The sequence below is a fragment of the Pseudomonas sp. SG20052 genome (assembly GCF_031766055.1).
In the GTDB taxonomy this organism is placed as follows: Bacteria; Pseudomonadota; Gammaproteobacteria; order Pseudomonadales; family Pseudomonadaceae; genus Aquipseudomonas; species Aquipseudomonas mandelii.
The window spans coordinates 171,262-228,932 of the sequence record NZ_CP134498.1; the positions used below are offsets into that span (position 1 = coordinate 171,262).

Annotated in this window: 42 protein-coding genes (2 of these 42 only partly in view); 34 read left to right on the top strand and 8 right to left on the bottom strand. The window is 61.4% G+C overall.

Annotation, left to right across the window (positions count from 1 at the left end; translation table 11 throughout):
• On the bottom strand, positions 1–9,990 hold the 5' portion of the coding sequence (locus tag RHP74_RS00790) for a LapA family giant adhesin (protein WP_311097200.1). 6,552 nt of this gene lie to the left of the window's left edge; the window shows 9,990 of its 16,542 coding nt (coding positions 1–9,990); it begins with the start codon at positions 9,988–9,990; its stop codon lies off the left edge, out of view.
• A gap of 358 nt (positions 9,991–10,348) precedes the next feature.
• Between RHP74_RS00790 and RHP74_RS00795 the strand changes: the two genes are divergently transcribed.
• The 7 genes from RHP74_RS00795 (at position 10,349) to RHP74_RS00825 (ending at position 20,932) form a co-directional block, all read left to right on the top strand.
• Entirely contained in the window at positions 10,349–11,701 is a 1,353-nt protein-coding gene (locus RHP74_RS00795; RefSeq protein WP_010464927.1) for a TolC family outer membrane protein, read from the top strand.
• Positions 11,702–11,737: 36 nt separating this feature from the next.
• Entirely contained in the window at positions 11,738–13,894 is a 2,157-nt protein-coding gene (locus tag RHP74_RS00800; protein WP_010464926.1) for a type I secretion system permease/ATPase, read from the top strand.
• Positions 13,884–15,251: an HlyD family type I secretion periplasmic adaptor subunit gene (locus RHP74_RS00805; RefSeq protein WP_145309058.1), complete on the top strand. Its 1,368-nt coding sequence runs from the start codon at positions 13,884–13,886 to the stop codon at positions 15,249–15,251. Before RHP74_RS00800 ends, RHP74_RS00805 begins: the two co-directional genes overlap by 11 nt.
• Before the next feature lie 438 nt (positions 15,252–15,689).
• Positions 15,690–16,610: a LysR family transcriptional regulator gene (locus RHP74_RS00810; RefSeq protein ID WP_077750398.1), complete on the top strand. Its 921-nt coding sequence runs from the start codon at positions 15,690–15,692 to the stop codon at positions 16,608–16,610.
• A gap of 220 nt (positions 16,611–16,830) precedes the next feature.
• Entirely contained in the window at positions 16,831–18,366 is a 1,536-nt protein-coding gene (locus tag RHP74_RS00815) for an MFS transporter (RefSeq protein ID WP_311097205.1), read from the top strand.
• 26 nt (positions 18,367–18,392) lie between these two features.
• Complete coding sequence (locus RHP74_RS00820) at positions 18,393–19,460, top strand: HlyD family secretion protein (protein ID WP_311097206.1); 1,068 nt, start codon at positions 18,393–18,395, stop codon at positions 19,458–19,460.
• Positions 19,457–20,932: an efflux transporter outer membrane subunit gene (locus RHP74_RS00825; RefSeq protein WP_311097207.1), complete on the top strand. Its 1,476-nt coding sequence runs from the start codon at positions 19,457–19,459 to the stop codon at positions 20,930–20,932. The genes RHP74_RS00820 and RHP74_RS00825 overlap by 4 nt, the downstream gene beginning before the upstream one ends.
• On the opposite strand, the gene RHP74_RS00830 is transcribed toward RHP74_RS00825, so the two are convergent.
• The gene (locus tag RHP74_RS00830; RefSeq protein WP_311097209.1) at positions 20,913–21,602 is read right to left on the bottom strand and encodes an NYN domain-containing protein; all 690 of its coding nucleotides are present in this window, start codon (positions 21,600–21,602) and stop codon (positions 20,913–20,915) included. The genes RHP74_RS00825 and RHP74_RS00830 overlap by 20 nt on opposite strands.
• Positions 21,603–22,100: 498 nt before the next feature.
• Between RHP74_RS00830 and RHP74_RS00835 the strand changes: the two genes are divergently transcribed.
• The 4 genes from RHP74_RS00835 to RHP74_RS00850 are packed head-to-tail and all read left to right on the top strand — an operon-like array spanning position 22,101 to position 26,806.
• Complete coding sequence (locus tag RHP74_RS00835; RefSeq protein WP_010464919.1) at positions 22,101–22,883, top strand: efflux RND transporter periplasmic adaptor subunit; 783 nt, start codon at positions 22,101–22,103, stop codon at positions 22,881–22,883.
• Positions 22,880–24,199 carry an efflux RND transporter periplasmic adaptor subunit gene (locus RHP74_RS00840; RefSeq protein WP_288113939.1) on the top strand — a complete coding sequence of 440 codons (1,320 nt, stop codon included), beginning with the start codon at positions 22,880–22,882 and terminating at the stop codon, positions 24,197–24,199. Before RHP74_RS00835 ends, RHP74_RS00840 begins: the two co-directional genes overlap by 4 nt.
• Positions 24,200–26,296, top strand: coding sequence for an HlyD family efflux transporter periplasmic adaptor subunit (locus tag RHP74_RS00845; protein ID WP_311097211.1), 2,097 nt, complete (start codon positions 24,200–24,202; stop codon positions 26,294–26,296).
• A 12-nt stretch (positions 26,297–26,308) separates the two neighbouring features.
• Complete coding sequence (locus RHP74_RS00850; protein WP_311097213.1) at positions 26,309–26,806, top strand: GNAT family N-acetyltransferase; 498 nt, start codon at positions 26,309–26,311, stop codon at positions 26,804–26,806.
• A gap of 122 nt (positions 26,807–26,928) precedes the next feature.
• Here RHP74_RS00850 and RHP74_RS00855 read toward each other — a convergent pair whose 3' ends face one another.
• Both RHP74_RS00855 and RHP74_RS00860 read right to left on the bottom strand, forming a co-directional pair.
• A complete protein-coding gene (locus RHP74_RS00855) occupies positions 26,929–27,240 on the bottom strand; it encodes a DUF6916 family protein (RefSeq protein WP_010464915.1) in 312 nt (103 codons plus the stop codon).
• 50 nt (positions 27,241–27,290) lie between these two features.
• Positions 27,291–27,878: a phage tail protein gene (locus tag RHP74_RS00860; RefSeq protein ID WP_154502482.1), complete on the bottom strand. Its 588-nt coding sequence runs from the start codon at positions 27,876–27,878 to the stop codon at positions 27,291–27,293.
• Positions 27,879–28,119: 241 nt separating this feature from the next.
• Between RHP74_RS00860 and RHP74_RS00865 the strand changes: the two genes are divergently transcribed.
• From RHP74_RS00865 to RHP74_RS00895, 7 genes are all read left to right on the top strand, one after another.
• Complete coding sequence (locus RHP74_RS00865; protein ID WP_311097216.1) at positions 28,120–29,691, top strand: glycosyltransferase family 39 protein; 1,572 nt, start codon at positions 28,120–28,122, stop codon at positions 29,689–29,691.
• A gap of 125 nt (positions 29,692–29,816) precedes the next feature.
• A complete protein-coding gene (locus RHP74_RS00870) occupies positions 29,817–30,653 on the top strand; it encodes a sulfotransferase (RefSeq protein ID WP_010464912.1) in 837 nt (278 codons plus the stop codon).
• Between the two features lie 51 nt (positions 30,654–30,704).
• Entirely contained in the window at positions 30,705–37,061 is a 6,357-nt protein-coding gene (locus RHP74_RS00875; RefSeq protein ID WP_311097218.1) for an Ig-like domain-containing protein, read from the top strand.
• Positions 37,062–37,102: 41 nt separating this feature from the next.
• Positions 37,103–38,617, top strand: coding sequence for a TolC family protein (locus tag RHP74_RS00880; protein ID WP_042932453.1), 1,515 nt, complete (start codon positions 37,103–37,105; stop codon positions 38,615–38,617).
• Positions 38,601–39,206, top strand: a complete 606-nt coding sequence (cysC, locus tag RHP74_RS00885; protein ID WP_077747460.1) for an adenylyl-sulfate kinase — start codon at positions 38,601–38,603, stop codon at positions 39,204–39,206. Before RHP74_RS00880 ends, cysC begins: the two co-directional genes overlap by 17 nt.
• Entirely contained in the window at positions 39,203–39,988 is a 786-nt protein-coding gene (locus RHP74_RS00890; protein WP_311097220.1) for an aspartyl/asparaginyl beta-hydroxylase domain-containing protein, read from the top strand. The genes cysC and RHP74_RS00890 overlap by 4 nt, the downstream gene beginning before the upstream one ends.
• Positions 39,976–40,971: a sulfotransferase family protein gene (locus tag RHP74_RS00895; protein ID WP_311097222.1), complete on the top strand. Its 996-nt coding sequence runs from the start codon at positions 39,976–39,978 to the stop codon at positions 40,969–40,971. The genes RHP74_RS00890 and RHP74_RS00895 overlap by 13 nt, the downstream gene beginning before the upstream one ends.
• 86 nt (positions 40,972–41,057) lie before the next feature.
• Here the strand turns inward: RHP74_RS00895 and RHP74_RS00900 are convergent, their stop codons facing one another.
• The 3 genes from RHP74_RS00900 to RHP74_RS00910 all read right to left on the bottom strand — a co-directional run bounded on the left by RHP74_RS00900 (position 41,058) and on the right by RHP74_RS00910 (position 43,063).
• Positions 41,058–41,441 (bottom strand): DUF6124 family protein, encoded by a 384-nt coding sequence (locus RHP74_RS00900; RefSeq protein ID WP_077747463.1) that lies wholly within the window; start codon positions 41,439–41,441, stop codon positions 41,058–41,060.
• 327 nt (positions 41,442–41,768) lie between these two features.
• Positions 41,769–42,527, bottom strand: a complete 759-nt coding sequence (locus RHP74_RS00905) for a slipin family protein (RefSeq protein ID WP_010464903.1) — start codon at positions 42,525–42,527, stop codon at positions 41,769–41,771.
• A 2-nt stretch (positions 42,528–42,529) separates the two neighbouring features.
• Entirely contained in the window at positions 42,530–43,063 is a 534-nt protein-coding gene (locus RHP74_RS00910) for an NfeD family protein (protein WP_010464902.1), read from the bottom strand.
• 199 nt (positions 43,064–43,262) lie between these two features.
• On the opposite strand from RHP74_RS00910, the gene RHP74_RS00915 reads away from it, so the two are divergent.
• The 10 genes from RHP74_RS00915 (at position 43,263) to RHP74_RS00960 (ending at position 52,074) form a co-directional block, all read left to right on the top strand.
• Positions 43,263–43,724 carry an aminoacyl-tRNA deacylase gene (locus RHP74_RS00915; protein ID WP_010464901.1) on the top strand — a complete coding sequence of 154 codons (462 nt, stop codon included), beginning with the start codon at positions 43,263–43,265 and terminating at the stop codon, positions 43,722–43,724.
• 138 nt (positions 43,725–43,862) lie between these two features.
• Positions 43,863–44,108: a DUF2789 domain-containing protein gene (locus RHP74_RS00920; protein ID WP_010464900.1), complete on the top strand. Its 246-nt coding sequence runs from the start codon at positions 43,863–43,865 to the stop codon at positions 44,106–44,108.
• A gap of 96 nt (positions 44,109–44,204) precedes the next feature.
• Positions 44,205–44,399, top strand: a complete 195-nt coding sequence (locus tag RHP74_RS00925) for an antitoxin (RefSeq protein ID WP_311097227.1) — start codon at positions 44,205–44,207, stop codon at positions 44,397–44,399.
• 135 nt (positions 44,400–44,534) lie between these two features.
• Positions 44,535–44,963, top strand: coding sequence for a MarR family winged helix-turn-helix transcriptional regulator (locus RHP74_RS00930; protein WP_010464897.1), 429 nt, complete (start codon positions 44,535–44,537; stop codon positions 44,961–44,963).
• Positions 44,960–47,032 carry an FUSC family protein gene (locus tag RHP74_RS00935; protein ID WP_311097229.1) on the top strand — a complete coding sequence of 691 codons (2,073 nt, stop codon included), beginning with the start codon at positions 44,960–44,962 and terminating at the stop codon, positions 47,030–47,032. Before RHP74_RS00930 ends, RHP74_RS00935 begins: the two co-directional genes overlap by 4 nt.
• Positions 47,029–47,238: a DUF1656 domain-containing protein gene (locus RHP74_RS00940; RefSeq protein ID WP_010464893.1), complete on the top strand. Its 210-nt coding sequence runs from the start codon at positions 47,029–47,031 to the stop codon at positions 47,236–47,238. Before RHP74_RS00935 ends, RHP74_RS00940 begins: the two co-directional genes overlap by 4 nt.
• The gene (locus tag RHP74_RS00945) at positions 47,235–48,122 is read left to right on the top strand and encodes an HlyD family secretion protein (protein WP_311097231.1); all 888 of its coding nucleotides are present in this window, start codon (positions 47,235–47,237) and stop codon (positions 48,120–48,122) included. Before RHP74_RS00940 ends, RHP74_RS00945 begins: the two co-directional genes overlap by 4 nt.
• A complete protein-coding gene (locus tag RHP74_RS00950; RefSeq protein WP_311097232.1) occupies positions 48,119–49,567 on the top strand; it encodes a TolC family protein in 1,449 nt (482 codons plus the stop codon). Before RHP74_RS00945 ends, RHP74_RS00950 begins: the two co-directional genes overlap by 4 nt.
• Before the next feature lie 81 nt (positions 49,568–49,648).
• Complete coding sequence (locus RHP74_RS00955) at positions 49,649–50,284, top strand: hypothetical protein (RefSeq protein WP_010464887.1); 636 nt, start codon at positions 49,649–49,651, stop codon at positions 50,282–50,284.
• Positions 50,285–50,568: 284 nt separating this feature from the next.
• The gene (locus tag RHP74_RS00960; protein WP_010464885.1) at positions 50,569–52,074 is read left to right on the top strand and encodes a YdgA family protein; all 1,506 of its coding nucleotides are present in this window, start codon (positions 50,569–50,571) and stop codon (positions 52,072–52,074) included.
• Between the two features lie 74 nt (positions 52,075–52,148).
• Here the strand turns inward: RHP74_RS00960 and RHP74_RS00965 are convergent, their stop codons facing one another.
• Positions 52,149–53,678, bottom strand: coding sequence for an apoptosis inducing factor family protein (locus tag RHP74_RS00965; protein WP_304756119.1), 1,530 nt, complete (start codon positions 53,676–53,678; stop codon positions 52,149–52,151).
• A 139-nt stretch (positions 53,679–53,817) separates the two neighbouring features.
• Between RHP74_RS00965 and RHP74_RS00970 the strand changes: the two genes are divergently transcribed.
• The 6 genes from RHP74_RS00970 to RHP74_RS00995 form a co-directional block, all read left to right on the top strand.
• Positions 53,818–54,378: a YbhB/YbcL family Raf kinase inhibitor-like protein gene (locus RHP74_RS00970; RefSeq protein ID WP_010464881.1), complete on the top strand. Its 561-nt coding sequence runs from the start codon at positions 53,818–53,820 to the stop codon at positions 54,376–54,378.
• Positions 54,379–54,467: 89 nt separating this feature from the next.
• Entirely contained in the window at positions 54,468–56,171 is a 1,704-nt protein-coding gene (locus RHP74_RS00975) for a VWA domain-containing protein (protein WP_311097238.1), read from the top strand.
• Between the two features lies 1 nt (position 56,172).
• Positions 56,173–56,739 (top strand): RNA polymerase sigma factor, encoded by a 567-nt coding sequence (locus RHP74_RS00980; protein WP_010464876.1) that lies wholly within the window; start codon positions 56,173–56,175, stop codon positions 56,737–56,739.
• A complete protein-coding gene (locus RHP74_RS00985; protein ID WP_311097240.1) occupies positions 56,736–57,374 on the top strand; it encodes a hypothetical protein in 639 nt (212 codons plus the stop codon). The genes RHP74_RS00980 and RHP74_RS00985 overlap by 4 nt, the downstream gene beginning before the upstream one ends.
• Positions 57,375–57,394: 20 nt before the next feature.
• Positions 57,395–57,661, top strand: a complete 267-nt coding sequence (locus tag RHP74_RS00990; protein WP_154502514.1) for a hypothetical protein — start codon at positions 57,395–57,397, stop codon at positions 57,659–57,661.
• Positions 57,658–57,671, top strand: the 5' end (the start) of a protein-coding gene (locus tag RHP74_RS00995; protein ID WP_311097243.1) for a hypothetical protein. The gene runs 229 nt beyond the window's last position; only the first 14 of its 243 coding nucleotides appear in the window; the start codon lies at positions 57,658–57,660; its stop codon lies off the right edge, out of view. Before RHP74_RS00990 ends, RHP74_RS00995 begins: the two co-directional genes overlap by 4 nt.

Consider the following 57,671-nt stretch of genomic DNA (forward strand, 5'->3'; position numbering starts at 1 on the left):
AACGTAGTTCACGCTGGCGCTGCTCGAGCCAACTGGAATGGTGATGGTCTGGTTGTTGGAGAGGGTCACCACTACTGGCGAACCGGTCACTGGTGCAGAGACGGATGCGGTGTAAACCACGGTGCCGCCTTCGACCACGGAAGGCGTGGCGGTCAGGCTGACGGTCGAGGTGTCGATCGTGTCGGTGACGCTGGTCACAGCGGCAGCCGGGTCTTTCACCAGGTTCTCAAAGTTGCCGCCAGTGGCGTCCTTGATGGTCGCTTCGACTTTGCCGGCGTCTTTGTAGACGTCATCGGCCGGTGCCTTGACGGTCACGGAGCCGCTGGTGGCGCCGGCTGCAATGGTGATCACGGCGCCGTTGCTCAGGGTGACGGTGACTGGTGTGCCAGCCGCGTTGGTCAGGTTGGCGGTGTAGACGATCGAACCGCCTTCAGCGACCGAATCAGTAGCGCTCAAGCTCAACGTCGTGGCGTCTGCGCTGTCGGTCACTTTGGTGACGACGGCGGAGCGGTCGGTGTCGAGTTTTTCGAAGTTGCCGCCCGTGCTGTCTGCGATCGCTGCCCGAACAGGCGAGGCGCCGGTGTAGACGTCATTTGGCACGGTGTACGGCGCCGAACCGCTGGACTCGCCGGCCTTGATGTTGATCACCAGACCGTTATTCAGGGTCACGGTCATGGCCGTGTCGGCAGGATGGCTCAACGTGGCGGTGTAGTTGATCTGACCACCTTCGCCGACGGTGCTCACATCGGCACTGAGCTTGAGCGTGGTGGTATCCACGGTGTCGTTGACGGTGGTGGTGTGCGTGGTTTTGCTGACGTCGAGTTTTTCGAAATTGCCGCCGTCGGTGCTGGCGATGCCAACGGTGATTTTGCTGCCGTCCTTGTAGACGTCATCGCTCGGCGCCGGAACGGTGATGAGGCCCGACTTGTCGCCGGCCTTGATCAAGACGCTCTCGCCGTTGCTCAGTTTGACCGTCATGTCGGTGCCGGCGGCATTGCTGAGGTTGACGGTGTACGTAATGGTGCCGCCCTCGACCACGTAGTTGCTGGCGGTCATGGTCACTTTGGTGGTGTCCAGGGTGTCACTGATGGCGGTCGAGGTCGGGGTCTTGTCGGCGACCAGGCTCTCGTAATTGCCCCCCGTCACATCCTTGATGGCGTTGGTCAGCGGCTCGTGGCCGACCAAGGCATCGTTCGGCGCTTTGACGGTGATCGAGGCGTTACTTTCGCCGACCGCAATGGTGATTTTTTCGCCATTGGACAAGGTCACGACGACCGGCGAACCGGTGACCGGCGCGGTGACGGAAGCGGTGTAGACCACGTTGCCGCCTTCGGCGACAGAGGAAGTTGCGGTCAGGCTGACGGTCGACGTATTGATCGTGTCAGTGACTTCAGTAACCGCCGCTCCCGGGCTGGTGACCAGGTTTTCGAAGTTGCCGCCAGTCGCGTCTTTGATGGTCGCTTCGACTTTTCCGGCATCTTTGTAGACGTCATCGGCTGGTGCCTTGACCGTCACGGAGCCGACCGTCGCGCCGGCCGCGATGGTGATCACGGCACCGTTCGACAGGTTCACAGTGACCGGGGTGCCGGCAGCATTGGTCAACGTCGCGGTATAGACAATCGAACCGCCTTCCGCGACCGAGTCGGTAGCGCTCAGGCTGACGGTGGTGGTGTCTGCGGAATCAGTAATCGAGGTGTCTGCCGACTTGCCGTCGATGTCCAGCTTCTCGTAGTTGCCACCCTTCGCGTCGTCGATTTTCACGCTCAGAGAACCACCGCCCGCCAATGCGTCGTTTGGCGTTATGAAGTCCACACTGGCGCTGCTCGAGCCGACCGGAATGGTGATGGTCTGGCCGTTGGACAAGGTCACGACAACCGGCGAGCCGGTCACCGGAGCGGTAACGGACGCGGTGTAAACCACGGTCCCGCCTTCCGCCACGCTGCTGTTGGCCGTCAAGCTGACGGTCGAGGTATCGAGGGTGTCGGTAACGTCAGTCACTGCCGGAACAGTGCTTGGCACCAGGTTCTCGAAGTTGCCGCCAGTCGCGTCTTTGATGGTCGCTTCGACTTTGCCGGCATCTTTGTAGACGTCATCGGCAGGCGCCTTGACCGTCACGGAGCCGACCGTCGCGCCGGCCGCGATGGTGATCACGGCACCGTTCGACAGGTTCACGGTGACCGGGGTGCCGGCAGCATTGGTCAACGTCGCGGTATAGACAATCGAACCGCCTTCCGCGACCGAGTCCGAAGCGCTCAGGCTCAGGGTGGTGGTGTCTTTGACGTCGGTCACCGAAGTCACCGCCGGGGTTTGATTCGCCACCAGGTTTTCGTAGTTGCCGCCGGTGGTGCCATCGATTTTCACGCTCAGCGAACCACCGCCCGCCAAGGCGTCGTTCGGTGCAACAAAATTCACGCTACCCGAACTCGCGCCGACAGGAATGGTGATGAACTGGCCGTTGGACAACGCCACCACCACCGGCGAACCGGTCACTGGCGCATTGACCGACGCGGTGTAAACCACGGTGCCGCCTTCGACCGTGCTGGCCGTGGCGGTCAGGGAGACGGTGCTGTTGTTGATGGTGTCGGTTACGTCGGTGACTGCTGGCGTCTTGTCGGCCACCAGGTTTTCGAAGTTGCCACCGGTGGTCTTGGTGATGCTGGCGTCGACTTTGCCAGCGTCTTTGTAGACGTCATCCTTGGGGGCGGCGAAGTTCACCGAACCGCTGGTGGCGCCCTTGGCGATGTTGATGACTGCGCCGTTGCTCAACGTCACGGTCATTGCAGTGCCAGCGGCATTGGTCAGGGTCGCGGTGTAGACGATCGAACCACCCTCGGCGACCGTACCGGTGGCGCTCAGGCTCAGGCCGGTGGTGTCGGTCGAATCGGTGACGGTGGTGACCGCCGGCGAAGAGCTGGTGACGACTTTTTCGAAGTTGCCGCCGTTGTGGCTGGCAATCGTTGCCTGGACTTTGCCGCCGTCGATGTACGGCGTGTTGGCCGGTGCAGCGAAGTTCACCGAGCCGGTGGTGGCGCCGGCGGCGATGTTGATCACTGCGCCGTTGCTCAACTTCACGGTCATCGCCGTGTCCGTCGGGTTGCTCAGGGTGGCGGTGTAGGTGATCTGGCCACCTTCGCTCACGGTGTGGCTGGCCGACAGGGACAGGGACGTCGTGTCCACCGTGTCTTTGACGGTGGTGCTCACTGACGTCTTGCTGACGTCGAGTTTTTCGAAGTTGCCACCGCTGGCGTCCGTCATCTTGACGGTGAGCTTGCCGGCATCCTTGTAGACGTCGTCGCTCGGCGCCGCGATGGTGACCGAACCGCTGGTCTTGCCGGCTGCGATGGTGATGGTCTCGCCGTTGCTCAGCTTGACGGTCACCGGGGTTTGCGCGGCGTTGGTCAGGGTCGCGGTGTACGTGATGTGCGAACCTTCGAGCACAGACTTGTCAGCGCTGAGGGTCAGTTGTGTGGTGTTAGTGGTGTCGGCGACGTTGGTCACGGCCGGATTCGGGCTGGTGACCAGGTTCTCAAAGTTGCCGCCAGCGGCGTCCTTGATGGTGACTTCGAGTTTGCCAGCGTCTTTGTAGACGTCGTCTTTCGGCGCGTCGACGGTTACGGTGCCAGTGGTTTTACCAGCCGCAATGGTGATCACGGCACCGTTGCTCAGGGTCACGGTGACCGGAGTGCCGGCCGGATTAGTCAGGCTCGCGGTGTAAACGATCGACCCCCCCTCGTTGACGTTGCCGGTGGCAGTCAGCGACAGGGTGGTGGTGTCGACGGTGTCGGTCACGCTGGTGCTGACCGGGGTTTTATCGGCGACCAGGTTTTCGTAGTTGCCGCCACTGACGTTGGTGATCGAATTACTCACCGGCGCGTGGCCGCTCAGCACATCATTCGAGACCACGGCGTTGACGGTGCCGCTGCTGGCGCCGACCGCTATGGTGATGGTCTGACCGTTGGCCAGCGTCACGATCACAGGCGAGCCGGTGACAGGTGCGCCGACCGAGGCGGTGTACACCACGGTGCCGCCTTCAGCCACGGCGCTCGTTGCGGTCAGCGTGACGGTCGACGTGTCGAGGGTGTCGGTGACGCTGGTCACCGCTGCGGCCGGGTCCTTGACCAGGTTTTCGAAGTTGCCGCCAGTGGCATCCTTGATGGTCGCTTCGACTTTGCCGGCGTCTTTGTAAACGTCATCGGCCGGAGCCTTGACGGTCACGGAGCCGCTGGTGGCGCCGGCTGCAATGGTGATCACTGCGCCGTTGCTCAGGGTGACGGTGACTGGTGTGCCGGCCGCGTTGGTCAGGTTGGCGGTGTAGACGATCGAGCCGCCTTCAGCGACCGAATCGGTTGCTGTCAGGCTCAGCGTGGTGGTGTCCGCCGAGTCGGTGACCGAGGTGTCAGCCGACTTGCCATCGACGTCCAGCTTCTCGTAGTTACCGCCCTTGGCGTCGTCGATCTTGACGCTCAGGGAGCCGCCACCGGCCAAGGCATCGTTCGGCGCAACGTAGTTCACGCTGGCGCTGCTCGAACCGACCGGGATGGTGATGGTCTGGCCGTTGGACAAGCTCACGACAACCGGCGAACCGGTCACTGGCGCAGTCACGGACGCGGTGTACACCACGGTGCCGCCTTCGGCGACGGAAGAAGTCGCGGTCAGGCTGACGGTCGACGTGTCGAGGGTGTCGGTGACGCTGGTCACCGCTGCGGCCGGGTCCTTGACCAGGTTTTCGAAGTTGCCGCCAGTGGCATCCTTGATGGTCGCTTCGACTTTGCCGGCGTCTTTGTAAACGTCATCGGCCGGAGCCTTGACGGTCACGGAGCCGCTGGTGGCGCCGGCTGCAATGGTGATCACTGCGCCGTTGCTCAGGGTGACGGTGACTGGTGTGCCGGCCGCGTTGGTCAGGTTGGCGGTGTAGACGATCGAGCCGCCTTCAGCGACCGAATCGGTTGCTGTCAGGCTCAGCGTGGTGGTGTCCGCCGAGTCGGTGACCGAGGTGTCAGCCGACTTGCCATCGACGTCCAGCTTCTCGTAGTTACCGCCCTTGGCGTCGTCGATCTTGACGCTCAGGGAGCCGCCACCGGCCAAGGCATCGTTCGGCGCAACGTAGTTCACGCTGGCGCTGCTCGAACCGACCGGGATGGTGATGGTCTGGCCGTTGGACAAGCTCACGACAACCGGCGAACCGGTCACTGGCGCAGTCACGGACGCGGTGTACACCACGGTGCCGCCTTCGGCGACGGAAGAAGTCGCGGTCAGGCTGACGGTCGAGGTGTCGACGGTGTCGGTCACATCAGTTACCGCTGCCGCCGGGTCTTTCACCAGATTTTCGAAGTTGCCGCCAGTGGCGTCCTTGATGGTGACTTCGACCTTGCCGGCATCCTTGTAGACGTCATCGGCCGGAGCCTTGACGGTCACGGCGCCGCTGGTGGCGCCGGCGGCGATGGTGATCACCGCGCCGTTCGAAAGGGTGACGGTGATCGGCGTGCCGGCCGCGTTGGTCAGGTTGGCGGTGTAGACGATCGAGCCGCCTTCAGCGACCGAATCGGTTGCTGTCAGGCTCAGCGTGGTGGTGTCGGCCGAGTCAGTCACCGAGGTGTCCGCCGACTTGCCATCGACGTCCAGCTTCTCGTAATTACCGCCCTTGGCGTCGTCGATTTTGACGCTCAGCGAGCCGCCGCCCGCGAGGGCATCGTTTGGTGCAACAAAATTCACGCTACCCGAACTTGCGCCAACCGGGATGGTGATGGTCTGGCCGTTGGACAAGCTCACGACAACTGGCGAGCCGGTCACTGGCGCAGTCACGGACGCGGTGTACACCACGGTGCCGCCTTCAGCCACAGTGGACGTCGCGGTCAGGCTGACGGTCGAGGTGTCGACGGTGTCGGTGACGCTGGTCACCGCTGCGGCCGGGTCCTTGACCAGGTTTTCGAAGTTGCCGCCAGTGGCGTCCTTAATGGTTGCTTCGACTTTGCCGGCGTCTTTGTAAACGTCATCGGCTGGCGCCTTGACGGTCACGGAGCCGCTGGTGGCGCCAGCGGCGATGGTGATCACCGCGCCGTTCGAAAGGGTGACGGTGATCGGCGTGCCGGCCGCGTTGGTCAGGTTGGCGGTGTAGACGATCGAGCCGCCTTCAGCGACCGAGTCGGTTGCTGTCAGGCTCAGCGTGGTGGTGTCCGCCGAGTCGGTGACCGAGGTGTCGGCCGACTTGCCGTCGACGTCCAGCTTCTCGTAATTGCCGCCCTTCGCATCATCAATCTTGACGCTCAGCGAGCTGCCGCCCGCCAAGGCATCGTTCGGCGCAACGTAGTTCACGCTGGCGCTGCTCGAGCCGACCGGAATGGTGATGGTCTGGCCGTTGGACAAGCTCACGACAACCGGCGAACCGGTCACTGGCGCAGTCACGGACGCGGTGTACACCACGGTGCCGCCTTCAGCCACAGTGGACGTCGCGGTCAGGCTGACGGTCGAGGTGTCGACGGTGTCGGTCACATCAGTTACCGCTGCCGCCGGGTCTTTCACCAGATTTTCGAAGTTGCCGCCAGTGGCGTCCTTGATGGTGACTTCGACCTTGCCGGCATCCTTGTAGACGTCATCGGCCGGAGCCTTGACGGTCACGGCGCCGCTGGTGGCGCCGGCGGCGATGGTGATCACCGCGCCGTTCGAAAGGGTGACGGTGATCGGCGTGCCGGCCGCGTTGGTCAGGTTGGCGGTGTAGACGATCGAGCCGCCTTCAGCGACCGAATCGGTTGCTGTCAGGCTCAGCGTGGTGGTGTCGGCCGAGTCAGTCACCGAGGTGTCCGCCGACTTGCCATCGACGTCCAGCTTCTCGTAATTACCGCCCTTGGCGTCGTCGATTTTGACGCTCAGCGAGCCGCCGCCCGCGAGGGCATCGTTTGGTGCAACAAAATTCACGCTACCCGAACTTGCGCCAACCGGGATGGTGATGGTCTGGCCGATGGACAAGCTCACGACAACTGGCGAGCCGGTCACTGGCGCAGTCACGGACGCGGTGTACACCACGGTGCCGCCTTCAGCCACAGTGGACGTCGCGGTCAGGCTGACGGTCGAGGTGTCGACGGTGTCGGTCACATCAGTTACCGCTGCCGCCGGGTCTTTAACCAAGTTCTCAAAGTTGCCGCCAGTGGCGTCCTTAATGGTTGCTTCGACTTTGCCGGCGTCTTTGTAAACGTCATCGGCTGGCGCCTTGACGGTCACGGAGCCGCTGGTGGCGCCAGCGGCGATGGTGATCACCGCGCCGTTCGACAGGTTTACGGTGACTGGTGTGCCGGCCGCGTTGGTCAGGTTCGCGGTGTAGACGATCGAACCGCCTTCAGCGACCGAATCGGTTGCTGTCAGGCTCAGCGTGGTGGTGTCCGCCGAGTCGGTGACCGAGGTGTCGGCCGACTTGCCGTCGACGTCCAGCTTTTCGTAATTGCCGCCCTTGGCATCATCAATCTTGACGCTCAGCGAGCTGCCGCCCGCCAAGGCATCGTTTGGTGCAACAAAATTCACGCTACCCGAACTTGCGCCAACCGGGATGGTGATGGTCTGGCCGTTGGACAAGTTCACGACAACTGGCGAGCCGGTCACTGGCGCGGTGACGGATGCGGTGTACACCACGGTGCCGCCTTCAGCCACGGACGAAGTCGCGGTCAGGCTGACGGTCGAGGTATCAAGGGTATCGGTAATGTCAGTGACTGTCGGAACAGTGCTCGGCACCAGGTTTTCGAAGTTGCCGCCAGTGGCGTCCTTGATGGTCGCTTCGACTTTACCGGCGTCTTTGTAAACGTCATCGGCCGGCGCCGGGACGCTCACGCTGCCAGTAGTGGCACCCGCCGCGATGGTGATCACCGCGCCGTTCGAAAGGGTGACGGTGACCGGCGTGCCAGCCGCATTGGTCAGGGTCGCGGTGTACAGAATCTGACCACCCTCAGCCACTTCGGTGGACGCCGACAGGCTCAGGCCGGTGTCGTCCTTCGAGTCGGTAATGGCGGTCAGCGCCGGCTCGGTGCTCGGAGTCAGTTGCTCGAAATTGCCGCCGGTGGTCCCGGTGATGGTGGTGCTGACGGTGCTGCCGTTGTTGTAAACGTCATTGTCCGCGGTATCGACGGTCACGCTGCCGGTGGTCTTGCCCGCTTCGATGGTGATGACCGAGCCATTGCTCAAGGTCACGGTCATCGGCGTGCCGGCCGGGTTGGTCAGGGTCGCGGTGTAAGTGATCTGGCCGCCTTCGACCACGGTGCCAGTGGCGGTGAGGCTCAGGCCGGTGTTGTCGACCGAGTCAGTAATGGTGGTGACCGCTGGCGTGGTGCTCGGGGTCAGTTGTTCGAAATTGCCGCCGGTGGTCCCGGTGATGGTGGTGCTGACGGTGCTGCCGTTGTTGTAAACGTCATTGTCCGCGGTATCGACGGTCACGCTGCCGGTGGTCTTGCCCGCTTCGATGGAGATGACCGAGCCATTGCTCAAGGTCACAGTCATCGGCGTGCCGGCCGGGTTGGTCAGGGTTGCGGTGTAAGTGATCTGGCCGCCTTCGACCACGGTGCCGGTGGCGGTGAGGCTCAGGCCGGTGTTGTCGACCGAGTCGGTAACGGTGGTGACCGCAGGTGTAGTACTCGGCACCAGGTTTTCGAAGTTGCCGCCGGTAGCGCCAGTGATCGTGGCGCTGACGGTGCTGCCGTTCTGATAAACGTCATTGGCCGCAGTGTCGACGTTCACGGTGCCGGTGGTTTTGCCGGCTTCGATGGTGATGGTCGAGCCGTTGGACAGGGTGACAGTGACCGGCGTTTGAGCCGGGTTGTTCAGTGTGGCGGTGTAGGTGATCTGGCCGCCTTCGGTGACCGTCGAACCCGCCGTCAGTGTGAGGGTGGTGGTGTCCGGCGAGTCGGTAATGGTGGTCACGGCCGGAGCCGGGTTTGGCACCAGGTTCTCAAAATTGCCGCCGGTGGCGCCGGTAATCGTGGTGGTGACCGTGCTGCCGTTGTTGTAGACGTCGTTGGCTGGAGTCGACACGTCGACGGTGCCAGTGGTTTTACCCGCATCGATGGTGATCGTCGACCCGTTGGACAGGGTGATGGTGACCGGTGTCTGCGCCGGGTTGGTCAATGTCGCGGTGTAAGTGATCTGGCCGCCTTCGGTGACGCTGGCGCCAGCGGTCAAGGTGACCGTTGTGGTGTCGACGGTGTCGGTGACCTGGGTCACGGCCGGTGTCGTCGGCGGGGTGACGGTGATGCCGTTGCCACCCGTGGTGCCGGTGACGGTCACGCTGATCTGGGTCGAGTCGTTATAAACAGTGTCGTTCGGCGCGAGCGGGACGTTGACGGTACCGGTCAACTGGCCGGCCTGAATCACGATCACCGAGCCATTGGACAGGGTGATGGTCAGGTCGGTCAGCGGCGCCTGGGTCAGGGTCGCAGTGTAAACCAGTACGCCACCGGCCTCGGTGATGCTCGGCGTGGCGCTCAGGCTCAAGGTCGATTCGCGCTGTACGTTGGCGCTAGTGTCAGCCGTCTGGCCACCGGTGGTGAGTTGTGCCGCCTGCGCCGCAGTGCTGAGGCCCGCGGTCGGAAAACCAATGGTCGGGTCTACCCGGCCAGCGGTTGCATCCAGCATCACGAAGCTGTGACCGCCACCCGCCGCACCGCCTGTGCCCGCAGCGGTAGGGCCGGCTGCGGTGGCTTCGAGTTCAGTGGTCGGGTCGGCACCGGCAACGATGGCTTGTTGCAGTTCTTCAACCGATGGCGCGGCTTGTGCAGTGGCTTCTGACAGGTCGGTGCTGGAATCCGGGTCGCTGGCGCTCCACTGAGTGTCGCGGCCCAGGTCCAGGGTACGGCCGTCAGCCAGTTCCAGCGTAACGGCGCCCGCCGCGCCCGTGTCTACCTGATCGCCGACAAACAACCGGTCGCCTTCAACGAGTACTCGGCGAATGCCCTCTGGGGACACCGCGAAAACCTGACCGACAATGCTTTTGACGATGGCCACAACACTGCTCATTGAAGACTCTCCGGGTGTCACGTTCAGTTGACTTCCATGGACCTGATGGCGCTTTCGCCAACTCAGTCTGGACGTACTTTCAAGGTATTCGAGGCACAACTTTGACGCGGTTAACCGTCAACAAATTGGCTATACTTTTTCGCTATAAACTATATGCCAAACTATTGACCTTAGTGCTGTCATCCTAAACACTCGTCCCAGTAATGTCACATTGATATTTAGGTAACTACCCGCCCCGCAGAGTGCGATTCAGTTCCAAATTCAAACTTTCCGACACACGGTCATTCCGATGGTCATCATCCGATGCAGCGGTACGTTCTGCAGTGATTCAAGACAAGTAATTCCGGGAAATTCCAACATGCGTTTGCACCTGTTCAAGGCTCTACCCTTCGCTCTAGCCGCCAGTTTTGTTCAGGCGCAGTCACTTCCGGAGGCCATGCAACAGGCATTGGATGTCCATCCGGAAATCCAGGCAGGTGTTAATAGTCGATTGGCCGCGGATTATCAGTTAAAGGCGGCAAAAGGTGGATACCTTCCCCGGGTCGATCTGCTGGGCGGTTATGGTCGCGAAGGCACTGACAGCGTCACCACCCGCGCGGCCGGCAGTGACAATCACTGGGAAACCCTGAACCGCAGCGAGTCAAGTTTGCGTCTGTCGCAAATGGTTTTTGACGGTTTTGCGACGTCCAGTGAAGTGGGGCGTCAACAAGCCACCGTTAATTCCCGTGCTTATTCCTTGTTGGGCACGTCCGAACGTACCGCGCTGACCGTGGCTCAGGTTTATCTGGATGTACTGACCCGCCGCGAGTTCGTGCGCCTGGCCACCGATAACCTGAAAAGCCATGAACGCATTTTTGACCAGATCAAGTTGCGCACCCAGCGCGGCGTCGGCAGCGGTGCCGACCTCGACCAGGCCGAAGCGCGTATGGCCCAGGCCCGCAACAACCTGATCACCGAACAGACCAACCTGGCGGACGCCGAGACCAACTTCCTCAGTGCCGTGGGCCAGATGCCGGATCAATTGGAGCGTCCTGCCGATTTCCTCGCGCTGTTGCCGGCCAACCTGAATGAAGCCCGGGCGCAGATGCTGGAAAACAGCCCGATCCTGCGTTCGGCCGAGTCCGACATCGCTGCGGCCGAAAAACAGTACGACGCCGCCAAATCGTCCTTCTACCCGCGCTTCGATGCCGAACTGGGTCGCTCCGCCGACAACGATCTCGACGGTCAGAACGGCCACAGCAACGAATGGCAGGCCATGTTGCGCATGCGCTTCAATCTGTATGCCGGCGGCAGCAACAAGGCGGATCTGGAATCCAAGTCCTACCTGTCCAACCAGGCGCTGGATATCCGCAATAACGCCCTGCGCGTATTGAACGAAGAGTTGGGCCTGGCCTGGAACGCGTTGAACAACGCCAACGCCCAGGTGCCGATCGCCCAGCAATATGTCGATCACAGCACAAGCGTGCGCACCGCGTACCAGAAGCAGTTCAGCCTGGGCGAGCGCACCCTGCTCGACCTGCTCGACAGTGAAAACGAACTGTTCACCGCTTCCCGTCGCCTGGCCGAGATCAAGAACATTCAGTTATTTACTCAATACCGAATCAAGGCGACCATGGGCGAGTTGCTCAAGAGCCAGGGAGTGGTCGCACCGTTGGCATCCGTTGTGCAGAACGACGTGAAGCCCAGGGTCCAGCTACCCGGGATGAATTGAGTCTTCCCTTTTTACTGTTATCCAAGAGTGCCGAGCGTGGAATCAGAAGTCAGTAGAGTTCAACTCATTCATGATCCACGCGCGCTGCACGACGATCCGTTACTGGACGGTCTGCTAGCCCTTTGCACCCTGCATCAGAAACCGGCCAGCGCCGCGATGCTGACCACCGGCCTGCCGTTGCCCAAGCAGCGTCTGAGCGTTGAGTTGTTGCCCCGCGCCGCCGCTCGCGCCGGTCTGCAAGGGCGGGTGCTGGTGCGCAAGCTGGAGCAAATTCCGGCGATTGCGATGCCGGCGCTGCTGCTGCTCAAGGATGGCCGCAGCGCCGTCCTGCTCGGCTGGCACGGTGAAGACCAGGCCCGCCTGCTGATCAGCGAAAGCGACGGTGGCGAAAGCCTCGTCAGCCGCGAACTGCTGGCCGACGACTACATCGGCAAAGTGTTCTTCGCCCAACCCCAGCACAAATTCGACGTCAATCACGGCACGCTGATCCCGCGCGCGCGCTCGTGGTTCCGCGACACCCTCAAGCGTTCGCGCTGGCTGTACGCCGACGCCATCGCCGCCAGTTTCCTGATCAACATCATCGCCATGGCCGCGCCGCTGTTTGTCATGAACGTCTACGACCGCGTGGTGCCGAACCAGGCGGAATCGACGCTGTGGGTGCTGGCCATCGGCATCACCGGGGCGTATCTGTTCGACCTGATCCTCAAGAGCCTGCGCAGCCTGTGCCTGGACCTGGCCGGGAAGAAAACCGACCTGATCATCTCGGCGACGTTGTTCGAACGCATTGTCGGCATGGCCATGAAGTACCGCCCGGCCCGGGTCGGCAGCTTCGCCCAGAACATCCATGAGTTTCAGAGCCTGCGCGACTTCCTCGCCTCGCTGACCCTGACCAGCCTCATCGATCTACCGTTTACGCTGCTGATCTTCATGGTCATCGCCATTCTCGGCGGGCACCTGGTGTGGATTCCGGTGCTGGCATTCCCGATTGCCCTGCTGATCGGCTATGCGCTGCAAAAGCCGCTGGTGGCGACCATGGAACGAACCATGGCCTTGGGCGCCGAGCGTCAGTCGAGCCTGATCGAAACCCTCGCCGGCCTCGATGCGGTGAAGGTCAACAACGCCGAAAGCGAACGCCAGTATCAGTGGGAACAGACCATCGGCACGCTCAGCCGCCTCGAACTTCGGGTGAAAATGCTCTCCGGCCTGGCGATGAACATCACCTTGCTGATCCAGCAATTGGCCGGGGTGATCATGATCGTCTTCGGCGTGTACCAGATCATTGCCGGCAATTTGAGCATGGGCGGTCTGATTGCCTGCTACATGCTCAGTGGCCGCGCGCTCAGCCCGCTGGCTTCGTTGTCCGGCCTGCTGACCCGCTACCAGCAAGCGCGGGTGACCATGGTCTCGGTGGACCAGATGATGGAGTTGCCGCAAGAACGCAACTTCGAAGAGCGCCCGCTGAGCCGCAAGGTACTGCAAGGTGCCATCGAATGCCGGCAGATGAACTTCACCTACCCGAATCAACAGAACGCGGCGCTGAAAAACATCAACCTGATCATCAAGCCGGGCGAGAAGATCGGCATCATCGGTCGTAGCGGCTCGGGCAAAAGCTCCTTGGCCAAACTGCTGGTGGGGCTCTATCAGCCGGACGACGGCGCGCTGTTGGTGGACGGTGTCGACATTCGTCAGATCGACGTCAGCGAATTGCGCCACAACATCGGCTACGTCGCGCAGGACATCCAGCTGCTGGCCGGCACCCTGCGCGACAACCTGGTCTCGGGCGCGCGCTATGTAGAAGACGAAATGGTCCTGCAAGCCGCCGAGCTGGCCGGCGTGCATGAGTTTGCCCGCCTGCACCCGCAAGGCTATGAGCTGCAAGTCGGCGAACGCGGGCAGAACCTGTCCGGCGGTCAGCGCCAGAACGTGGCCCTGGCCCGTGCGCTGCTGCTCAACCCGCCGATCCTGCTGCTCGACGAACCGACCAGCGCTATGGACAACACTGGCGAAGAACGCCTCAAGCAACGCCTCGCGGCGGTGGTTGAAAACAAGACCGTGGTGCTCGTGACGCACCGGGCTTCACTGTTGTCCCTGGTGGATCGCCTGATCGTCATCGACCGTGGACAAATACTCGCCGATGGCCCGAAAGCCGCCGTGATGGAAGCGTTGAAGAAGGGGCAGATCAGTGTTGCTTAAGTCGGGTTTCAAGGATTCGATCCGCCGTTACTTCAAAGGCTCCGAGTCGCTGCATGGCCAGCCACTTCCCGAGGTCAATAAAGCCCTTATCGAAGACGCCCCGCGTGTGGTGCGGCTGACGATCTGGGCGATCATCGGCTTTTTCATATTCCTGATGCTCTGGGCCAATTACGCGGTGATCGACGAAGTCACCAAGGGCGACGGCAAGGCGATTCCGTCGTCGAAGATCCAGAAAATCCAGAACCTTGAGGGCGGTATCGTCTCCGAGTTATTCGTCACCGAAGGGCAGATTGTCGATGCCGGTGCGCCGCTGATTCGCCTGGACGACACGCGGTTTGCCTCCAACGTGGGCGAGACCGAAGCCGATCGGCTGTCGATGCTGCTGCGCGTGGAGCGCTTGAGCGCCGAGGTCGATGACCGTCCGTTGAACTTCCCCGCCGATGTGCTCAAGGCTGTTCCCGGTCAGGCCGCCAGCGAAGAGTCGCTGTACATCAGTCGTCGTCAGCAACTGCACGATGAGATCGGTGGTTTGCAGGAGCAGTTGATCCAGCGTCAGCAAGAGCTGCGCGAATTCACCTCCAAACAGTCGCAGTACCGCAATGGACTGTCGTTGCAGCGTCAGGAAATCAACATGTCCGAGCCGCTGGTGGCTCAGGGCGCGGTGTCGCCGGTCGAAGTTTTACGGCTCAAGCGGGCTGAGGTCGAAACCCGTGGGCAACTGGACGCCACAACGCTGGCAATCCCACGCGCCGAATCGGCAATCAAGGAAGTGCAGCGCAAGATCGACGAGACGCGCGGCAAGTTCCGCAGCGAAGCCCTGACCCAACTCAACGAGGCCCGCACCGACCTGAACAAGGCCCAGGCCACCGGCAAGGCTCTGGAAGACCGGGTCAGCCGGACGCTGGTCACTTCGCCGGTGCGCGGCATCGTCAACAAGTTGCTGGTAAACACTATTGGCGGCGTGATCCAGCCGGGCAGCGATCTGGTGGAAATCGTACCGCTGGACGACACCTTGCTGGTGGAAGCGAAGATTCGCCCGCAGGACATTGCGTTCCTGCACCCGGGCCAGGAAGCGACGGTGAAGTTCACGGCGTATGACTACACCATTTACGGTGGGCTGAAGGCCAGGCTTGAGCAGATCGGTGCCGACACCATCACCGATGAAGACAAGAAGACGACGTACTACATCATCAAACTGCGCACGGATCGCAGTCACCTGGGGACAGATGAAAAGCCGTTGCTGATCATCCCGGGGATGGTGGCTTCGGTGGATATCATTACTGGCAAGAAGACAGTTCTCAGCTATTTGCTCAAGCCGATTATCCGGGCCCGCGCCGAAGCGCTGCACGAGCGGTAGTTCTCGGTTGGGGCTGATGGCCTCTTCGCGGGCAAGCCTCGCTCCTACAGGGATTTGTGAACGCGCTATCCCATGTAGGAGCGAGGCTTGCCCGCGAAGGCGGCCTCAAAAACGCCGCAAGCCGAAAGCCACATCGTTATTCATTAACGGTATTCAAATTTCAATTCTTGGTGGAGAACCTGGTGTTTGACACGCTGGAGCGCGTGACTGTTAAGCGCTGGGGGACGCAGCGCTGAGTTTTGCAGTGTCTGAGCTGGCCTCTTCGCGGGCAAGCCTCGCTCCTACAGGGTTTTGTGTTGAATACAAAATCTGCGTCCACTGAAGATCCCCTGCAGGAGTGAGCCTGCTCGCGATGAGGCCGGTCCAGCCAACACAATAATTGGGGATGTTTGCTAGCATTGCGTCTGAATCAATCCAGCCCAGACACGAGTGCTCAACATGCAACTCCCGGACATGAACCTTCTGGTCGCCCTAGACGCCTTGCTCGATGAAGGCAGTGTGGTGGGTGCCGCGCGGCGGATGAACCTCAGCCCGGCGGCCATGAGCCGAACACTCACGCGAATCCGCGAGGCCATCGGCGATCCGATTCTGGTGCGCGCCGGTCGTGGTCTGGTGCCGACGCCCAAGGCGTTGGAGCTCCGCGAGCAAGTGCGCGACGTCGTCGAGCAGGCCGCGTTGCTATTTCGCTCGGCTGATGCGGTGGACTTGGGTTCGTTGCGTCGTCGGTTCAACATCCGGGCCAATGACTTCTTCGTCGGTGTCTACGGCGGCAAGCTGTTTGACACCCTCGACCGCCAGGCGCCGCATTGCGAGCTGCGCTACGTCCCCGAGGGCGATGGCGATGATGAAGCGCTGCGCGAAGGGCGCATCGACCTGAGCATCAGCAACACCCGGCCGCTGACCCCGGAAGTGAAGGTGCAGAATCTGTTTTCCACTCATTTCGTCGGCCTGGTGCGCGAAGACCATCCACTGTTCGACGAAGAGATCACGGCCGAGCGCTTCGCCGGTTTCTCTCACATCAGCATGTCCCGTCGCGGCATTGCTCGCGGGCCGATCGATACAGCACTCAATGCCCTTGGGCTTGAACGGCGGGTGGCGGTGATTGCGCCGAGTTTCCATGCGGCGATGTTTGCGCTGCCGGATTCCAACCTGATTTTACCGGTGCCCAAGGAGGCGCTGTTGAGTGTGCGGCGCCTGGGCTTGAAGCTGCGCTCGTTTACCCTGCCGGTTCCCTTGCCCACGCTGATGCTGACCCAGGCCTGGCACCCGCGTTTCGACAAGGATCCGGCGCATCGCTGGCTGCGTGAAACGCTCAAGGCGTGCTGTGACGAGACCTGGCTGGCCGCACAACCCACCTGAAATTGAACACTGTCCCCTGTGGGAGTGAGCCTGCTCGCGATAGGGCCATCACATTCAACATAGAGGTTGACTGAACCACCGCTATCGCGAGCAGGCTCGCTCCCACTGGGGTTTTGTATTGCTGCATAGAGCGCACTTATAACCTGCCCATAAGTCAATTTTCGTCAGGTTCCACACTTCTTAAAATGCTTCGGTATTTAACCCCCGGAGCTTGCACCAAATGACTTCCCTCACGGTCACGGCACCTCTCGCCTCGGCCAGTCCGGCCGCCGTTACGCCTCCGGTCTTCGGCCCGCGGATCATCATCGGTCTGGTGGGCGTATTGCTGGCGGTGTTGGTGTCGGGCCTCAACGAGATGGTGACCAAGGTCGCGCTGGCTGACATTCGCGGCGCATTGGCGATCAGCTACGACGAGGGCACCTGGCTGGTTGCCAGTTACACGGCGACCTCGGTAGCCGCCATGGCCTTCGCGCCCTGGTGCGCGGTGACGTTCTCGCTGCGGCGTTTCACCCTCTGCGCCATCAGCGCCTTCACCCTGCTGGGCGTGTTGTGCCCGTTCGCTCCGACCTACGAAAGCCTGCTGGTTATGCGCACCTTGCAAGGCCTGGCCGGCGGCGCACTTCCGCCGATGCTGATGACCGTCGCGCTGCGCTTTTTACCGGCCAACGTGAAGCTATACGGTCTGGCGGGGTATGCGCTGACGGCCACCTTCGGCCCAGGGCTCGGGACCCCTCTGGCCGGTTTGTGGACCGAGTACGTCGGCTGGCAATGGACCTTCTGGCAAATCATCGTACCGTGCCTGATTGCCATGGCTGCCGTGGCTTACGGTCTGCCGCAGGATCCGCTGCGTCTGGAGCGCTTCAAGCAATTCAACTGGTGCGGCTTGTTGCTGGGTTTTCCGGCGATTTGCATGCTGGTGATCGGCATTCTGCAGGGCAATCGGCTGGACTGGTTCGAGTCGAGCCTGATCTGCGGATTGCTCGGCGGTGGGTTGCTGCTGTTGGTACTGTTTTTGATCAATGAATGGTCGCAGCCGATCCCGTTTTTCAAGATGCAGATGCTCGGCATCCGCAACCTGTCGTTCGCCTTGTTGACCCTGGCCGGCGTGTTGGTCGTGCTGCTGGCAGTGATCATCATCCCGTCCAGCTACCTGGCGCAGGTCCAGGGTTATCGCCCGGTTCAGACCGCGCCGATCATGTTGCTGGCGGCCCTGCCGCAGTTGATCGCGCTGCCGTTGGTGGCGGCGCTGTGCAACCTGCGTTGGGTCGATTGCCGCTGGGTGCTGGGGCTCGGCTTGAGCATGTTGGCGCTGTCATGCATCGGCGGTTCGCAGCTCACCTCGGTGTGGATTCGCGACGATTTCTACGCGTTGCAATGGCTGCAAATCTTCGGTCAGCCCATGGCGGTGTTGCCGTTGCTGATGCTCTCGACCGGCAGCATCACGCCGATGGAAGGCCCGTATGCCTCGGCCTGGTTCAACACCGTGAAAGGCTTGGCGGCGGTGATCGCCACCGGGATGATCGAGGCGTTGACCACGTCGCGGCTGCATTTCCATTCGACCATGCTGGTGGACAACCTCGGCAACTCCCCTCTGACCAACAGCGACAGCGCCGGCCTTGCCCATCGGCTGCATGAGCAGGCTGTGGTGCTGACGGCATCGGATCTTTATCTGTGCATGGCCGGCGTCGCGCTGACGTTGATCTTGCTGATTTTCTGGCTGCCGACGCGGATTTATCCACCGCGTGCACCGACATGAATGCTTCACTGAAACAGAAGGTTTTTATGACGACTCAAACAAAGCAAAAAGTGACTGTCGGCGTCGCCGCAGTGGTGGCGGTCGGCGTGCTGATTTACCTGCTGGCGCCAGGCGTTTTCGGTAAGCGCACCCAGCAGAACACCAATGATGCCTTTGTCTCGGCGGACTTCACCTTGGTGGTGCCTCGCGTGGCGGGTTTCATCAAGGAAGTGCTGGTGGAAGACAACCAGCAGGTCAAGGCCGGGCAGTTGCTGGCGTTGATCGATGACCGCGACCTGCGTGCCGCCGCCCAAGCCGCCGATGCCGAAACGCTGGTGGCCAGGGCGCAACTGCAAAATGCTAAGGCGACCCTTGAACGCCAGACGTCGGTGATCGCTCAGGCCCAGGCCACGGTGGTGTCGGCCAAGGCTGAAATGGCCTTCGCCGAGCATGAACTGAACCGCTACAACCACCTCGCCGGGGTCGGTGCCGGCACTGTGCAGAATGCTCAGCAAGCGCGCACGCGCATCGATCAGGCCACCGCGCGGTTGGCCAATGTCACGGCGGTGCTGGCGGCGGAACGCAAGCAAGTGGAGATCCTCACCGCTCAGCGCGACGCGGCCGACGGTGGATTGAAGCGGGCGCAAGCGGCGCTGGAAATGGCCAGCTACGAGTTGTCTTACACGCGCATCGTTGCCCCTCAGGACGGCATGGTGGGCGAGCGGGCTGTGCGGGTCGGCGCTTACGTAACGCCGGGCAGCAAGATTCTGGCGGTGGTGCCGCTGGCACAGGCTTACGTGGTCGCCAATTTCCAGGAAACCCAACTGACCGACGTGAAGCCTGGGCAGGATGTGCAAGTGCGTGTCGACAGCCTCGGAGGCGAGGTCCTGACGGGGCGCGTCGAGAGCATCGCGCCGGCGACCGGTGTGACGTTTGCGTCGATCAAACCGGACAATGCCACCGGCAACTTCACCAAGGTGGTGCAGCGAATTCCGGTGAAGATCATTCTGGATCCGGGGCAGGCATTGGCCGAGCGGTTGCGGGTGGGGATGTCGGTGGAGGCGAGGATTGATACGGCCAGTGAGGCGACTGCGTCCGAGGTGGTTCAGCGATGAAGATCTTCGTTGGCCACTGGCCTCAACTCACCCTGTGCGCCTCGCTGGTCATGAGCCTTTCCGCCTGCACCGTCGGCCCCGACTTCCAGAAGCCTCAACCCCAAAAAATCACTGAATGGTCAAAACCATCAAAAGCCGCCGCCAGCGAAGCGGTATCCACCGACATGAACGAACGCTGGTGGGACGTCTTCAACGACCCAAAACTCTCGGCCCTGACCCAGCGCGCCTTGACCGATAACCTCGATCTGAAACTCGCCAGCAGCCGCTTGCAGCAAAGCCGTGCGGCGCGTCAGGTCATCACGGCCGACCGTTATCCGAATACCGCCGCCACCGGCAGCTACGGGCGCAAACGCAACAGCGGAGAAGGTCTGAACGACCCATCAGGCAACAACGGTGATTCGGCGTTCAACCTCTGGGACGCCGGCTTCTCCGCTTCCTGGGAACTGGATTTCTGGGGCCGTGTGCGCCGCGAAACCGAAGCCGCCGATGCGACCCTGGAAGTCGCGGAAAACGATCGCCGTGGGGTGCTGCTGTCGGTGCTCGCCGAAACCGCTCAGGACTATATTCAACTGCGCGGCGTGCAGAGCACGCGGGCCGTTACCGAGCAAAACCTCGAGGTCGCCCGGCACAGCCTGAAGCTCTCGCAACTGCGTCTGGCCGACGGCGTTGCCACCGACCTTGATGTCGCCGAAGCGGCTGCCCAAGTCGCCGCCATCGAGTCGCGTCTGCCCGCGCTGGAACAGCGCCAGTCACAACTGATCAACGCCCTGAGCTTGTTGATGGGCGAACCGCCTCAAGCGCTCCAGGCCGAGTTATCCACAGACGCCCCCGTGCCTTCGACACCGCGCCAGGTCGCCATTGGCCTGCCGTCGCAATTGGCTGAACGCCGCCCGGATATTCGTCAGGCCGAAGCCCGACTGCACGCCGCTACTGCGAGCATCGGCGTGGCCAAGGGGGACTTCTATCCGCGGATTACCCTGTCGGGCAACATCGGTTCGCAAGCCGTGCAACTGAGCGATTTCGGCTCCTGGGGCTCGCGCTCGTTCGGCATCGGCCCGCAATTCAGCCTGCCGCTGTTCGATGGCGGCCGCCTGCGCGGGGTCCTGAACTTACGCGAGGCCCAGCAACAGGAAGCCGCCATCGCCTACCAGCAAACCGTCCTGCGCGCCTGGCATGAAATCGACGATCAACTGAGCGCCTACAACGCCAGCCAACTACGCCGCGACAGCCTCGCCGAAGCCGTCCGCCAAAACCGGATCGCCCTGCGAACCGCGCAGCAGCAATATGTGGAAGGGGTGGTGGATTTCGTTAACGTACTGACAGTGCAAGGCGCGTTGTTGGCGACACAGGAACAGTTTGTCGAGAGCTCGACCGGGGTGTCGCTGGCGATGGTGGGTTTGTATAAGGCGTTGGGTGGGGGATGGGAGTCGGTGTATCCGTTGGCTAGTGTCGTTACCAGTAATCCGGTTTGATGGCGGGAGCCTTATGGGTCGGTACCCGTGCCTGAAATTGGTGTACCTGCAACTCTTCAGAGGTGACGACACGCCGCATCCAGTGAGAGTGCTCCTTCAAAGAACCTGGTGATGGGCGGTTTAACTCGGCACGGTGAGGAAGAATGACCCCGACTTTCATGTCAGGAAAATCTTCTCGAATTGCTTTCAGGGCTGGAGTCATGTCTGTGTCACTGGATACCAGGACTAGCTGTTCGATTTGTTTATTAGCATGGAACTTGGACTGTCTTGCGGCTGTGCGATACATACTGATCGCAATATGGACATCTGTCTCTTTCTCTTCAAGCTTCCAGATGTCGACTTTGTCTTGGCGAGAGGCGCCAGTTTTTCTGTCAATGAAGCGAGGTGCTTTCGCGGGCTCAAGCTTATGGCGACCGTAGTGAATGGCAACGTTGGTTGCTTTTAATGCACGCAAATAGGTGTCTTGAGCTTCTTTGGAGGCTCGGCCGCGAGTTGCAAGCTCTGGCTTGACGGATGAGGTGAAGTAATCAACCGAGATTAATGAGCTTTGGGGATTCTCGATGTAAGCGACATGGCCCAGCAAACTTTTCAGATTGAGCCATTTGTATGGCGTGCCCGCGAGTAATCCATAGAACACGTTGTAGCCATCGACAAAAAACGCGGTTCGCACAAACTCAATCCTCTGAAACGAAAAAACCGGCCGAAGCCGGTTTCTTCACCCCAACGGCCAGTGAATTTAATCTCTGCGTACGGGGTTCAGTTGGGGAATCCTAAGTCGGGTGTGTCATATACGTCAACCCACTGGCTGATCAACATTTGACTCGATTGAAGGATTTCCAGCGCCGGCGAGTCAGTTTTGATCGCCGACCTTGGTGATGGTCAAGGCGTTATCGGCCTGAGTTATTAGTAATTGCTACAGGAAGAGTGTTGAGGTGCTGCATTTCGATAAAGGTTTGAAGTGTCGATCGCTGCTCTCCGTATCGATTGAAAGTACGTTCCCCAATCTGATGTGGGATTTATTACCGATAGCTACTGAAGGAAAGCCCACGTTTTCGTGCTGAGAAATCAGGCAATTTTGAAACAGCACATTTCTATCCAAGGACATCTATCCACTTGACGCCCACCCACCCTGTCATAGACTCCGCTCATCCGTCAGGGAGATACGGTTATGCGGCGTTTTTGTGTTTGGGTTATTGGATTGACCGTTGTGACCTGCGCAGTACACGCGCAAACGCCCGCGCCAGACGATCCGTTGTTGGAAAACAGCACCGCTGGCAGCAATGCGACAACCAGCAGCGAGGCCCGGGGCGTGTTGCGTGCCCGGGATCAGGCGGTGCTCGCCAGTGAGTTGTCCGGGCGCATTGTCGAGCTGCCGTTCAGTGAGGGCGAGTCGTTCAAGAAGGGCGATACGCTGGCGCGTTTCGATTGTTCCGCTTATCAGGCCCAGCTCAATGCGGCGCAGGCTGCCAACCGTGGTGCGGGTGAAGAGCTGTCCCACAACAAACAGCTGGCGGCGTTGAATTCGGTCGGGCGTTTTGAAGTGGCGCGGGCCCAAGCCAAAGTCAGCGAGACGCAGGCGCAGTCTCAGGTTTATCAGGTTCAGGTCAAACGCTGCAGCGTGCTGGCGCCGTTCGATGGCCAGGTCGTCGAGCGCAAGGTCAAACGCTATGAAAGCGTGGCGGCCGGTGCACCGTTGCTGGATGTGGTAGACAATCGAACGCTGGAGATCCATCTGCTGGTGCCGTCACGCTGGATGGCCCGGCTCAAGCCCGGTCAGACCTTCAGCTTTGTCCCCGATGAAACCGGTCAAGCGCTGGATGCCACAGTCAAACGCCTCGGCGCTCGAATTGATGAAGGCAGCCAGACCTTGTTGCTGGTTGCAACACTGCCCAATGCCAACGGTTTGCTGGCCGGCATGAGCGGCACGGCGCGTTTCGCGGAGCTTAAATGAACGCGCCCGCTGCGAGCGGTGCCGAACAGGTCTTCGCCAGGTTTCTTGATCTCGAACGCCTGACCCGCGCTGCGCGCACGCCTGCGCAACTGGCCTACAGCCTGGTCAATGACGGGCAGGCGCTGTTTGGTTTTCGTCATGCGGCGCTGTTGATTGCCGGCAAGGTGCAGGCGGTGACGGGTGTCAGTGCCGTCGACCCGAATGCTCCATTCGTGGCGTTCGTCGAGCAGGCCGTGGCGCAGTTGTTCAAGGCCGATGTGCTGAAGCAGGCAAGGGTGATACCGGCGAATGTCCTCAGCGAATCGATTCAGGCCGATTGGCAAAGTCTTTCGGCGGCTCAGGTGTTTTGGCTGCCGCTGATCGATCACCAGGGCGAGGTATTCGGTGGGCTGTGGCTGGCGCGGGACCTGCCGTGGAACCCTTCCGAGCAAGTGCTGCTGTCGCAACTGGGCGACACTTACAGCCATGCCTGGTTGGCGCTGCAACCGCGCAAACCGTGGCGGCTGCGCTGGACCCGAAAACGTCGGGTGGCACTGGTCGCGGTGCTGTTGCTCGGGTTGCTGATCCCTGTGCGCCAATCGGTGCTGGCGCCGGCAGAAGTGGTTCCATTGGGTGGCCGGGTGGTGGCTGCGCCCTTGGACGGCGTGATTGCCGAATTCCTGGTCAAACCCAATCAGACGGTCAAAGCCGGCGACCTGTTGCTGCGCTTCGAAAGCACCACGCTCAAGGCCCAGGCCGATGTGGCCGAACGCGCCTTGGGGGTGGCCGAAGCTGAACTGAAGGCCAATTCCCAACGCTCGTTCGCCGATGCCGAGTCCAGCTCGAAGATTGATCTGCTGGCTGCGCGAGTCGAGCAAAAACGCGCCGAACGGGATTACGCCCGCGAATTGCTCAAACGCAGTGAAGTCCGCGCCGAGCGCGGCGGTATCGCGGTGTTCGCCGATGCGGAGCGCTGGACCGGCAAGCCGGTGCAGACCGGCGAGCGGCTGATGGAAATCGCTGACCCGACCCAGGCCGAGTTGCGCATCGAACTGGCGGTGGGCGACGCGATATCCCTTGAGCCCGGCGCGCAAGTCGCGCTGTTTCTCGACAGCGATCCGTTGCAGCGGCACTTGGCGAAACTCGAACGCTCGGCCTATGAGGCGCAACCCACCGCTGCCGGACAACTGGCTTATCGCCTGGATGCGAATTTCGAGGGCGCACCGCCGCGCATCGGCCTGCGCGGCACCGCTAAAATTTTCGGCGACCGTGCTCCGTTGGCGTTGTACCTGCTGCGTCGACCTCTGGCCGGGTTGCGCCAGAGTGTGGGGCTTTAGATGAGCCTGCCGAGCCTGCGGGCCGACTTGCAATTGTCCGTGGCGGCTCCGGCCCTCGATGGCTCGCCGCGCTGGACCCTCGCCGACCCAGTGCGCGGGCGCTATTTCAAACTCGGTGCCGCCGCGATGCGGTTGCTGCGTCATTGGTCGTTGGGGGATCCCGAGCAGGTGTTACGCGCCGCCAACCGCGAGCCCGGGTTGCCACTCGATGGCGCGGAGCTTGAGCAGTTGCTGGGCTTTTTGCGTGGCCACGACCTGATCAGCGCACTCGACCCGCAACAGCGCGCCAGTTACAGCCTGAAGGCGGCCGCCCAGCGTCAGACGCTGTGGCAGATTCTGCTGCACCAATACCTGTTTTTCCGCATTCCCCTGTGGCGCCCCGACGCTTTTCTCAATCGTGCCTGGCCATGGATCGAGCGCTTCGGCCCGCGGGCGCTGCGCTACGGGTTGCCCGTGACGTTGGGGCTCGGGGTGTTTCTGGTGTCGCGGGACTGGCAGCGGTTTATCGCCACCTTCCCGCATCTGTTCAGTCTCGGCGGCGCTCTGGCGTTCGGTGTGGCGCTGTTTTTTGCCAAGCTCTGTCACGAGTTCGGCCACGCCTTCATGGCCAAGCGCGCGGGTTGTCGGGTGCAGAGCATGGGCGTGGCGTTCATGGTGTTGCTACCGATGTTTTACACCGACGTCAGTGATGCCTGGCGGGTCAATGATCGTCGTGCGCGACTGTTGATCGGCGCCGGTGGTGTGCTGGCGGAATTGCTGCTGGCGAGCATTGCACTGCTGGTCTGGTCATTGCTGCCGGACGGTCCCGGGCGCACCGCTGCATTCATGCTCGCCAGTGCCACCTGGATCACCACGCTGGTGATCAACCTCAACCCGTTCATGCGCTTTGATGGTTACTTTTTGCTCAGCGACTTTTGGGAAGTGGACAACCTTCAAGGGCGAGCCTTTGCCTTGTGCCGTTGGCGGTTGCGCGAGTTTTTGTTCGGCTATGGGGCTGCGGCGCCGGAGCCCTGGTCGCCGAAGATGCAACGTCGATTGCTGATCTGGGGCTATGGCGCGTGGCTGTGGCGTGCGGCGTTGTTTCTCGGGATCGCGCTGGCGGTCTATCACCTGTTCTTCAAGGTGTTGGGGATTTTCCTGATGCTGGTGGAGTTGGTTTGGTTCATCTTCCTGCCGATCTTGAGTGAGTGGCGGCAATGGTGGAGCCGACGGGAGCAGGCCTATGTCCCCCGCGTGTTGCTCAGCGGTCTGGCCTTGCTCGGACTGGTGCTGGTGCTGGTTTTGCCGTGGCGCAGTGCGGTGGAGCTGCCGACGATGCTGGAAGCGGGACGCGCCAGTGCGTTGCACGCGCCCGTCGCGGCGCGGGTCAAAACGGTGAACGTGCATGACGGTCAGGTGGTTGCCCAGGGCGAGGTGCTGATCGAACTGGAATCGCCGGACCTGGACTCGCGCCAGGCCATCGTCCGGCGTGAAATCCAGATCCAGCAGTTGCAGATGCGCCGTCAGGCCAGTCGCAGCGAAACCGCCGCCGACGCCGGGATTATCGAGCAACGCCTGGCGGAGGCGGTGGCCGACTATCGCGGGCTGGCCGCCCAGCGTGAACGTCTGCTGCTGCGCGCGCCCCACGCCGGCACCGTGCGCGATCTGTTGCCGCAACTGGTGGCAGGTCGCTGGTTGTCGACCAAAGATCCCCTGGCGCGGGTCGTTGAAGACGGTGCACGGTTGCGTGGCTATCTGGCCGAAGCCGAACTGTGGCGCGTGGCGCCGGGGGCCACCGGGCGGTTCATTGCCGATGATCCGATGCACCCGGCGATCGCCGTGCGATTGACCGAAATCGACACCAATGGCGCGGCCTATGTCGATCAGGAAGCGCTGACGTCCGATCACCACGGGCCGATTGCCGTGCGCCGGGATGCGCATCAACGGGCTGAGCCGGTGCAGGGACAATACGGAGCGCGGTTGAGCACCCTCGAAGCCGCGCCGACGCCGATGCAACCCTTGCGCGGCGTGGTGGTGTTGCAGGGCAGCGGCGAGTCGTTGTTGGGCGTGGCCTGGCGCCGCATGGCGGCGCTGGGTGTCAGGGAAAGCGGTTTCTAAGGAGAGCAGGTGATGGCGAATACCGAATCAGTGGCGGCCGATGGCTTGGTGGTTCGGCCCTCGCGGACCAGCGATGGGCCTTTTTTGCACAGTCTTTACCAGGCGGCGCGGCCGGATCTGCAATGGATCGACGGTGAGCGAGATGTGGTGGAGCAGGTGGTCGCCCAGCAATTTCAGGTGCAGGAACTGGGATTGGGGGAGCGATTCCCCAACGCGATGCATTACGTGATTGAAAAGCTCGACACAGCCATCGGCGCGCTGACCACCGATTTTGGCCCCAATGAAATTCGCGTGTTGTACCTGGCATTCATTCCACAGGCCCGCGGCCAGGGTTTTGGCCGCAAGGTGCTGCAAGGTGTGCAACAAGCCGCCCAACAGATCCGTTGCCCGGTGGCCACGGTGGTCTGGGCCAACAATCCCCATGCGCGCCAGCATTACCTGGCGCTGGGGTTTCAGGTTGAAGAGTGCAGCCCGGCGGCGGAGCGGTTGGTGTGGTATCCACAAGGCTGAATCCACCCCTGCCCCCTGTAGGAGCGAGCCTGCTCGCGATGGCGGAGTATCAGTCACCATAGATGTGAATGAACCACCGCCATCGCGAGCAGGCTCACTCCTACAATGGGATTTCGGTGTGTTCAGTTGAAGGCGATATAGAAATACCCCATGTCCGGATCACGGCCCATGGCCGGCACACGAGAGACAAAAATGCCCTGCACCTGACCCAGCATCGGTAACTCCAGCGTGCATAACCCATCCACAAACGCTGTGGGTTCCAGGCTGTTGAACTCGACACTGAACGGCACGCGCTCGCTGTTTGGCATCCGCGAATGGGGCGTTTCTTCAAGCGTGTCGATATGGATCGACAACTCACTGCCATCCGGCAGCCGCAGCGAGCCTGTCTTGCCCAGCAGGGTCTGAAAGTGTTGGCTTTGAACCTGTTGCAACATGGCGTCACTCCCGAAAAACGGCCGGGGGATGGGTATCCCCCGGCCAGACCTCAATTGCGAGAAGGGAACAACCCGTTCAAGGCGATGCTGAAGTTGAGCACCAGGAATGGGTTCATCGTTTCCATGGGCATACCGTTACCGGCCGACGAGATTTCCCCCGTCACGGCAGTGGCCACGCCCTTCAGCGGTACCGCCGCAGCGCCTTGCGCATCAGAGAAGATGCTCGCCGAGCCCGGGCCGCCGCCCGAAGCACCGATGTACGAGTTGGTCGCGGTTGGAGCGGTGACCGGGTTGCTCGCCGGGCTGGCCAGTTGCAGGGTGGTGGTGGCCGTCAGCCCGGACAAGGCATGGGTGTGATTCGGCAGGTTGGTGATGGTCGCGGTGACGTTCTCGGTCCCGGAGAATTCGCCAATGACCCGTGGTGTCAGGTTCAGCCCGTTGCCCATGCACACCGGCATTCGGCCTTGCAGGTTGGGTAGCATGAAGTTGGTGGAGCCATTGCCGCCGAAGTTGACGCCGAGCAGGGCAAATAGCGCGTTGTATTGCTGGACCGCCAGCGTCTGGCCGTTGCACAGGGCCCAGCCGTTGGGAGCAAAGTTAAAGGCGAAAGGCTGAATAGTGCCCATGAATACTTCCATAGTTCCTTATCCCTCAGGTTAGTGTCTGAAGCGTCACGTAAGGCCCGGTTATCCGGGCGGATCGCGCTGATCAGCCGACTCCATTCATCTCCGTGGCTGGGTCACGCCAAGCCAGAGCGTAGTAGATCCGGATGATTGCCGAATGTCGTTGGTCGTAAAGCCAGCATCGACGACGGCGCTGACGCTGACCTACAGTGATGACACGCTTCACGCTTTTTCACTGGCAGTCCCGAGGGGAGCAATGGAGGCGTACAGAGAATTGCCACTTGAGGGCACCCAAGGCCCGCAAGCGACACCCGGTGCCTGGGCGAGCGTCAAGCGCTTGCTTCGGTGGGTGCGCGAACATTGGCTGTTGCCGATCCTCGCGTTGGCCGCGCTGGTGCGTTTCTACGACCTGACGGCGGCGGCTATCTGGGGCGACGAAGGTTCCAGCCTGCTGATGAGCCAGTTTTCGCTCGGCGGGATCTGGCTGCACGCCGCGTACGATGTCCACCCGCCGCTGTATTTCATGCTGCTGCACGGCTGGGTCGAGCTGTTCGGCGACGGTATATTTTCGATCCGCAGTTTCAGCGCGCTGCCCGGGATCGCCACGGTGTGGCTCGGCGTCTGGCTGATGGACTTGCTTGCCACCCGGCGTGCCGCACTGCTGGCCGGTTTGCTGTTGGCGCTGCTGCCAACGGCTGTGCGATACAGCCAGGAAGTGCGGATGTACTCACTGCTGGGCCTATGGCTGATTGGCGCGACGATTGCCTTGGTCTACTGGATCCGATACCCCCGGCGCACGCGTTACCTGGTGGCGTATGTGCTGCTCATGACTGCGGCGTTCTACACCCATTACTTCACCGCCCTGTGCGTGCTTTGCCATTGGCTGTATCTGGGGGTGATCCGCCTGCAACCAGGTTACCGCTTGCGGCATATTCAACGCCCCGGCTGGTGGCTGGCGAACGTGGCGATTGTGTTGTTGTACTTGCCTTGGGTGCCGAGCCTGATCGATCTGGTCCAGCACATGGATCAGCTCAAGGCTAATGGCGATGTGGGATGGGAGGCACCGGTCACGTTCGGCTCGTTGCCGTCGATGATCTGGTCGTTTCTGATCCAGGACGATGGCGAGAACCTGCCGACCCTGATTTTCAGCACGTTACCTTTGGCGTTGCTGGCCTTGATGTGGGTGGCGCTGGCGCGGGATCGCAGCGTGATTCGGGGCAGTGCGCTGGTGGTGATCTACACCGTTGTGCCGTTGCTGGTAGTGTTTGGGGTGTCGTTTGTCTCGCCGGTGTTCATCGAGCGTTACCTCACTGCCTACGCCCTCGGCCTGCCAATGATTGCCGCACTGGCCATTGATCGCCTGTACTCAGGGGCCCGGGTGTTGGCCATGACAGTGCTGGTGTTGTTTGCCGGTGTCGAACTGGTGGGCCTGAATAACAACGCCACGGTCGGTAGCAACGACCAGATCAACGTCATGGTCAATTACGTCAACCAGCACTTCGTTGCCGGTGACCGCATCGTCACCAGCGACATGCTTTGGTACCTCAGCTACGTCTATTACAACCGCACCGACGCCAAGCCGTTGCTGTACACGCCACCGTTACCAGGCGGTGCGTCGAGCCGGCCGAGTGCTTATGGTTTCGGCACGTTGGTGACCCCGGCCATTTACCTCGATAGCCTTGGCACCTTGCCCAAAGGCACGGGGCGCGTGTGGTTGATCGGCACTGTCGGTGTGCCGGACGAGTTCGCCCCGTTGCCCGCCGGCTGGCGGAGCGTTGGCCAAACGCAGGCAGGAGGCGCCAATGCGCGCTTATTCGTGATGTATTGAATCCGCAACAAAAATCATCGTTTTCAGATGATTTAGCTTCGATTTGATATCAAAACACTACTGCTGTGCGGCCATTCATAGTCTACGCTCCGTCATACATAAAGGACTGATGATCAGGTGAAGGGATGCAGCAGTACCACTTTATCTCCGGCTTGCCGCGTTCAGGCTCGACCCTGCTTTCTGCAATCCTGTTGCAGAACCCGCGTTTCCACGCCGGCATGACCAGCCCCGTTGGCGCGCTGTTTTCAGGTGTTCTGGAACAGTGCAGCGCCGGCAGTGAGTTTGGCGCGGTGATCGATACCGATCTGCGCCGACGCTTATTGCGCGGTCTGTTCGACTCCTTCTACGCCGACAAGGCCGACAAACCGGTGGTGTTCGACACCAACCGGCTATGGAGTTCGCGCTTGCCGGCCATCAGCGACCTGTTCCCGCAAGCCAAGGTCATTGCCTGTGTGCGCAATGTCGCCTGGGTCATGGACAGCATCGAGCGTTTGTACCGCGCCAACCCCTTTGAAAACACCAAACTGTTCGGCGACGCGATCGAGCGCAACACCGTCTACAGCCGTTGCGAAACCCTGGCCCAGCGCAATCGCCTGGTGGGATTTGCCTGGGCTGCGCTCAAGGAAGCCTATTACGGCGAACACGCCGAGTCGCTGCTGATCGTCGACTACGACCTGCTGACTCAGGCGCCGGATCGGGTGATGCGGCTGGTCTACGACTTCATCGGCGAACCCTGGTTCGAGCATGACTTTGATCACCTCGCTTACGACGCGCCAGCGTTCGACCAGGCCCTGGGGGTTTCGGGCCTGCACAAGGTCAAGCCGAGGGTCGAACTGCAATCGCGGCGAACGATTTTGCCGCCGGACTTGTTCAAGCAGTACGCAGAATTGTCCTTCTGGCTCGATGGCTCAGCCAGCGCCGCCAATGTCATTCGCATGAAAGCCGATGCCGCGATCAGTTGATCGCGGCATTTTCATTTTCGCGTCACGAAAGTTCGAGTCCGGGTGAGCAGCATGTGGTGGAGCAAAGGCAAGTCGCGGGTTACCGAAGGTGCACGGGCGCTGGCCTCGCCCATGATCATGTCCCTGGAGCCGCGGATGTTGTTCGACGGCGCGGTCGCGGCCACCGTGGCGGATGCCGCCCAGCCTGAAAGCCATCCCACGGCCGACGCGGCGAAAGCGCCGGTGAATGATCAGCCGGTCGCCAGCAAAGACACCCACGGCCAGGCCGATGCCACGCCGGCTACAACACCCGTTGCCGTACCGGGGCAGAGCGTGGTGTTCGTCGATTCCCGGGTCAAGGACGCCGACAGCCTGCTCAAAGGCGTGGCACCCGGCACTCAAGTGGTTCAGCTGGACGCGAGCCGGGACGGTCTGCAACAGATTGCCGATTATCTGGATACCCATCAGGGCATCAGTTCCGTGCAAATCATTGCTCACGGCAACGCGGGCGACCTGTGGCTGGGCGACAGCTATCTGTCGGCCGACAACGTCGCGGCCCGCAGTGCGGTGCTGGCGGAAATCGGCAAGGACATGAATGCCGGCGGCGACATCATGATCTACGGCTGCTACACCGCCGAAGGTGAGCGAGGCTTGAGTTTTGTCGATTCCCTCGCGCAGCTGACCGGCCGTGATGTAGCCGCTTCCAGCAACCGCACCGGGATCGGCGGCGACTGGGACCTGGAAATTGTCACCGGCAACATCGAAAGCGCCAACGTGCTGTCGACCACGGCCATGAGTGAGTATCAGTGGGGCCTGGCGACCTGGACTGCTACCAACAATGGCAACACCGGTATCGGCTCGTTGCGTGCCGCCATCGCCTCGGCGCAGAACGGCGATATCGTCACCTTCAACGCCAGCATGACGGTGCAGCTGACGTCCGAACTGCTGATCAACCAGAACATCACCGTCGATGGCGACTTGAACAACGACGGCGTGGCTGACGTAATTCTCGACGGTCAGTACCGGACGCGGGTGATTGAAATTGCCGCGGGCAGAACCGTGACCCTTGATGGCCTGGTGATTACCCGTGGCCTGGTGGCGGGAACGGGCGGCAACGGTGGCTACGGTGCCACAGGGGCAATGGCCGGGGGGATTTTCAACGCCGGCATCCTGACCCTTAACAACGTCAGCGTGACCTCCAATGCCGCTTCCGGCGGCGGTGGCGGCGGCGGTGTCACGGGTGCTTTTTACGGCGGTGGCGGTGGTGGTGGCGGCGGTTTGGGCGGTCAGAACGGTGGGCATGGTGGCTCGGCCGGGCCGGGCACCGGCACGTTGGGCGGCCAGGCTGGCAGCGCCAATGCCGGCGGCTACGGTGGCGGTTATGACGCGACCCACATGGGCGGTCGCGGTGGCACCAATACTGGCGGCGCGGGCGGGCTGGGCGTGTCCTATTACAGTAACGGCGGTAACGGCTCGACGGCCACCAATGGCACGATTTCCATTGGCGGCGGGGGCGGTGGCGCCGGTTGGGACAAAGTCGGTGGCGCTGGCGGCAACGCGGCGGGCGGGATCTACAACGCCAGCAGCGGCACCATTACCATCATCGGCACTTCGACCATCACCAACAACATCGGCGCCGGTGGTGGCGGTGGCGGTGGCGGTGGCCAAAGCAGCAATGCCAGCAATGGCGGCATCGGCGGTCGGGGCGTCGGCGCGATCTGGAACAAAGGCACGCTGCTGATCACGGCCTCCAACTTCGCGGCCCTGGCTGGTAATGCCGCGGCCAGTGGAGCAGGCGGTACCGCGCAGGGTGGAGGTACAACCGGAACTTCGCCGACCTCCGTCGCGACTATCTTCAACGACGGAGGTGTACTCAACACCGCGTATGCGCCGCCGCCGACCGCAACCATTGTGGTCGCTGACACCACGCTGAGCATCGGCGAAACGTCTTTGGTGACGATCACCTTTTCCGAGGCCGTGACCGGTTTCACCAACGCCGACCTGACCATTGCAAATGGCACCCTGAGCGCCGTCAGCAGCGCCGATGGCGGCATCACCTGGACGGCCACCTTCACGCCGACCGCGAGCATTTCCGATACGTCCAACCTCATCACCCTGGACAACACCGGGGTGAGCAACGGCCTGGGCACGGCCGGCGTCGGTACCACGAACTCCAATAACTACGTGGTCGACACCTTGCGCCCCACCGTCGGCATCGTGTTCACCGACACCGCGCTGAAGGTCGGCGAAACATCGCTGGTGACCTTCACCTTCAGCGAGGCCGTGACAGGTTTCACCAACGCGGACCTGACGATTGCCAACGGCACCTTGTCGGCCGTGAGCAGCAGCGATGGCGGCATCACCTGGACGGGCACCTTCACGCCAACCGCCAGCATCACTGACGCGACCAACCTGATCACCCTCGATAACACCGGGGTCAGCGATCTGGTCGGCAACGCCGGCAGCGGCACCACCGATTCGAACAATTACGCCATCGATACCGTGCGCCCGACCGCGACCATCGTGGTGGCCGACACGGCACTGAAAATCGGCGAAACCTCGCTGGTGACCATCACCTTCAGCGAAGCCGTCAGCGGTTTCACCAACGCCGACCTGACCCTCGCCAACGGCACCCTGAGCGCGGTGAGCAGCAGTGACGGCGGCATCACCTGGACGGCGACCTTCACACCGACTGCCAGCGTCAATGACACAACCAACCTGATCACCCTGAACAACACAGGGGTCAGCGACCTGGCGGGCAACGCCGGCAGCGGCACCACCGATTCCAACAACTACGCCATCGATACATTGCGTCCAACAGCAACCATCGTGGTGGCGGACACCGCATTGAGAATCGGTGAGACCTCGCTGGTGACCATCACCTTCTCCGAGGCGGTGAGCGGTTTCACCAACGCCGACCTGACTATCGCCAACGGCACATTGACGGCCGTGAGCAGCAGCGACGGCGGAATTACCTGGACGGCGACCTTCACGCCGACCGCCAGCATCAACGACACAACCAACCTGATCACCCTGAACAACACCGGGGTCAGCGACCTGGCGGGCAACGCCGGCAGCGGCACTACCGATTCGAACAACTACGCCATCGACACCGTGCGGCCAACGGCAACCATCGTGGTGGCGGACACCGCATTGAGAATCGGTGAGACCTCGCTGGTCACCATCACCTTCTCTGAGGCGGTCAGCGGCTTCACCAACGCCGACCTGACGATTGCCAACGGCACGTTGACGGCCGTGAGCAGCAGCGATGGCGGCATCACCTGGACCGCGACCTTTACCCCGAGCGCCAGCATCAATGACACGACCAACCTGGTCACCCTGAACAACACTGGCATCGCGGATCTGGCGGGCAACGCCGGCAGCGGCACTACCGATTCCAATAACTACGCCATCGACACGGTGCGTCCGACGGCCACGATTGTGCTGGCCGATACCACCCTGACCGCGGGCGAAACCTCGCTGGTGACCATCACCTTCTCCGAGGCCGTCAGTGGTTTCACCAACGCTGACCTGACGATTGCCAATGGCACGTTGACGGCTGTGAGCAGCAGCGACGGTGGCATCACCTGGACAGCGACCTTCACGCCTACCGTTGGCGTGAATGACCTGACCAACGTCATCACCTTGGCCAATACCGGCGTGGCCGACCTTGCCGGTAACACCGGCAGCGGCACCACCAATTCCGGCAATTTCACGATCGATACCGTGCTGCCGACGGCGACTATCGTGGTCGCCGACAATGCGCTGAGAATCGGCGAAACCTCGCTGGTGACCATCACCTTCTCCGAAGCAGTGACCGGTTTCAGCAACGCCGACCTGACTATCGCCAACGGCACGCTCAGCGCGGTGAGCAGCAGTGATGGCGGCATCACCTGGACGGCCACATTCACGCCGACCACCACCATTACCGATGCCACCAACCTGATCACGCTGGACAACAGCGGTGTGCAAAACGGTTCGGGCAATGCCGGCAGCGGCACCACCAACTCCAACAACTACGCCATCGATACCGTGCGCCCGACGGCCACCATCGTGGTGGCGGACACCACGCTGGCGCTGGGCCAAACCTCGCTGGTCACCATCACGTTCAGCGAGGCGGTCAGCGGTTTCTCCAATGCCGACCTGACCATCGCCAACGGCACATTGAGTGCGGTGAGCAGCAGCGACGGCGGCATCACCTGGACGGCAACCTTCACGCCGACCGTCAGCGTCAACGATGCGACTAACCTCATCACGCTGGACAACACCGGCATCGTCGACCTGGCCGGTAACGCGGGCAGCGGCACCACCGACTCCAACAACTACGTGATCGACAGCCTGCGCCCGACCGCCACCATCGTCTTGAGTGATACGACTCTGAAACCGGGCGAAACCTCACTGGTGACCATCACCTTCAGCGAGGCGGTCAGCGGTTTCGATAACAGCGACTTGAGCATTGCCAACGGCACGTTGAGCGCCGTGAGCAGCAGCGATGGCGGGATCACCTGGACCGCGACTTTCACCCCGACCCTCGGCGTGACCGATGCGACCAACCTCATCACCCTGAACAACACCGGCATCGCAGACCAGGCCGGTAACGCCGGTACGGGCACCACCAACTCCGCCAACTACGTGGTGGAAACCCAAGTGCCGACCGCGACCATCGTGATCGCCGACAACGCCCTCAAGGCCGGTGAAACTTCAGGCGTGACCATCACCTTCAGCGAAGCGGTGAGTGGTTTCAGCAACGCCGACCTGACCATCGCCAACGGCACGCTGAGCAATGTCTCGTCCAGCGACGGCGGCGTCACCTGGACGGCGACCTTCACGCCAACGGTCGACGTGACGGACAGCAGCAACCTGATCAGCCTCGACAACAGCGGTGTGATCAATGCGTCAGGCAACAGCGGCGTGGGCGTGACCGATTCCAATAATTACGCCGTCGACACGGCGCGGCCGACCGCCACCATCGTGGTCGCGGACAATCGCCTCGGTATTGGTGAGACCACCACGGTGACCATCACCTTCAGCGAAGCGGTGTCCGGTTTCGATTTGTCGGACCTCAGCGTGGCCAACGGTGTGCTGTCCAACCTGGCCAGCAGCGACGGCGGCGTGACCTGGACCGCGACCCTGACGCCGACGGCGAACATCAACGACACCACCAACCTGATCCTGCTCGACACCGGCAACGTGGCCGACGCGGCAGGCAATGCCGGTGCCGCGATTGCCATTTCCAACAACTACGCCCTCGATGCAACGCGCCCGACCGCCACCATCGTGGTCGCCAATTCGCATTTGGGCATTGGCCAGACCACGCTCGTGACCTTCACCTTCAGTGAGGTGGTCAGCGACTTCGACTTGTCGGATTTGAGCGTGACCAACGGCGAGTTGAGCAACCTGGCCAGCAGTGACGGCGGCAAGACCTGGACCGCGACCTTCACGCCCACCGCGAATATGTCCGACCCGAGCAACTTCATCGCCCTCGACACCAGCAATGTCGCCGACCTGGCAGGCAACATCGGCAGCAGCTTCGCCGTGTCCAACAATTACGCCATCGACGGTGAACGGCCGACCGTCACCGTCGTGGTCGCCAACCCCAACATTGGCGTCGGACAGACGTCGCTGGTGACGATCACGTTCAACGAAGCAGTGAGCGGTTTCGACCTGTCCGACATCAATGTGGCCAACGGCACGTTGTCCGACCTGTCCAGCAGCGACGGCGGCACAACCTGGACCGCGATGCTGACGCCTACCAACAATGTCAGCAACGGCAGCAACGTGATCAGCCTGAACATCGCGGGCGTCAGTGACGGTTCGGGCAATGCCGGCAGCGGCACCAGCCAGTCGAATAACTTCGCGATCAACACCGTATCGACCCCAAGTGTGTTGGTGCCGGTCGATCCGGTGATCCCCGTCTCGCAACCCGTAACCGTTGCTGAGCAACCGAACGCGCCGCTGCAACCGATCATTTTCGCCGCGCCAACGGGCGCGCTGGGCTCGCCGCTGACCTTTACCCCGCTGTTCGAAGACCGGGTGATCGGCAACGGCATCCGGCCGCTGGGGGACATTTTCATCAACCGCGGCGCGCTGACCCGCAGCTTCATCGCCCAGGTATTCAGCAGCAGCGACAGTGGCGGCGATGGGTCAGGTCACGGTTTCCTTGGCTTTGGGGGGGGCGATGGCGGGGTATTCAGCACCAGTACGCTGTCGAGTCTGTTCAATCAGGACACCAGCAGTGAACGCGACTCACTGAACTCGTTCGGCAGTCATTCGATCAAGGACTCGGATGTTTCCCAAGGACTGCGTGGCGTGTTTGGCGCGCTGACGCTGAACCAGCAATTGCAACAACTCAAAGACACCGAGCAACGGCAGGTCGACAGCCTGGCCGCAGCGTTGAAACAGGTCGGCATCAGCGAAATGCAGGCCTGAAATAACCATAAAATCAGTGCAGCACTCAGGGGCAGTCAAGGATGAATAGAAGTCACTCGTTGTTGTGCGTCAGCCTGCTGGCGCTTGCGATAAGCGGATGTGCCGTCAAAAGTGAACCGATCGAACGCAGCGTCAGCGAACAGCGCGCCAAGAGCGATCTGCAAAATATGTACACCGGCCAGGAGCCGCTCAGTGGTCCGCTGACCTTGCACCAGGCCATGGCCCGTGCGGTGAAATACAACCTTGAAGGCCGGCTCAAGATCATGGAAGAGGCGTTGGCCAAGCGCCAACTCGACCTCGCCAGTTTCGACATGCTGCCGCGCATGGCCCTGGATGCAGGCTACGTCGGGCGTAGCAACGTTGGCGCCTCCAGCAGCCAGAGCGTACTGACCGGCACCCAGTCTTTGGAACCGTCGACCTCCCAGGACCGCGACCGCCGAGTGGCCGACCTGACCATGGTGTGGAATGTCCTCGACTTCGGCGTCAGTTACATCAGTGCCAAACAGCAGGGCGACCAGCGCCTGATCGTTCAGGAACGTCGGCGCAAGGTCATCAACACCATCGTCCAGGACGTGCGCTCGGCCTATTGGCGAGCGGTGGCTGCCGAACGTTTGCTCACGCAGATCGACAGCCTGATGGCGCGGGTCGATACGGCACGCGGCAACAGCCAAAGCATGAGCACCCAACGCATCGGCGATCCGATCCAGGCGCTGGGTTACCAGCGTTCGCTGATCGAGGCGACCCGCCAGTTGCAAGAGCAACGCCGGGCGCTGTCCCTGGCCAAAACCGAACTGGCGACTCTGATCAACCTGCCGATGGGCACCGATCTGAAATTGGCGACCCCGGACGATTACTCGATTCCGCAGTTGAAGGTCGGCATGGCCAGCCTGGAGCATGAAGCCCTGGCCAGCCGTCCGGAGCTGCGCGAACAGGATTACCAGACCCGCATCAGCACTGCCGAAACCCGTAAAGCCATGCTGCGGCTGTTGCCGGGGCTGGAGTTTTCGGCAGGTGGGCATTACGACAGCAACTCGTTTCTGGTCAATGACAAGTGGGCCGACTACGGTGTGAAGCTGACCTGGAACCTGTTTAACGTGATTTCCGCACCGGCCGCGATCAACGTGGCCAAGGCCGGCGAAGAGGTCGCCAAGGCACGGCGCCAGGCCATGTCCATCGCGGTGCTGGCCCAGCTCTATGTGGCGAACGCCAACTACCAGGAAGCGCTGAATCAGTTCCAGACCAACCAGGAACTCTCGAGCATCGACGGGGAGATTCTGGGGCAATTGCGCAACCGTCATCAGGCGGCGGGACTTGGTGAACTGGACCTGATCCAGGGTGAACTGAACACGTTGCAGGCGGATTTGCGCCGGGACCTGTCCTATGCCGATCTGCGTAACGCCTACGGCCAGATCTTCGCCAGCGCCGGCCTCGACCCGATGCCGGACGAGGTGCAATCCACCGAAGTCCAATCCATCGCCACCGCCTTGGCCAACCGCGAAGCGGCGTGGGCGTCGGGCAATATCAGTGTGCCGGTGACCCATGCTCCGGTCCAATAACCTGCTGGCGCCGACCGCGAGCATCAATCGCGAACAACGGGAGACCCGCAATGGTCATCACGGCGCCGCGATCCTGCTGACCGGTTTGCCGGCGGCGGGTAAATCGACGCTGGCCCAGGCCCTGCACGCTGAGTTGTTCGAGCGCGGCGTGCAGAGCGTGGTGCTCGATGGCGACGGCTTGCGGGTCGGGCTCAATCGTGACCTGGGCTTTTCCGACAGCGATCGTCTGGAGAACATCCGCCGCGCCAGCGAACTCGCGGCGCTGTTGGTGGAGAACGGGCAGATCGTCATTCTCGCGATGATCGCGCCGCTGGTGGAGTTGCGTGAGGTGTTCGCTCGCCGTCTGGGTGAGGATTATCGCGAAGTCTGGTGCAGCGCTTCGTTGGCGGTGTGCGAGCAGCGAGATCCCAAAGGTCATTATGCGCGGGCGCGTCGTGGTGACTTGGCAGGGTTTACCGGGATTTCCGCGCCCTATGAACCGCCGCCGTCCGCCTCCCTGGTGCTCGACACCGGCGTGCAGTCGGTCGAAGCCTGCCTCGATCGCTTGCTGACCTGGCTCGGCGAGTGTGCGGTGCTGCCGAAACGATGAGCCGGCCGGCATTTTCCCGCTTGCCGGTGGCGGTGGATTTACCGCTGTTGTTGCAGGCGCTGGCGGCGATTGGCGAGGAAGCGTGGCATGCGCATTTCAACAGCGATTACTACGCCGGGGACTGGAATGGTGTGGCGCTGGTGTCGGCGGCGGATGCCCTGACGGAACTGTCCCCGGGGCGTGGCGAACCGCTGTTGCGTGCGCCGTGGTTGCGGGATCCGCGATGGCAGCAGGGCTTGCGGGATCTGCCGCTGGAAATCGTCAGCGCACGCCTGTTGCGACTTGGGCCGGGCGGGCAGATTCATGAACATCGTGACTACGATCTTGGCGGACCAGCCGCCGATCTGCGCCTGCACATTCCTTTGCTCAGTCCGCTTCACGTCGACTTTATGCTCGATGGCCAGCGCATGCCGATGACGGCGGGCGAGTGCTGGTTCCTCGACCTGTCGCGACCGCACCGTGTGGACAATCGGGATACTCAGGCGCGGGTTCATTTGGTGCTCGATTGCCGGCCGGGTGACTGGCTGGAGCAGGCGATTGTCGACGGTGTATCGACCACGCCGCAGCCGGGTTCGGGTGACGGCGCCTTGCTGCAATTCCAGCGTCTGGTGGCCAGTGATTTGCAGCTTTCGAAGACCTTGCAGGGCTTGCCGGACACCGAGGTGTTTATCACCCGCACCTTGGAGCTGGCGGCGGAGCGAGGCCTGGAATTTTCTCGGGAAGAACTGCGTGCCGCGATGCGCAGCGGTCGCCGCCGATGGAATGAACAATGGAGCGCCTGAATCTCGAAGGCTGGTTGCCGATGCGGATCTGGCAGCCGGCTGGCGAGTGGCAGGTCGATTGGTGCTGGTTCGGGGACACGCCGTTGCATCAGCCGTTTTTTCGCGATGCCGTGGAAGCTGCGCTGAGGTTACCGTTCAATCAGGCGTTTCGTCGGCAGACGCCTCTGGCTGTTCTTGGCGACTGGCAGGCGCAGAGTCCCGGGTTGGCGCCGAGTGCATTCATTTTTCACGCTTCGCGCTGTGGCTCGACGCTTATCAGTCAGATGCTCGCGCAACTCGCCAACCACATCGTCATCAGCGAACCGCCGCCGCTGGATGCGTTGTTGCGCAGTGGTTTGCCAGCCGTCGAACGGTGCGCCGCGATCAAAGGGTTGGTGTCCGCCTATGGTCAGCGTCGGCTCGGAACGGAGCAACGGTTGGTGATCAAACTCGATGCCTGGAACATCACCGAATTGCCCCGGCTGCGCGAGTGCTTTCCCGACACGCCCTGGTTGTTTGTGTACCGCGATCCGCTGGAAATTGCTGTTTCCCATATACGCCGCCCGGGCATGCACATGGTGCCGGGAATGATCGGGGCCAGTGGGCTGGATGACGAATGGCCGTTCGACAGTCGTGAGGATTTTATTGCGCGGCGGTTGGGGCGGTTGCTGGCATCGGGGTTGGCGCAATGCCAGGCGTTTGGTGGGTTGGCGGTGAATTACAGCGAGTTGCCGGGCGCAATGGCGGGGCGGTTGGCTGGGTTTTTCGGGTTGGATGACGTGCAGAGGGAGCAAGTGTTTGCGGCGGTGGGGCGGCATGCCAAACAGCCTTCATCGGTGTTTGTCGGGGACTGTGATGACAAGCGGCGTGAGGCGTCGACGTTGTTGCGTGAGCGGGTGGAGCGTTGGGCGCGGGGGCCTTATGAGGCGCTGGTTGCCAAGTCATGCATTCATAGCACTGACGCCATCGCGAGCAGGCTCACTCCTACAGTTGATCTTCAGTGAACACAAATTATGTGTACGACGCAGATCCAATGTAGGAGCGAGCCTGCTCGCGATGGCGGCGGTCAATTCACCACTAATCTACCCGGCTAAACCTTGGCCTGAGCCTGCTGAATCTGCATCGCCTCCCAATGATCCATCGCCCGCTCTACGAGCAACTGCACGCCATCGGCCATGCGGCTGAGCGCCAAGGCAACCGAACGCCGCGTCCCGTCCACATCGTCCGCCAGATCGGCCGCAATGGCGCTGATGGACAGCAGGTCTTCGGAGGCATTGGCCAGCAGGGCTTCGGTATCGATGTCGGGGGAAACGGTGAAGAGATGGCCTTTGCGGCGTTTGGCTGGTTTTCCGTCAGTCGGGGGGAAGTAGTGGGCGAAGGCGCGGTCTGCGGCTTCCTTGAGTTTTTCGGCTTCGAGGGAATCGTCGGAATCGGTGCCAGGGTTACCTGGCGGATTCGGCGTAATTTTGTGCATATATAAAAATCCTAAACAGTAAGTGAGAGCCGTCACCGTTCGCTTGCACGCGAGTTGGGGTGGCGGCCGTGCGCAGGTGTGCAAGACCGGGACTGTTTAGGACACCCAGCAGATCCGAGGATCTCCTGCGCGCAGCCGCCATTAAGCAATGAGACATGGCAATTGCGACCTAAACAGTTTCGTCGGACTTGCACGTCCGTGTCACCGTTTATTCAGTGACAAACCCAGACTAGGCCTGGGTTCAGGCCGGAACAAGTTCACCAACACCACTACAACTTGAAGGAAATCTCCGACGGAGTTACCAGACGTTGGTGTTTTCGCGGAAGGTCAGGATTTGGACGACAAATCCGCCATCCCCTTGAGCAATTCGATCGGCAGCGGGAAGACAATCGTCGCTGTCTTGTCCCCGGCAATCGAGCTCAGCGTCTGCATGTAGCGCAATTGCATGGCCCCCGGCTGACGCCCCAGCATCTCGGCGGCTTGCATGAGTTTTTCCGAGGCCTGCAATTCACCTTCGGCGTGAATCACCTTGGCCCGGCGTTCCCGCTCGGCTTCGGCCTGTTTGGCGATGGCGCGGACCATCGATTCGTTGAGGTCCACGTGCTTGATCTCGACGTTCGCCACCTTGATGCCCCAGGCATCGGTCTGGGCGTCGAGCACTTGCTGGATGTCGATGTTCAGCCGCTCCCGTTCGGCCAGCAGCTCATCGAGCTCATGTTTACCCAGCACTGCCCGCAACGTGGTCTGGGCCAATTGGCTGGTAGCCATGAGGAAATCTTCGACCTGGATGATGGCTTTCTGCGGATCGAGCACGCGGAAATACAGCACGGCGTTGACCTTGACCGAGACATTGTCGCGGGTGATCACGTCTTGTGTCGGCACGTCGAGCACCACGGTGCGCAGGTCGACGCGAACCATTTGCTGGACCACCGGAATCAGCAGGATCAGGCCTGGCCCCTTGACTTGCCAGAAGCGCCCGAGCTGGAACACCACCCCGCGCTCGTATTCGCGCAGGATGCGGAAGGTCGACCCCGCCAGCGCGATCAGCAGTAACAGCAGCGCGGCAAAACCCAGTTGCAGGCCCATGGCTATTCTCCCTTCGACGCCGCGTCAGCCGCGGCCACTTTCAGCAGTAATCCCTTGCGTGCCACCACCCGGACCTTTTGCCCCGGTTGCAGCGGCGTGCTGCTGAGCACTTGCCACTGTTCGCCTTGCAGGTGCACCCAGCCGTTACAGGCGTTGTCGGCGTTCAACGAAATCACCGGCGTCACGCTGCCCACAAGTCCGGCATCGCCACTGACGTTGTGCCGCGGTCGGGTTTTCAGGGCGCGGATCAGCAGGAAGATCAACAAAAGCGCACTGATCAGTCCCAGGCCGATCATCAACGGCACCGGCACCTCGGTGTTGGTCAGAATCACCGCGCCGATGACGAACATCACAATGCCGCCGAGCCCGATCACGCCGTAATTGGGCAGCGCCGCCTCGGCGATCAAAAAGGCGATGCCGAGCGTGATCAGCCAGATCCCCATGGGGTTGGGGGCCAGCAAGACAATGGTGTCCGACGCGAAGACCGATCCGCTCAAGGCCAACAGCAGCGCGACTGCACAGCAACGAATGTTCACGCGACCCTCCGGGAGAGTCATTGATGGTTCTTTATACAGTCTAGCTGAACTGTGGGTTGTACGAATTTTGACCAGTTGTTGACCTTGGCCCGGCGGGCGGATTTCACTCCGGAATGCGCCAGCGGGCCTAGACTTTCAGTACGAAGAAAAGTGTTAACCATCGTCCGCCAAACAATGTTTGCGGACACCGAGGTGCATCATGCGTATGGCAAGAACCCTGCAGAGCAGCCTGGACAAGGCGCACTGCGAATATGACATCGTGTCCCACCCGCACTCGGCCAGCAGCCTTGAAACCGCGCGACTCGCGGGCATTCCTGCCGAACGGGTGGCCAAGTCAGTTATCCTCGACGACCAACACGGGCATTTCCTGATGGCTGTGCTGCCCGCCAGCCGTCATCTGGACCTGAGCAAAGTTCGCAGCAGCGGCGAATGGCAGATCTCCCGGGAAAGCAACCTGCCGCACCTGTTCGATGATTGCGAACGCGGCGCTGTGCCCGCCCTGGGCGAAGCCTATGGCCTGGACGTGGTCATCGACCCGCTACTGACCCGGCAGAAAGACATCTATCTGGAAGCTGGCAACCACACCAATCTGTTGCGCATGGAAATGCCGCAGTTTCTGAAAATGGTGCCGCACGCCGAGGTGCGTGAATTGAGCCAATGAATTTTGTGGAGTCAGTGACATCGCCTTCGCGGGCAAGCCTCGCTCCTACAGGATCACGCGGCACCTGTAGGAGCGAGGCTTGCCCGCGAATGACTGCGCAGCAGTCACCCCATCATTTGCCATAAAAAGGAGCCCGACATGGAATCCCCAACCCACAACCTCCCCTCGCTGTTCAAGCAACTCGGCCTGCCGGACGACGCCGAAAGCATCGATAAATTCATCGCCACTCACTCACCGCTCAAGCCCGAATTGCATCTGGCCGATGCGTTTTTCTGGAACGAGAGCCAGGCTCAGTTACTGCGGGAGGAGATTCTGGATGATGCCGATTGGGCGGAGGTGGTGGATCAGCTGGATGTGCTGATGAGGAAGGGGCGGGGGGTGTAACCATCTGAGCGCAAGACCTTGTCGCAGCTTTTCTGAAAGGTGTTACCTGAGCTGAAGTAGCTTTCATGGCGTTGAGTCCAACCATGAGACCGAGTCATGCAGCGTGTTTTGGCAGAAAGAGTCATCAGCATCTCTGAACTCGCGAAAAACGCAGGAACTATAGTGCGTGAGGCGCAAGACAGGCCTATGGCGGTGATTGAAAAAAATCAGATCAAGGCCTATCTGGTTTCCGCAGAGCTTTTCGAAACGATGCTGGTGCGTCTGGGCGATTTCAACCTGGGGTTCGGTTGAATGTCGTAAAACGGTCCGTCCGGCTACAGAATTGTTTCAAAACTTGACCACCTTTCCCATCGAATGCCATATTGATAGTTAGCAAACTAACAGTGTGTGTTTCCCCTCGTGCCGAAAAACCTCGACGCTCTCCAGATGAACATCAGCAGCTCCATGGTGGTGGCCGCGCGGCATTGGCGGAAGATCTGCCAGACCACGCTGGTCAACTATGGGATTTCCGAAGCCTGCGCCGTCCCGTTGTTGATGATCGGGCGCCTGGGCGAGGGTGTGCGACAGGTTACGGTGGCGCAGGCGGCTGGGATGGAGAGTCCGTCGCTGGTGCGTCTGCTCGATCAGCTGTGTCACGCCGGCTACGTCTGTCGCACTGAAGACGTCCATGACCGCCGCGCCAAATGCCTGAGCCTCACCGAAACCGGTCGGGAGTTGGTGCAGGCTGTCGAAATCGAGCTGGTGCGTTTGCGCCATGAAGTGCTCGAAGGGATCGACCGCAGTGATCTGGAAGCGACGTTGCGGGTGCTGCGAGCCTTTGAAGCCGCGAACGCGCCATCGGTGGCCAACCCTTGAGCGGATTTTTCACCGGCGTTCCTCCGGCGCGGGACTGGTTCTACGGAGTGCGCACGTTCGCGGCGTCGATGATTGCGCTGTACATCGCCATGCTCATGCAAATGCCGCGTCCGTATTGGGCGATGGCCACGGTGTATATCGTTTCCAGCCCTTTTGTCGGCCCTACCAGTTCCAAGGCGTTGTACCGGGCGGTCGGCACCTTGCTCGGTGCGGCGGCCGCGGTTTTTTTCGTGCCGATGTTTGTCCAGAGCCCGTATGTGCTGGTGGTCGTGATCGCGTTGTGGACCGGGACGTTGCTGTTCCTGTCTTTGCATCTGCGCACGGCCAACAGTTATGCGCTGATGCTTGCCGGTTACACCTTGCCGCTGATCGCCCTGCCGGTTGTGGATAACCCGTTGGCGGTGTGGGATGTCGCGGAAGCGCGAACCGAAGAAATTTTTCTCGGCATCGCGGTGGCGGCCGTGGTCGGTGCCATGTTCTGGCCCCGGCGGCTGGCGCCGGTGTTCAACGATTCGGTGAACAAATGGTTCGCCGATGCCTCGACTTACAGCCTGCGTTTCCTCAGCCGCGACGTGCAACCTGATGAAGTCAGCGCCTTGCGCTCGGCGATGGTGGCGACGTTCAACAGCCTGGAATTGATGATCGGCCAGCTGCCCCACGAAGGCGCGCGGCCGCAGACGGTGCGTAATACCAAGGAACTGCGCGGCCGCATGATTCACCTGCTGCCCGTGATCGATGCCCTCGACGACGCGCTCTATGCCCTCGAACGCAGAACGCCCGAGCTTGTGGATAAGTTCGCGCCGCTGCTGACGGCGACCACCGAATGGCTGAATCACAAGGATGCCAACCTCGGCCGCTGGCAGGCGCTGAAAGATCAACTTGAAGCCTTGCAACCGTCCGCCGAAGCGCTGAATGACCGCAAGCAACTGCTGTTTTCCAACGCCCTGTATCGCCTCGGCGAGTGGATCGACTTGTGGCAAGACTGCCGCAGCCTGCAATACGCCATTCAGTGCGAAAGCCAGGACAGCTGGCGCGCGGTGTATCGGCACTGGCGCCTGGGCCGCCTGTCGCCGTTTCTCGACCGGGGGCTGATGCTTTATTCGGCGGCGTCCACGGTGACCGCGATTATTGTCGCCTCGGTACTATGGATCCTGCTCGGCTGGACCGATGGCGGCGCTGCGGTGATCCTGGCGGCGGTGGCGTGCAGCTTCTTCGCCTCGATGGACGACCCGGCGCCGCAGATTTTCCGGTTCTTTTTCTGGACCGCGATGTCGGTGTTGTTCGCCAGTCTTTATCTATTCCTGGTCCTGCCTAACCTGCATGATTTTCCGATGCTGGTGCTGGCGTTTTCTGTGCCGTTCATTTGCATCGGCACCCTGACGGTCAAGCCGCAGTTTTACCTGGGCATGCTGCTGACGCTGGTCAACACCTCGTCGTTCATCAGCATTCAGGGCGCTTACGACGCGGATTTCCTCAGCTTCGCCAACTCCAACCTCGCCGGCCCCGTCGGCTTGCTGTTTGCCTTTGTCTGGACCCTGATCGCCCGGCCATTCGGTGCGGAACTGGCGGCCAAGCGCCTGACCCGTTTCAGCTGGCGCGACATCGTCAGCCTGACCGAGCCGGCCACGCTGGCCGAACACCGGCACCTGGGCGTGCAGATGCTCGATCGCCTGATGCAGCATCTGCCGCGCCTGGCCATGACCGGGCAAGACACCGGCATCGCGCTGCGGGAAGTGCGCGTAGCGCTGAACCTGCTCGACTTGCTGGCTTACACGCCGCGAGTGCTCGGCGCCCCGCAAGTGCTGCTGCATCAAGTGGTGGCCGAGGTTGGCGAGTATTTCAAGGCGTGCCTGAAGGCGGGCGAGCGATTGCCGGCACCGAGCCCGCTGCTGATGACCCTCGACCGCACCCGCCGCGCCCTCAACACCGAGTGCGATGACGGCGCGCGTCTGCACCTGTTGCATGCCCTGAGCGGCCTGCGCCTGTCGCTGCTGCCAGGGGTGGAATTCGTCGCCTTGGGCGAACTCGAAGAACCGCTTCCCCATGGCATCGATGGAGCGCCTTTATGATCGGTGATCTGGATATCAGCGGGGTGTTCCTGCCCACGTTGCTGGTGCTGATGGGCATTACGTATCTGTTGTTCCTGTTGGTGCACGGGCTGCTGACACGCCTGCACTTTTACCGTCTGGTCTGGCACCGGGCATTGTTTAACGTGGCTCTCTACGCCTTGCTGCTTGGCGCCGTGGACTCACTCAGTCGATACCTGATGACATGAAAAAACCTTTTTTGACCCTCGGTCGCGTGGTCCTGACCTTGCTGATCGTGACCTTCGCCGTCGTCGTGGTCTGGCGCATGGTGATGTATTACATGTTCGCGCCCTGGACCCGGGACGGGCACATCCGCGCCGACATCGTGCAGATCGCGCCGGACGTTTCCGGGCTGATCCAGCAAGTGCAGGTGCGTGACAACCAATTGGTGAAACGCGGCCAGGTGCTGTTCAGCATCGACCAGGACCGATTCAAACTGGCCTTGCGTCAGGCGAAAGCGGCGGTCGCCGACCGTCAGGAAACCCTGGCCCAGGCGCAACGGGAAGCCAAGCGTGACCGCGGCCTCGGCAATCTGGTGCCGGGTGAGCAACTGGAAGAAAGCCAGTCACGGGTCGCTCGCGCCGAAGTGGCGTTGATGGAAGCCCAAGTGGCGGTGGACAGCGCCCAGCTCAACCTGGACCGCTCGACCATTCGCAGCCCGGTGGATGGCTATGTCAACGACCGCGCGCCGCGTGCGCAGGAATTCGTCACCGCCGGGCGTCCGGTGTTGTCGGTGGTGGACAGTAATTCGTTCCACATCGACGGTTATTTCGAAGAAACCAAACTCGACGGCATTCATGTCGGCCAGTCGGTCGACATCCGCGTGGTCGGCGACCGCGCGCGTTTGCGTGGCCACGTGGAAAGCATCGTCGCCGGCATCGAAGACCGCGACCGCAGCAGCGGCAGCAACCTGCTGCCCAACGTCAATCCGGCCTTCAGCTGGGTGCGCCTGGCCCAGCGGATTCCGGTGCGGATTGCCTTCGACGACGTACCGGCGGATTTCCGCATGATCGCCGGGCGCACCGCCACGGTATCGATCATGGAAGACCAGCCGCAGGAGCCCGCGAAATGAGCAGGGCCTCGGGTTTGGCTGTCGTCGGATTAGGCGTGTTGCTGTCGGCCTGTCAGGTGGTCGGGCCGAATTATCACCTGCCGGACGACGCGGCCATCCACCGTGAAGACTTGCAGGGTGAATTGGCGGTGAACGGTAAAAATGTCGTTTCGGCCCCGGTGCCCGCCGATTGGTGGCGCCTGTATCAGGATCCGCGCCTGGACCAATTGGTGCAGCAGGCCATGGTCACCAATACCGATTTGCGCGTGGCGGCGGCGAGCCTTTCCCGGGCCCGTGCTCAGGTTGACGAAGCGCAGGCGGCGGGCGGCTGGAGCGGCGGCGTGAAAATGGGCGCCCAGCGTTTGCAGGAGTCCGGCGAAGCCTTCTTGCTGGCGGATAAAGTGCCCGTGGCCAACGTTGGCGACATCGGCATTACGACCTCGTATCAGTTCGACCTGTTTGGCACCTTGCAGCGCGGCATCGAAGCGGCCAAGGCCAATGCCGACGCGACCCAGGCTGCCGCCGATACCGCACGCATCACCTTGGTGGCCGATGTGGTTCGGGCCTACACCCAAGTGTGTGCGGCCAATGAGGAGCAGGAAATCGCCCAGCATTCCCTCGACCTGCAAGCCCAAGGCACGACCCTGATCCAGCGTCTGCGCGACGCCGGGCGCGGCGATGAAACCCAGGTCACGCGCTCGCAAACCCAATTCAAATCCTTGCGCGCCGACATGCCGCGCTATGAAGCGGCGCGCCAGGCGGGTTTGTTCCGTTTGTCGATGCTGTTGGCCAAACCGGTCGATCAGTTGCCGGCCGGGACCGCCACCTGCAACGAACTGCCGAAAATCACTCACTTATTGCCGGTCGGTGACGGCGCCACTTTGCTCAAGCGCCGGCCCGATGTGCGCCAGGCCGAGCGCCGATTGGCCGCCGCGACCGCTGGCATCGGCATCGCCACCGGCGAGTTGTACCCGGACATCAGCATCGGCGCGACCGTCGGCACCGTCGGCATCCTGGAAAACCTCGGCAAACCGGCGACCAACCGCTGGGGCTTTGGTCCGTTGTTGACCTGGACTGTGCCGTCCAATGGTTCCCGGGCGCGAATCCGTGAGGCAGAAGCGGCGACCCAAGGCACGCTTGCGCATTTCGACGGCGTGGTGCTCAACGCCATCCGCGAAACCCAGACCAGCCTGGCGCAATACTCCGCGCTGCTGCAACGCCGCGATGCGTTGGCCGATGCCGAACAATCGGCACAACTGGCCGCCGACCAGACCCACCGCTTCTTCCAGGCTGGCCGCGCATCGTTCCTGGCGGACCTGCAAGCCACCCGCACCTACACCGATGTACGGGCGCAATTGGCCTCCGCGAACACGCAAGTTGCCATGAGCCAGATCGATCTGTTCCTCGCGTTGGGCGGTGGCTGGGAAAGCGGACGAACGCAAGCGTCACAACCCGGCAAACCCTGAGGCCGTTGCTATGCTTTGATTTGATGAAGTCGCGCGTCGATTTCATCGATCAAGGCTCGCGTTGGTCATGGGGATCTAATAATGAAAAACCCTTATGCTCCCGGCTTCTGGTGCGCTATTGCGGCATTGGTTCTGCTGTCGGCCACCTATTTCTACGGCATCATGCTGGCCCACCAGATCGACAAGGCTCTGGTGTTCCTCGACAGCGCAGCCGCGCTGATTGCTGTGATGGCAATCGTCGTAGTGGCCTGGGCCTCAGTCCAGGGCCAGCGCATCAAGAAAAGACAACTCGAACAAGGCAAGACCCGGGTGCTGATCTGGGACACCAAGGTGGCTTTGCGTCGGGTCGAAACGGTGTTTGACCGCTATTTCTGGGGCAGTTACTGGCAACCGGGGCGCACGTTCCAGGAAGTCATGGGCGAACTCACCGGCACGCCACTGGAAAAAAGCCTCGATACGTTGAAGAAACAATGCCTTGAACTGGACAAGCAAGTCTCCGAAGACGGCAGGCACTGGCTGAACAACGCCCGCGAACTCTCCGATGTCGCCGCCGCCATGGCCCGCGAACGCTATCAGCTGGACTTCTGCGATCCCCGTGCGGACGTGACGGGCGGGGCGGTAATCAATCGCGATTTTGAAGTGCTGGTGTATACGTGGACGGCGCGGCTCAAAAGCTTTGATCACCAGCTGGATGAGATGGAAGTTCAGTATTCCTGAGTTGATGTTGTCGGTATTGACGCCTTCGCGGGCAAGCCTCGCTCCTACAAGGATCATGCGATACCTGTAGGAGCGAGGCTTGCCCGCGAACGCGATTTCATGACCGCCGAAACTCTCGGCCCGTGCACGCGGTCCATAGACACTCTTTAACCTTTAAACATTGGGCCACCCGGTGCGCCTGATGCTAATCTCCCTCGCACTTTCAGCGCAGTCGTGACCGCAACCCGTCAAGGGTTCAGGGAAGACGACCACATTTTCAACAACGGACATTGATCGGGTAATTCATGAATAAATCAGCAGGCGTGCTTCTTGGAATCGTCGTTGCCATCGGTGCAATCAGCGCCGGTGGTGCCTGGTACACCGGCACCAAAATCGAAGGCGTGCTGAATACCTCGATCGCTGACGCCAACAAAGAGCTGAAAGCCGCGCTGGTGGGTTCCAACGGCACGGCATCGCTGGAACTGGTCTCGCTGGAGCGCCACGTGTTCAGCAGCACCGCGCACTATCGCCTCAAGGGCGAAGGTGAAATGTTTGGCGAAGCGCCGGTCGAGTTGCTGTTCGTCGACCACATCGAACACGGACCGCTGCCGTTCTCGCGTCTGATGTCGCTGAAATGGCTGCCGGTCATGGCCACCAGTCACTACGAACTGGAAAGAACGCCAACCACCGAGAAATGGTTCGCCGCTGCCAAGGACCAGTCGCCTCTCAAGGGCCTGGTCAATATCGGGTACGACAATTCCACCAACGGTACGCTCGAATTGCTGCCGCTGGACGTGGCGCTGGACGCCACCTCCCACCTGAAGTTTTCCGGTCTGAACCTCGACGTCGCCGCCAGCGCCCAAGCCCAAAAGGTCAAGGCTGACGGCTACATGGACAGCCTGACGCTGACCACGGTGGCTGAAGACCAGACACCCGTGAAGGTCGAGCTGAACGGCCTGACCGTGGCCAGCAACCTGACCAAAAGCACCTACGGTTATTACGTCGGCGACAACACCCTGGAGGTGACCGACAGCAAAACCACCTTCGGCGCCAAACAGTCGGTACTGGGCTTCAAGAAATTTGAAATGAAAAACCACACCGAAGAGTCGGGCACCAGCGCTTCGGGGCGCGCCGATTACAAGGTGGGCGAGGTGTCGTTGAATGGCAAAACGTTCGGTTCTGCGCAGATGGCCATGAGCCTGAAAAACCTCGACATCCCGGCGACCATGTCGCTGATGCAGATCTACCAGACCAAATTGCAGCCCTACGAGAAGGCCGCCGCCGAAGCCGCTGCCGCCGGTGAACCGGCGCCAGAACTGGTGTTGACCCCGGAAGAAGAAGCACAGGTCAAAATCGGTCTGGAAAAACTGCTCGCGGCTGGCCCGCAGGTAGCCCTGGAGAATCTGTCGTTCAAATCCACCAACGGTGAAAGTCGCGCCAACCTGGTGCTCGACCTGACCAAACCGCAGTCCATGGACCTGCCGCCAGACCAGTTGACCCAACAACTGATTGCGCTGTTGGATTTCAATCTGAAAGTGTCCAAGCCAATGCTCGTTGACCTGTTCACTGTGCAATCGCAGATCGACGGTCAGACCGACGCCAAGCTCATCGCCGATCAGGCAACGGCGACTGCTGACATGTTCAGCAGCATGGCGGTCGGTACGCAATTGGCCAAGCTGGAGGGCAACGATGTCGTCGCCAAATTGCATTACGCCAACAATCAGGTGGAATTCAATGGCCAGAAAATGACCGTTGAACAATTTGTCGGCTTCGTGATGAGCAAACTCGGCGGCGTTGCACCGATTCAGTAATACCGCTCGCTTCATGGCAGCGCCCGGTCTCTGCGAACGCAGGCACCGGGCGTTTTGCTGTCCGCTGTTTAAACCTAATCCACATCCCGAATCAACAGCCACGCCTCATCCACCGGCAGCGGTTGCTTCATCCGTTCAGCGAGCATCGCCATCGCCCGCTCTTTGTCGCAGGCAACAGCCGCCACCACCACGCCGTTCTTGCTGAACAGGCCGATAAAGGGTGGATGGTCAGGATTGCCCTTGAACTCGACTTCGTCCCAGCTTTCGGCGTGGCCGAGGTAGTCGTAATTTTTGCCGAAGTGCCAGGTCCAGAAATACGGCACGTCGAGGTAGTGCTCGTCGCCGCCCAGCATGTTCGCCGCCGCGATCCGCGCCTGTTGCTGTGCCAGGCGCCAGTGCTCGATGCGCTGGGGCTGGCCGTTGAGCGGGAAGGTCGCGATATCACCCGCCGCCCAGAGCCCTTCGGCCACGCGCATGCCGCCGTCGACCTGCAGTGAACGGTCTTTTTCCTTGGTAAGGTCGGCAAACGGTTCCGTCGCCGGGCTGACGCCGATGCCGACGAGCACCAGATCGGCAGGCAAACGTTGACCGTTTTCCAGTTTCACCGCTTCGACCTTGCCCGTGCCTTCGATCTGCGCGGCTTCGCTGTCGCTATGAAACACCACGCCGTTGGCCACGTGCCGGGCACGAATCGCCTTGCCGACCGCTTCGCCAAACTGCTTGACGAACGGCACTGCGTGGCGCGCCAGTACGGTGACCTCCAGACCGTATTGGCGCAGGGCCGACGCGGACTCCAGGGCAATGAAGCTATCGCCGATGATCACCACCCGTTGGCCGGGTTTTGCAGCGTTCAGAATCCGCGTCGCCTGATCTTTGGAGCGCAGCAGGAAGACTTGCGGCAAGTCGGCGCCTGGCAACGTGAGGGGGTTGGGTGTGCCGCCGGTCGCGAGCAGCGCAGCGTCATAGGTCAGTGACTGACCGTCGGCCAGTCGCAGTGTTTTGTTGGCTGTATCCAGGCTCGCCACTTCACCGTTTATTCGCTCGATGCGCTGCTCGCGGTAAAAGCGTTCATCCCGTAGCGGCGGGACTTCTTCGGGCGGCATTTCCCCGGCAATCACGAATTTGCTCAGCACTGTGCGGTCGTAACCGGCTTCTGCTTCGCGGTCGATCAGCACGACACGGCCACCAAAGCCTTTTTCGCGCAATGCCGCCGCTCCCGCTGTGCCGGCGGCCCCGGCTCCGATGATCACAAATGTGCGCTCATCATCGGCTGGCGGGGTGTGGGGATCCGATAGCGGCTGATCGTCGACCCAGACCTCGTCATCACGCATCTCCAGGGGATAGCGCTTGAGGCTGTCCAGAGACGGCGGATCACACAGCCCGCCATCCTCGATCCGATACGCGGCTTTGTGCCACGGACAGATCAGACGCCCATGGCACAGCGCACCCTCGGCCAGCGGCGCCCCGGCGTGGGGGCATTCACCTTGATAGGCGCGCAATTGATCGCCGACCCTTAACAAAACTATCTTGGTGTCCGCGATCCGTACTTCCAGGCCTCGGTTTTCGGGCACATCGGCAAAACGGGCGACGCGGTGCAGGGCCATGATCATTCTCCAGGCGGGCGTTTCACTTAAGAGTTTGGCCTTTGTCCCGAGGTTCAGCCAATTCCCACTGCCACCGCACCAACGGTACGGCTATAGTTCGCAAGCCGACGAAGGCCCCATCCGCACAAGGTGCTCCGGAATGACCCGATTGACCTCTCTGAACCCTTGGCTGGCGGCCGTTGCAGTCGCCCTTTGCGTGCAATTTCCGGCGCAGGCCCAGGAGCGTTTCACCGTCAGCATTCCCGGTGTTTCGGATAACCGCCTGTTCACCTCGGCGGCGGCCAGCGACGCCAGCGGCTGCGGCGGCAAGAATCAGTCCCCGGCCCTGAGCTGGAACGCCGGCCCCCAGGGCACCTTGAGCTACGCCATCGTCATGCACGACCCGGACGGCCAGAAAGGCCTTGGGGTCGATCACTGGATTCACTACGGCATCAAGGCCACGACCCGTCAGATCCCGGCCGGTGTGGGCGCCAAATCCGCGCTAGAAGGTATGGGCGGCAGCAACAGCAAAGGCACCACCGGCTACATCGGTCCTTGTCCACCCGTCGGCGACAGCTCCCACCACTACATTATCCAGCTCTACGCCCTGGACCTCGCTCCGGACGCCTTGCCCGCCGGCCTGACGCGTGCGCAGCTGCTGGAGAAAATCAAAGGCCATGTGCTGAAAAACAGCAGTGTGGTGCGGCGTTATCACCGCTGAGATTAATTTTTCAGCCGGGTTAACCCGAATCTGAACGGGGGCTCGTCTCAGAGGATGAATGGATCAATTTCCTCCTGAGGTCAGCCCCCATGTCCCTCCCTCTGCATTTCCTCCGCCCGGCCGCCCAGGGTTTCACCGTCGGGTTGCTGTTGGCCGTTGCCGGTTGCGGCGCTTCCTCTAAACCTGAGTCCACCGCTGTGTCGCCACCGGCTCAAGGTGCACTGAAGACTGAGGCGCTGGTGCGCAGCGAGTCCGTTGCTGCGGATGCCTCGATGGCCAAACGCAGCGCCCGTCCAGCCCCCATGGCGAGCTTTGCGCCTGAGGTGGCTGCGCCGGGTTATCGGGATGAGCTGCGCGAGCAATATCAGGCATTGACGGATAACCCGATTCACAGTGTGGCCGAGGCGCCGGTCTCGACCTTCAGCGCCGACGTCGATACTGGCGCTTACGCCAATGTCCGCCGCTTGCTGAATCAGGGGCGCCTGCCGCCCGAAGGCGCTGTGCGGCTGGAAGAACTGGTCAATTACTTTCCCTACGACTACGCGCTGCCCACGGACGGCTCGCCTTTTGGCGTGACCACTGAACTGGCGCCATCGCCATGGAATCCGCATACCCGTTTGCTGCGCATCGGTATCAAAGCCTCGGACCGCGCAGTCGCGGAACTGGCCCCGGCCAACCTGGTGTTTTTGGTGGACGTCTCCGGCTCGATGGACCGTCGCGAAGGTTTGCCACTGGTCAAAAGCACCCTGAAATTGCTGGTCGATCAACTGCGCGAGCAGGACCGGGTGTCTTTGGTGGTCTACGCCGGCGATTCGCGTGTGGTTCTTGAGCCGACTTCTGGACGGGAAAAAGCGAAGATTCGTACAGCGATTGATCAATTGACCGCCGGTGGCTCGACGGCGGGTGCCTCGGGCATCGAATTGGCCTACCAGATGGCGCAACAAGCCTTCATTCCCAAAGGCATCAACCGCATCCTGCTGGCCACGGACGGTGACTTCAACGTCGGCATCAGCGACTTCGACAGCCTCAAGCAAATGGCTGTGGATAAACGCAAGACGGGCGTTTCCCTGACCACCTTGGGTTTTGGTGTGGATAACTACAATGAACATCTGATGGAACAACTGGCCGACGCCGGCGATGGCAACTACGCCTACATCGACAACCTGCGCGAGGCGCGCAAAGTGCTGGTGGATCAACTCGGTTCAACCCTCGCGGTGGTGGCGAAAAACGTTAAGCTGCAAGTGGAGTTCAACCCGGCGCAGGTCAGCGAATATCGGCTGCTGGGGTATGAGAACCGGGCGCTGAAGCGTGAGGATTTCAGCAACGACAAAGTCGATGCCGGTGAAATTGGTGCAGGACACACGGTGACGGCGTTGTACGAAATCGTGCCCAAGGGCGAGAAGGGCTGGCTGGAGCCGCTGCGGTATGGCAAGGCTGAGCCGGTGGCTTCCGGTACAACTGGGGAGTTGGCGATGCTGCGTGTGCGATATCAGCTGCCGGAAGGTGGGAAAAGTCGCTTGATCGAACGGCCGATTGCGGGTGATTCGGTCGGCAAAGCCAGTGATGACCTGCGCTTTGCGTCGGCCGTGGCGGCCTTTTCCCAGCAGCTCAAGGACGGGCGTTACACCGGTGATTTCAACCTGAAAGACACCGAAGCCTTGGCGCGCGGTGCACGGGGCGACGACCCATTCGGTCTGCGCGCCGAGTTCGTGCAATTGGTTGAGTTGGCGCAGAGCCTGCGAACCACTACCACCGCCTCCAACACTGAGTCGCATAAAGGAGCTTATAACTGACATGTCCGCGCCTGAACCGAGCGACGAATCGCTACTGGCCCGGTACCGCGCAGGCGACGGGCCAGCGTTCGAGATCTTGTACGCCCGTCATCGCCAGGGCCTCTACCGATTCCTCTTCGGTTTGAGCGGCAGGCCTGAACTGGCCGAAGAGGTTTACCAGGACACCTGGCTGAGCCTGATCCGCAGCACCAGTCAGCCACAAGGCCGGGCGAATTTTCGTACATGGCTCTATCAGATTGCCCGCAACCGATTGATCGATCACTGGCGCAAACATGGCATTCACAACCCTTTGCACGACAGCTACGACGAACAAACCCACGCCGTGATTGATGAGGCGACCGATCCCGAACAACTGCTGAGCCTGAGCCGCGACAGCCAACGCCTCGAAACCGCGCTGCACGACCTGCCCGCCGACCAGCGCGAAGTGTTCCTGCTCCGCGCCCACGGCGATCTCGACCTGCCGCAGATCGCCGCCCTCACTGAAACACCCCTGGAAACCGTCAAGAGTCGCTTGCGCTATGCCCAGCAAAAACTGCGTCGGCTGCTGGCCGAGGAGGTACTGACATGACTGACGCCCGTAAAACACCGGAAGACCAAGTGCTTCAGCATTACCGTGAACACGTGGCTGGCGAACCACCGGCTCATCTGGATGCATTCATCCTGGCTGCTGCACACCGTGAAACACCTGCGCACAAACCGAACCTGTGGCAACGCTGGGTCCAGGCTTGCCAGAAACCCCGATGGCAAGTCGCGTTCGCCAGCCTCGTTGGTGTGGCGCTGATGCTGGCGCTGGTGCAACGTACCCCTGAGCAAGTGCCAACTTTGGATTCCAGCCCTGCACCCAAAACCTCGTCTTTTGCGGCCAAGAAAGAAGCTGCAGAAGCGCCGGCATCGGTTGCCCGCTCAATGGCGGCCCCGGCCGGCGCGATGTCCGCGCCTGCGCCCGCAGCCGTAGCGCCAATGGCCGAGTTGGCTGCGCCGGCGCAGAGCGAATCGATCAGCGCTGACATGGTGGAAGAAGCAAAAGTGAGCAAACGCCCAGGGGAGGCTCCGGCGAAGTTTATCGACGACCAGTTACGTGAAGTGATTCGCTTGCAAAATGCCGGTCAGACCAAGGCGGCTGATGAGCTGATGGCGACCTTGCACAAACGCTTTCCCAAGGAAAATCTCGCGGCTCGGCTCAAGGAATTGCAGAAAAACTGAGCAGCAGGGCGGTCGTCCATTTGGCAACGAGCCCCGAAAGCGCGCACTATCGGCCTATAGCCGATGCGTTGGAGGATGCCGTGGCAAAAAAAATCGACCGCATCGCCCAAATGCTCAACTGCCCGGAAAAGGGTGAGGTATTGCGGCGCGCTGTGACGGAGAGTCGTAAGGAGTTTCTGCTGGCGAAGCAGGCAGAGGAAGCGCTGGAGGAAGACGTTCTTGACGATGAAGAGGTTGAGGACGAAGAGGATGATGAGTATGACGAGTTTGATTGGACGACGGAATGAAAGACCACAT

Coding starts and splice junctions, on each gene's coding strand:
- cysC (WP_077747460.1), top strand. CDS start 38,601: ATGCTCCGGTCCAATAACCTGCTGGCGCCGACCGCGAGCATCAATCGC.
- RHP74_RS00820 (WP_311097206.1), top strand. CDS start 18,393: ATGACGACTCAAACAAAGCAAAAAGTGACTGTCGGCGTCGCCGCAGTG.
- RHP74_RS00950 (WP_311097232.1), top strand. CDS start 48,119: ATGAGCAGGGCCTCGGGTTTGGCTGTCGTCGGATTAGGCGTGTTGCTG.
- RHP74_RS00930 (WP_010464897.1), top strand. CDS start 44,535: ATGAACATCAGCAGCTCCATGGTGGTGGCCGCGCGGCATTGGCGGAAG.
- RHP74_RS00855 (WP_010464915.1), bottom strand. CDS start 27,240: ATGTTGCAACAGGTTCAAAGCCAACACTTTCAGACCCTGCTGGGCAAG.
- RHP74_RS00840 (WP_288113939.1), top strand. CDS start 22,880: ATGAACGCGCCCGCTGCGAGCGGTGCCGAACAGGTCTTCGCCAGGTTT.
- RHP74_RS00835 (WP_010464919.1), top strand. CDS start 22,101: ATGCGGCGTTTTTGTGTTTGGGTTATTGGATTGACCGTTGTGACCTGC.
- RHP74_RS00975 (WP_311097238.1), top strand. CDS start 54,468: ATGTCCCTCCCTCTGCATTTCCTCCGCCCGGCCGCCCAGGGTTTCACC.
- RHP74_RS00905 (WP_010464903.1), bottom strand. CDS start 42,527: ATGGGCCTGCAACTGGGTTTTGCCGCGCTGCTGTTACTGCTGATCGCG.
- RHP74_RS00980 (WP_010464876.1), top strand. CDS start 56,173: ATGTCCGCGCCTGAACCGAGCGACGAATCGCTACTGGCCCGGTACCGC.
- RHP74_RS00850 (WP_311097213.1), top strand. CDS start 26,309: ATGGCGAATACCGAATCAGTGGCGGCCGATGGCTTGGTGGTTCGGCCC.
- RHP74_RS00875 (WP_311097218.1), top strand. CDS start 30,705: ATGTGGTGGAGCAAAGGCAAGTCGCGGGTTACCGAAGGTGCACGGGCG.
- RHP74_RS00810 (WP_077750398.1), top strand. CDS start 15,690: ATGCAACTCCCGGACATGAACCTTCTGGTCGCCCTAGACGCCTTGCTC.
- RHP74_RS00845 (WP_311097211.1), top strand. CDS start 24,200: ATGAGCCTGCCGAGCCTGCGGGCCGACTTGCAATTGTCCGTGGCGGCT.
- RHP74_RS00955 (WP_010464887.1), top strand. CDS start 49,649: ATGAAAAACCCTTATGCTCCCGGCTTCTGGTGCGCTATTGCGGCATTG.
- RHP74_RS00815 (WP_311097205.1), top strand. CDS start 16,831: ATGACTTCCCTCACGGTCACGGCACCTCTCGCCTCGGCCAGTCCGGCC.
- RHP74_RS00860 (WP_154502482.1), bottom strand. CDS start 27,878: ATGGAAGTATTCATGGGCACTATTCAGCCTTTCGCCTTTAACTTTGCT.
- RHP74_RS00970 (WP_010464881.1), top strand. CDS start 53,818: ATGACCCGATTGACCTCTCTGAACCCTTGGCTGGCGGCCGTTGCAGTC.
- RHP74_RS00985 (WP_311097240.1), top strand. CDS start 56,736: ATGACTGACGCCCGTAAAACACCGGAAGACCAAGTGCTTCAGCATTAC.
- RHP74_RS00795 (WP_010464927.1), top strand. CDS start 10,349: ATGCGTTTGCACCTGTTCAAGGCTCTACCCTTCGCTCTAGCCGCCAGT.
- RHP74_RS00900 (WP_077747463.1), bottom strand. CDS start 41,441: ATGCACAAAATTACGCCGAATCCGCCAGGTAACCCTGGCACCGATTCC.
- RHP74_RS00915 (WP_010464901.1), top strand. CDS start 43,263: ATGCGTATGGCAAGAACCCTGCAGAGCAGCCTGGACAAGGCGCACTGC.
- RHP74_RS00890 (WP_311097220.1), top strand. CDS start 39,203: ATGAGCCGGCCGGCATTTTCCCGCTTGCCGGTGGCGGTGGATTTACCG.
- RHP74_RS00880 (WP_042932453.1), top strand. CDS start 37,103: ATGAATAGAAGTCACTCGTTGTTGTGCGTCAGCCTGCTGGCGCTTGCG.
- RHP74_RS00825 (WP_311097207.1), top strand. CDS start 19,457: ATGAAGATCTTCGTTGGCCACTGGCCTCAACTCACCCTGTGCGCCTCG.
- RHP74_RS00940 (WP_010464893.1), top strand. CDS start 47,029: ATGATCGGTGATCTGGATATCAGCGGGGTGTTCCTGCCCACGTTGCTG.
- RHP74_RS00925 (WP_311097227.1), top strand. CDS start 44,205: ATGCAGCGTGTTTTGGCAGAAAGAGTCATCAGCATCTCTGAACTCGCG.
- RHP74_RS00965 (WP_304756119.1), bottom strand. CDS start 53,678: ATGGCCCTGCACCGCGTCGCCCGTTTTGCCGATGTGCCCGAAAACCGA.
- RHP74_RS00960 (WP_010464885.1), top strand. CDS start 50,569: ATGAATAAATCAGCAGGCGTGCTTCTTGGAATCGTCGTTGCCATCGGT.
- RHP74_RS00865 (WP_311097216.1), top strand. CDS start 28,120: ATGGAGGCGTACAGAGAATTGCCACTTGAGGGCACCCAAGGCCCGCAA.
- RHP74_RS00920 (WP_010464900.1), top strand. CDS start 43,863: ATGGAATCCCCAACCCACAACCTCCCCTCGCTGTTCAAGCAACTCGGC.
- RHP74_RS00895 (WP_311097222.1), top strand. CDS start 39,976: ATGGAGCGCCTGAATCTCGAAGGCTGGTTGCCGATGCGGATCTGGCAG.
- RHP74_RS00870 (WP_010464912.1), top strand. CDS start 29,817: ATGCAGCAGTACCACTTTATCTCCGGCTTGCCGCGTTCAGGCTCGACC.
- RHP74_RS00945 (WP_311097231.1), top strand. CDS start 47,235: ATGAAAAAACCTTTTTTGACCCTCGGTCGCGTGGTCCTGACCTTGCTG.